At 62.3% G+C, this 57,671-nt stretch carries 50 protein-coding genes, 2 tRNA genes and 7 pseudogenes (1 of these 59 running past the window's edge); 32 read left to right on the top strand and 27 right to left on the bottom strand.

All coding sequences use genetic code 11. The features are described 5' to 3' along the window. From FVF58_RS40265 to FVF58_RS40255, 3 genes are all read left to right on the top strand, one after another. Nucleotides 1–568, top strand: partial view of a quinone-dependent dihydroorotate dehydrogenase gene (locus FVF58_RS40265; RefSeq protein WP_188131088.1) — the 3' portion only. 494 nt of this gene lie to the left of the window's left edge; the window shows 568 of its 1,062 coding nt (coding positions 495–1,062); the start codon falls outside the window, past its left edge; it ends in the stop codon at nt 566–568. 161 nt (nt 569–729) lie between these two features. Further along, nucleotides 730–1,524, top strand: coding sequence for a cystine ABC transporter substrate-binding protein (locus tag FVF58_RS40260; protein WP_149675222.1), 795 nt, complete (start codon nt 730–732; stop codon nt 1,522–1,524). Nucleotides 1,525–1,730: 206 nt separating this feature from the next. Further along, nucleotides 1,731–2,390 (top strand): amino acid ABC transporter permease, encoded by a 660-nt coding sequence (locus tag FVF58_RS40255; protein WP_149675221.1) that lies wholly within the window; start codon nt 1,731–1,733, stop codon nt 2,388–2,390. Between the two features lie 43 nt (nt 2,391–2,433). Here FVF58_RS40255 and lepB read toward each other — a convergent pair whose 3' ends face one another. The 3 genes from lepB to FVF58_RS40240 form a co-directional block, all read right to left on the bottom strand. Further along, nucleotides 2,434–3,132, bottom strand: coding sequence for a signal peptidase I (gene lepB, locus FVF58_RS40250; RefSeq protein ID WP_149675220.1), 699 nt, complete (start codon nt 3,130–3,132; stop codon nt 2,434–2,436). A gap of 127 nt (nt 3,133–3,259) precedes the next feature. Next, nucleotides 3,260–4,258 carry a Gfo/Idh/MocA family protein gene (locus FVF58_RS40245; RefSeq protein WP_246217425.1) on the bottom strand — a complete coding sequence of 333 codons (999 nt, stop codon included), beginning with the start codon at nt 4,256–4,258 and terminating at the stop codon, nt 3,260–3,262. 141 nt (nt 4,259–4,399) lie between these two features. After that, complete coding sequence (locus tag FVF58_RS40240) at nt 4,400–5,119, bottom strand: FadR/GntR family transcriptional regulator (protein WP_149675218.1); 720 nt, start codon at nt 5,117–5,119, stop codon at nt 4,400–4,402. Between the two features lie 528 nt (nt 5,120–5,647). Here FVF58_RS40240 and FVF58_RS54995 point away from each other — a divergent pair. The 3 genes and pseudogenes from FVF58_RS54995 to FVF58_RS54990 form a co-directional block, all read left to right on the top strand. After that, nucleotides 5,648–5,770 carry a hypothetical protein gene (locus FVF58_RS54995; RefSeq protein WP_149675217.1) on the top strand — a complete coding sequence of 41 codons (123 nt, stop codon included), beginning with the start codon at nt 5,648–5,650 and terminating at the stop codon, nt 5,768–5,770. Between the two features lie 2 nt (nt 5,771–5,772). Then, complete coding sequence (locus FVF58_RS40230; RefSeq protein WP_246217424.1) at nt 5,773–5,982, top strand: hypothetical protein; 210 nt, start codon at nt 5,773–5,775, stop codon at nt 5,980–5,982. After that, nucleotides 5,934–6,044, top strand: a pseudogene (locus FVF58_RS54990) (hypothetical protein); the annotation flags it as partial. The gene FVF58_RS40230 and the pseudogene FVF58_RS54990, both read left to right, overlap by 49 nt. A 134-nt stretch (nt 6,045–6,178) precedes the next feature. On the opposite strand, the pseudogene FVF58_RS53495 reads toward FVF58_RS54990, so the two are convergent. Both FVF58_RS53495 and FVF58_RS40215 read right to left on the bottom strand, forming a co-directional pair. Continuing rightward, nucleotides 6,179–6,294: pseudogene (locus FVF58_RS53495) on the bottom strand (sugar phosphate nucleotidyltransferase); the annotation flags it as partial. A 253-nt stretch (nt 6,295–6,547) separates the two neighbouring features. Further along, nucleotides 6,548–7,075: a GNAT family N-acetyltransferase gene (locus FVF58_RS40215; protein WP_149675215.1), complete on the bottom strand. Its 528-nt coding sequence runs from the start codon at nt 7,073–7,075 to the stop codon at nt 6,548–6,550. Nucleotides 7,076–7,429: 354 nt separating this feature from the next. Here FVF58_RS40215 and FVF58_RS40210 point away from each other — a divergent pair, with 354 nt between their 5' ends. The 7 genes from FVF58_RS40210 (at nt 7,430) to FVF58_RS40180 (ending at nt 16,534) form a co-directional block, all read left to right on the top strand. After that, nucleotides 7,430–7,678 (top strand): acyl carrier protein, encoded by a 249-nt coding sequence (locus FVF58_RS40210; protein WP_149675214.1) that lies wholly within the window; start codon nt 7,430–7,432, stop codon nt 7,676–7,678. Next, a complete protein-coding gene (locus FVF58_RS40205) occupies nt 7,675–8,952 on the top strand; it encodes an acyl-CoA dehydrogenase family protein (RefSeq protein ID WP_149675213.1) in 1,278 nt (425 codons plus the stop codon). The genes FVF58_RS40210 and FVF58_RS40205 overlap by 4 nt, the downstream gene beginning before the upstream one ends. Then, nucleotides 8,953–10,011, top strand: coding sequence for an amino acid--[acyl-carrier-protein] ligase (locus FVF58_RS40200; RefSeq protein ID WP_149675212.1), 1,059 nt, complete (start codon nt 8,953–8,955; stop codon nt 10,009–10,011). Continuing rightward, the gene (locus FVF58_RS40195; RefSeq protein ID WP_149675211.1) at nt 10,008–11,054 is read left to right on the top strand and encodes a DUF1839 family protein; all 1,047 of its coding nucleotides are present in this window, start codon (nt 10,008–10,010) and stop codon (nt 11,052–11,054) included. Before FVF58_RS40200 ends, FVF58_RS40195 begins: the two co-directional genes overlap by 4 nt. 51 nt (nt 11,055–11,105) lie before the next feature. Continuing rightward, complete coding sequence (locus FVF58_RS40190) at nt 11,106–13,748, top strand: glycoside hydrolase family 2 protein (RefSeq protein WP_425469016.1); 2,643 nt, start codon at nt 11,106–11,108, stop codon at nt 13,746–13,748. Nucleotides 13,749–14,377: 629 nt separating this feature from the next. Next, a complete protein-coding gene (locus FVF58_RS40185) occupies nt 14,378–15,112 on the top strand; it encodes a Crp/Fnr family transcriptional regulator (RefSeq protein WP_007182187.1) in 735 nt (244 codons plus the stop codon). Between the two features lie 36 nt (nt 15,113–15,148). Then, nucleotides 15,149–16,534: an undecaprenyl-phosphate glucose phosphotransferase gene (locus FVF58_RS40180; protein WP_149675209.1), complete on the top strand. Its 1,386-nt coding sequence runs from the start codon at nt 15,149–15,151 to the stop codon at nt 16,532–16,534. 301 nt (nt 16,535–16,835) lie between these two features. Here the strand turns inward: FVF58_RS40180 and FVF58_RS51890 are convergent, their stop codons facing one another. From FVF58_RS51890 to rnr, 7 genes are all read right to left on the bottom strand, one after another. Beyond that, nucleotides 16,836–17,003 (bottom strand): hypothetical protein, encoded by a 168-nt coding sequence (locus FVF58_RS51890; RefSeq protein WP_188131087.1) that lies wholly within the window; start codon nt 17,001–17,003, stop codon nt 16,836–16,838. A gap of 43 nt (nt 17,004–17,046) precedes the next feature. After that, the gene (locus FVF58_RS40170) at nt 17,047–17,472 is read right to left on the bottom strand and encodes a helix-turn-helix domain-containing protein (protein ID WP_149675208.1); all 426 of its coding nucleotides are present in this window, start codon (nt 17,470–17,472) and stop codon (nt 17,047–17,049) included. Continuing rightward, a complete protein-coding gene (locus FVF58_RS53490) occupies nt 17,469–17,639 on the bottom strand; it encodes a type II toxin-antitoxin system HigB family toxin (protein WP_246217430.1) in 171 nt (56 codons plus the stop codon). Before FVF58_RS53490 ends, FVF58_RS40170 begins: the two co-directional genes overlap by 4 nt. A 353-nt stretch (nt 17,640–17,992) precedes the next feature. Next, on the bottom strand, nt 17,993–19,237 hold the full coding sequence (locus FVF58_RS40160; RefSeq protein ID WP_149675206.1) for a glycosyltransferase: 1,245 nt from the start codon (nt 19,235–19,237) through the stop codon (nt 17,993–17,995). Nucleotides 19,238–19,740: 503 nt separating this feature from the next. Next, nucleotides 19,741–20,436 (bottom strand): ribose-5-phosphate isomerase RpiA, encoded by a 696-nt coding sequence (gene rpiA / locus FVF58_RS40155; RefSeq protein WP_149675205.1) that lies wholly within the window; start codon nt 20,434–20,436, stop codon nt 19,741–19,743. Nucleotides 20,437–20,498: 62 nt separating this feature from the next. After that, nucleotides 20,499–21,242 carry a 23S rRNA (guanosine(2251)-2'-O)-methyltransferase RlmB gene (rlmB, locus tag FVF58_RS40150; RefSeq protein WP_149675204.1) on the bottom strand — a complete coding sequence of 248 codons (744 nt, stop codon included), beginning with the start codon at nt 21,240–21,242 and terminating at the stop codon, nt 20,499–20,501. 220 nt (nt 21,243–21,462) lie between these two features. Further along, complete coding sequence (gene rnr, locus FVF58_RS40145) at nt 21,463–23,964, bottom strand: ribonuclease R (RefSeq protein ID WP_149675203.1); 2,502 nt, start codon at nt 23,962–23,964, stop codon at nt 21,463–21,465. Between the two features lie 305 nt (nt 23,965–24,269). Here rnr and FVF58_RS40140 point away from each other — a divergent pair. The 3 genes from FVF58_RS40140 (at nt 24,270) to FVF58_RS40130 (ending at nt 25,401) form a co-directional block, all read left to right on the top strand. Further along, a tRNA-Leu gene (locus tag FVF58_RS40140) sits at nt 24,270–24,356 on the top strand. Between the two features lie 232 nt (nt 24,357–24,588). Then, nucleotides 24,589–24,675 (top strand) — tRNA-Leu (locus tag FVF58_RS40135). 96 nt (nt 24,676–24,771) lie between these two features. Beyond that, a complete protein-coding gene (locus tag FVF58_RS40130; protein ID WP_342802439.1) occupies nt 24,772–25,401 on the top strand; it encodes an integrase arm-type DNA-binding domain-containing protein in 630 nt (209 codons plus the stop codon). 486 nt (nt 25,402–25,887) lie between these two features. Here the strand turns inward: FVF58_RS40130 and FVF58_RS40125 are convergent. Next, a pseudogene (locus FVF58_RS40125) lies at nt 25,888–27,534 on the bottom strand (phospholipase C); the annotation flags it as partial. A gap of 282 nt (nt 27,535–27,816) precedes the next feature. Here FVF58_RS40125 and FVF58_RS54985 point away from each other — a divergent pair. The 7 genes from FVF58_RS54985 (at nt 27,817) to FVF58_RS40100 (ending at nt 33,846) form a co-directional block, all read left to right on the top strand. Beyond that, nucleotides 27,817–28,233 (top strand): aminotransferase class I/II-fold pyridoxal phosphate-dependent enzyme, encoded by a 417-nt coding sequence (locus FVF58_RS54985; RefSeq protein WP_425469015.1) that lies wholly within the window; start codon nt 27,817–27,819, stop codon nt 28,231–28,233. Nucleotides 28,234–28,334: 101 nt separating this feature from the next. Then, the gene (locus FVF58_RS53485; RefSeq protein WP_246217422.1) at nt 28,335–28,652 is read left to right on the top strand and encodes an RraA family protein; all 318 of its coding nucleotides are present in this window, start codon (nt 28,335–28,337) and stop codon (nt 28,650–28,652) included. 796 nt (nt 28,653–29,448) lie between these two features. Continuing rightward, nucleotides 29,449–30,855, top strand: coding sequence for a class I SAM-dependent methyltransferase (locus FVF58_RS40115; protein WP_149675201.1), 1,407 nt, complete (start codon nt 29,449–29,451; stop codon nt 30,853–30,855). A gap of 1 nt (nt 30,856) precedes the next feature. After that, nucleotides 30,857–32,194, top strand: a complete 1,338-nt coding sequence (locus tag FVF58_RS40110; RefSeq protein ID WP_149675200.1) for a sensor histidine kinase — start codon at nt 30,857–30,859, stop codon at nt 32,192–32,194. A 7-nt stretch (nt 32,195–32,201) separates the two neighbouring features. Then, on the top strand, nt 32,202–32,606 hold the full coding sequence (locus FVF58_RS40105) for a response regulator (RefSeq protein WP_425469013.1): 405 nt from the start codon (nt 32,202–32,204) through the stop codon (nt 32,604–32,606). A gap of 8 nt (nt 32,607–32,614) precedes the next feature. After that, nucleotides 32,615–32,767, top strand: a complete 153-nt coding sequence (locus FVF58_RS54980; RefSeq protein ID WP_425469012.1) for an ATP-binding protein — start codon at nt 32,615–32,617, stop codon at nt 32,765–32,767. A gap of 23 nt (nt 32,768–32,790) precedes the next feature. Then, complete coding sequence (locus FVF58_RS40100) at nt 32,791–33,846, top strand: response regulator (protein ID WP_149675199.1); 1,056 nt, start codon at nt 32,791–32,793, stop codon at nt 33,844–33,846. A gap of 290 nt (nt 33,847–34,136) precedes the next feature. Here the strand turns inward: FVF58_RS40100 and FVF58_RS40095 are convergent, their stop codons facing one another. Together FVF58_RS40095 and FVF58_RS40090 are read right to left on the bottom strand one after the other, a co-directional pair. Then, the gene (locus FVF58_RS40095) at nt 34,137–34,886 is read right to left on the bottom strand and encodes a maleate cis-trans isomerase family protein (RefSeq protein WP_149675198.1); all 750 of its coding nucleotides are present in this window, start codon (nt 34,884–34,886) and stop codon (nt 34,137–34,139) included. Nucleotides 34,887–34,932: 46 nt separating this feature from the next. Beyond that, nucleotides 34,933–36,285: an MFS transporter gene (locus FVF58_RS40090; RefSeq protein WP_149675197.1), complete on the bottom strand. Its 1,353-nt coding sequence runs from the start codon at nt 36,283–36,285 to the stop codon at nt 34,933–34,935. Nucleotides 36,286–36,483: 198 nt separating this feature from the next. Here FVF58_RS40090 and FVF58_RS40085 point away from each other — a divergent pair, with 198 nt between their 5' ends. Together FVF58_RS40085 and FVF58_RS40080 are read left to right on the top strand one after the other, a co-directional pair. After that, on the top strand, nt 36,484–37,506 hold the full coding sequence (locus FVF58_RS40085) for a LysR family transcriptional regulator (RefSeq protein ID WP_246217421.1): 1,023 nt from the start codon (nt 36,484–36,486) through the stop codon (nt 37,504–37,506). Nucleotides 37,507–37,638: 132 nt separating this feature from the next. Then, a complete protein-coding gene (locus FVF58_RS40080) occupies nt 37,639–38,604 on the top strand; it encodes a D-2-hydroxyacid dehydrogenase family protein (protein WP_223191202.1) in 966 nt (321 codons plus the stop codon). A 27-nt stretch (nt 38,605–38,631) separates the two neighbouring features. Here FVF58_RS40080 and FVF58_RS40075 read toward each other — a convergent pair. After that, nucleotides 38,632–38,812 (bottom strand): annotated as a pseudogene (locus tag FVF58_RS40075) (DDE-type integrase/transposase/recombinase); the annotation flags it as partial. A 231-nt stretch (nt 38,813–39,043) separates the two neighbouring features. Between FVF58_RS40075 and FVF58_RS40070 the strand changes: the two are divergent. Continuing rightward, complete coding sequence (locus FVF58_RS40070; RefSeq protein ID WP_246217420.1) at nt 39,044–39,271, top strand: hypothetical protein; 228 nt, start codon at nt 39,044–39,046, stop codon at nt 39,269–39,271. A 91-nt stretch (nt 39,272–39,362) separates the two neighbouring features. Here FVF58_RS40070 and FVF58_RS40065 read toward each other — a convergent pair whose 3' ends face one another. Further along, complete coding sequence (locus FVF58_RS40065; RefSeq protein WP_149675196.1) at nt 39,363–40,079, bottom strand: transposase; 717 nt, start codon at nt 40,077–40,079, stop codon at nt 39,363–39,365. Nucleotides 40,080–40,243: 164 nt separating this feature from the next. Continuing rightward, complete coding sequence (locus FVF58_RS51885; protein WP_188131085.1) at nt 40,244–40,420, bottom strand: hypothetical protein; 177 nt, start codon at nt 40,418–40,420, stop codon at nt 40,244–40,246. A gap of 645 nt (nt 40,421–41,065) precedes the next feature. Between FVF58_RS51885 and FVF58_RS40060 the strand changes: the two genes are divergently transcribed. Beyond that, a complete protein-coding gene (locus FVF58_RS40060; RefSeq protein WP_149675195.1) occupies nt 41,066–41,863 on the top strand; it encodes a substrate-binding domain-containing protein in 798 nt (265 codons plus the stop codon). Between the two features lie 224 nt (nt 41,864–42,087). On the opposite strand, the gene FVF58_RS40055 is transcribed toward FVF58_RS40060, so the two are convergent. After that, on the bottom strand, nt 42,088–42,396 hold the full coding sequence (locus tag FVF58_RS40055) for a DUF4148 domain-containing protein (protein ID WP_149675194.1): 309 nt from the start codon (nt 42,394–42,396) through the stop codon (nt 42,088–42,090). 394 nt (nt 42,397–42,790) lie between these two features. On the opposite strand from FVF58_RS40055, the gene FVF58_RS40050 reads away from it, so the two are divergent. Beyond that, nucleotides 42,791–44,302: an MltF family protein gene (locus tag FVF58_RS40050; RefSeq protein ID WP_149675249.1), complete on the top strand. Its 1,512-nt coding sequence runs from the start codon at nt 42,791–42,793 to the stop codon at nt 44,300–44,302. A gap of 307 nt (nt 44,303–44,609) precedes the next feature. Here the strand turns inward: FVF58_RS40050 and FVF58_RS40045 are convergent, their stop codons facing one another. The 3 genes from FVF58_RS40045 to FVF58_RS40035 form a co-directional block, all read right to left on the bottom strand. Further along, nucleotides 44,610–46,022: a DUF2252 domain-containing protein gene (locus FVF58_RS40045; RefSeq protein WP_149675193.1), complete on the bottom strand. Its 1,413-nt coding sequence runs from the start codon at nt 46,020–46,022 to the stop codon at nt 44,610–44,612. A 265-nt stretch (nt 46,023–46,287) separates the two neighbouring features. Next, nucleotides 46,288–46,890 (bottom strand): response regulator transcription factor, encoded by a 603-nt coding sequence (locus FVF58_RS40040; RefSeq protein ID WP_149675192.1) that lies wholly within the window; start codon nt 46,888–46,890, stop codon nt 46,288–46,290. Next, nucleotides 46,887–48,788, bottom strand: a complete 1,902-nt coding sequence (locus FVF58_RS40035) for an ATP-binding protein (protein WP_188131084.1) — start codon at nt 48,786–48,788, stop codon at nt 46,887–46,889. Before FVF58_RS40035 ends, FVF58_RS40040 begins: the two co-directional genes overlap by 4 nt. Nucleotides 48,789–49,295: 507 nt before the next feature. Here FVF58_RS40035 and FVF58_RS40030 point away from each other — a divergent pair. Beyond that, the gene (locus tag FVF58_RS40030; RefSeq protein ID WP_149675190.1) at nt 49,296–50,927 is read left to right on the top strand and encodes an arylsulfatase; all 1,632 of its coding nucleotides are present in this window, start codon (nt 49,296–49,298) and stop codon (nt 50,925–50,927) included. A gap of 177 nt (nt 50,928–51,104) precedes the next feature. On the opposite strand, the gene FVF58_RS40025 is transcribed toward FVF58_RS40030, so the two are convergent. The 5 genes and pseudogenes from FVF58_RS40025 to FVF58_RS54970 all read right to left on the bottom strand — a co-directional run. Beyond that, nucleotides 51,105–52,355: an anaerobic sulfatase maturase gene (locus FVF58_RS40025; protein WP_188131083.1), complete on the bottom strand. Its 1,251-nt coding sequence runs from the start codon at nt 52,353–52,355 to the stop codon at nt 51,105–51,107. A gap of 119 nt (nt 52,356–52,474) precedes the next feature. Next, nucleotides 52,475–52,852: a response regulator transcription factor gene (locus FVF58_RS54975; protein WP_149675189.1), complete on the bottom strand. Its 378-nt coding sequence runs from the start codon at nt 52,850–52,852 to the stop codon at nt 52,475–52,477. 223 nt (nt 52,853–53,075) lie between these two features. Continuing rightward, nucleotides 53,076–53,603: a hypothetical protein gene (locus FVF58_RS40015; protein ID WP_149675188.1), complete on the bottom strand. Its 528-nt coding sequence runs from the start codon at nt 53,601–53,603 to the stop codon at nt 53,076–53,078. Nucleotides 53,604–54,245: 642 nt separating this feature from the next. Beyond that, a pseudogene (locus FVF58_RS40010) lies at nt 54,246–54,343 on the bottom strand (IS6 family transposase); the annotation flags it as partial. A gap of 143 nt (nt 54,344–54,486) precedes the next feature. Then, nucleotides 54,487–54,585 (bottom strand): annotated as a pseudogene (locus FVF58_RS54970) (IS6 family transposase); the annotation flags it as partial. A gap of 303 nt (nt 54,586–54,888) precedes the next feature. On the opposite strand from FVF58_RS54970, the pseudogene FVF58_RS54345 reads away from it, so the two are divergent. From FVF58_RS54345 to FVF58_RS52330, 3 genes and pseudogenes are all read left to right on the top strand, one after another. Beyond that, nucleotides 54,889–56,202: pseudogene (locus FVF58_RS54345) on the top strand (DUF3300 domain-containing protein). A 21-nt stretch (nt 56,203–56,223) separates the two neighbouring features. Continuing rightward, nucleotides 56,224–57,159 carry a DUF2950 domain-containing protein gene (locus FVF58_RS40000; protein ID WP_149675187.1) on the top strand — a complete coding sequence of 312 codons (936 nt, stop codon included), beginning with the start codon at nt 56,224–56,226 and terminating at the stop codon, nt 57,157–57,159. Between the two features lie 306 nt (nt 57,160–57,465). Beyond that, nucleotides 57,466–57,671 (top strand): hypothetical protein (locus FVF58_RS52330; protein WP_223191201.1); only part of this gene is annotated, 206 nt, incomplete at its 3' end.

Here is a 57,671-nt window from a genome sequence, read left to right as displayed (position 1 = left end):
GCGCGCCGCCGAAGACTACCTGTACTGCCTCGAACGCGTGTACCCGTTCGCAAGCTACGTGACGGTCAACATCTCGTCGCCGAACACCAAGAATCTGCGCCAGCTGCAAGGCGCGGGCGAACTCGACGCGTTGCTCGCTGCGCTCAAGGACAAGCAGCAGCGCCTTGCCGACCTGCATGGCAAGCTGGTGCCGCTCGCGCTGAAAATCGCGCCGGACCTCGACGACGAACAGATCAAGTCGATCGCCGACACACTGTTGCGCCACCAGTTCGAAGGCGTGATCGCCACCAACACCACGCTGTCGCGCACCGCCGTCGCCGGCATGCCACACAGCGACGAAGCCGGCGGCCTGTCGGGCAAACCGGTGTTCGACGCGTCGAACGAGGTGATCCGCAAGCTGCGCGCCGAAGTCGGCGAGACGGTGCCGATCATCGGCGTCGGCGGTATTTTCTCGGGCGACGATGCGCGCGCGAAGCTGGCGGCGGGCGCGTCGCTGGTGCAGCTCTATACCGGCTTTATCTACCGCGGCCCGGCGCTGGTGGCAGAATGCGCGCAGGCGCTGCGCTAAGCGGCGGACCCACTGGCGCTGCGCAGCAGCGGCCGTGATCGGCCGATTCGCGCTCCGGGTCGCCCTGATAATATAGACATAAACAAACGATATTTAGGTTCGATAGCCTGCTTTGCTAAGCTCTCGTCCGTTAAAACGCCAGACGAACAACAAGGAACACGATGAAATTTGGCCTGCTGAAAAAGCTTCTGGTCGCCGGTCTGATCGGCGCGTCGTTCACCGCCGTCGCCGCGCACGCGGAAGACCTGCTCGACCAGGTCAAGCAGCGCGGCACGCTGCGCATCGGCCTGGAAGGCACCTTCCCGCCGTTCAATTCGAAAGCGCCGTCGGGCGAACTGGTCGGCTTTGACGTCGACATCGCCAAGGCGGTCGCGGCCAAACTCGGCGTGAAGCCGGAGTTCGTCACGACCGAGTGGAGCGGCATCATCGCCGGCCTGCAGGCGGGCAAGTTCGACGTGATCGTCAACCAGGTCGGCATCACCGACGCGCGCAAGCAGGCGCTCGACTTCTCGCCGGCCTACACCTACTCGGCCGCGCAGCTGATCCAGCGCAAGGACGACTCGCGCCAGTTCAACTCGCTCGAGGATCTGAAGGGCAAGAAGCTCGGCGTCGGTCTGGGCACCAACTACATGGACATGGCGAAGTCGGTGCCGGGCATCGACGTGAAGACGTATCCGGGCGCGCCCGAATATCTGCGCGATCTGGCCGCCGGCCGCCTGGACGCGGCGCTCAACGACCGTCTGATGCTCGCGTACCTGCTGAAGAACTCGCAGTTGCCGCTGCGCACCGGCTCGAACGTCGGCACCGGCAACCCGTCGGGCATTCCGTTCAGGAAGGGCAATCCGAAGTTCGCCAAGGCGATTGACGACGCGATGACCCAGCTCGAGGCGGACGGCACGTTCGCGAAGATTTCGGACAAGTGGTTCGGCATTGACGTCAGCAAGCCGATCAAGTAACCCGCGCGGGATGAAACGAAGGGCGGCATCGTCGGCGATGCCGCCCTTCGTGTTTTTGCGCCGTTGACCGGGCTTCGCCGGTTACACCGCGCCCGCCGCGCGATGATTCGCCAACGCCCGCACAATCATTTCATCACACGCTGTCGCGCCGTACCGCCCGCCAAAGTTTATGATGTGCGCTTTGTGCGCCAACCAGACAACCGCTCATGTCCACCACTTCCCTGCTCGTCCAATCGCTTCCTGTGCTCGCACAGGGTGCCGTCCTGACGGTCAAGTTCGCGGTTCTGTCGATGATCTTCGGCCTGATCGGCGGCGCCGTGCTAGCGTTGATGGGCATCAGCCACAGTCGTCCGCTGAACTGGATCGCGCGCATTTACGTGAGCGTGATGCGCGGCACGCCGCTGCTGGTCCAGATCTTCGTGATCTACTACGGTCTGCCGAGCTTCGGCATCTCGCTCGATCCCACGCCGGCCGGCGTGATCGCGTTGTCGGCAAACGTCGCGGCGTATCTGTCGGAGAGCATGCGCGGCGCGATCCTCGGGATTCCCCCGGGCCAGTGGCTGGCCGCCTATAGCCTCGGCCTGTCGCGCCGCCAGACGCTGCGCTATGTGGTCGCGCCGCAGGCGTTGCGCATCGCCGTGCCGAGTCTGTCGAACAGCCTGATCAGCCTGATCAAGGACACCTCGCTGGTGTCGGTGATCACGGTGACCGAGCTGCTGCGCAGCGCACAGGAAATGATCGCGTCGACCTATCAGCCGCTGCCGCTCTATCTGGCCGCGGCTGCCGTGTACTGGGTGCTGTGCCAGGTGCTCGAATGGGCGCAGCGCTGGTACGAACGGCGCCTCGCGCTGCCGTCGCGTCATTGAGCGCTACAGGAAGCCCGCAGCGCCCGGTAGCAGCTCGCTGTGCCTAACGGCCGGCGAGCGATGCCGCCGCATCCAGCGGCGCGCCGAAGCGCTCGAAACGCGGCTTGTCGTGATGCTGCGGATCGAGCGAGTACGCGACGCGCCGCGTGCGGCCCATCAATTCCTCGCGCGGAAAGAAGCCAAAGTAGCGCGAATCGGCGCTGTCGTCGCGATTGTCGCCGAGCATCAGATACTCGCCTTGAGGCACCACGACCGGGCCGAACGAATCACGTGGGCTGGGCGCGTCCGGCGCGAGCCGCACCGAATGCACGACGCCGTCGAAGCGCTCGGTCAGATAGTCGCCGCGCGACACCGCGTCGCCCGGCAGCGGCGCGAGTTTCTGCGGCTGGTAAGCGGCGCGCACGCCGTTCACATACAGCACGTTGTCGCGCAGCGCGACGCTGTCGCCGGGCAAGCCGATCAGGCGCTTGACGATCAGCTCGTGCGCGGCCGACGAATCGATCGTGACGATGTCGCCGCGCCTCGGATCATGCAGATGCGCGATCGCGATATGCGTGAGCGGCACGCGCAGATCGTAGGCCATCTTGTCGACCAGGATGCGGTCGCCTTCGCGGATCGTCGGCAGCATCGATCCGCTCGGCACGACGTTCCAGTCGGCTACGGCGCTGCGAAACAGCACCATCAGGAAGAGAAACGCGACGAGGCTCTTGTTGTCGCGCCACAGTTTTTTGAGCATGCGCATGACGGGCGGCACCAGTGGAAAGTTTCAGAAGCGGCGGGCGCTGCGACTTTTCACGTTCGCATTCGCATTCGCGGGCCCGCGCAGATCGTATCACTGCGCCTCGCCGCCACGCAGGTTCAGCCGCGTCTCACTCGCCCGCGAACTTCAGCCCCAACGCCGCACGCGCCGCATCAGCCATCGCGATCATCTGCAAGGATTTGCTGTGCGGCATCAGCGGGCTCTCCAGGCGTCCCGCACGAATCAGCTCGCAGAAGTGCGCAGTCTCGTAGTTCAGGCCGCCGCCCGCGAACGGCTCGTCGAGTTCGACCAGGCGCCCGTCGGTGTATCGGATCGTGGCGCGCGAGGGGTTCCACCACGGTTCGTGAATCGTCACGTGGCCGCCTTTTGCCATCAGCAGTGCATCGCCTTTGCCATGCAGATCAAGCCCGCAAAAGAGCTGCGCAATGCCGCGCTCGTGCTGGCTGTTCAGACTCGCGAACGTATCGACGCCGGTCGCCCCGAGCCGCCCCAGTGTCTGCACTTCGCGCGGCGCGCCGAGCCAGTCCACCGCGAGGAATATCTCGTAGATGCCGATATCGAGCAGCGCGCCGCCCGCATGGTCGAACGATAGCGACGGGTGATCGTCCGGCACGCCCGGCACCGAACAGCCCGCGCGCACGAGACCCACGTCGCCGATCGGGTCGGCCGCGAGATGCTCGCGCAATTTTTTGTAGAGCGGATAGAACGGCGGCTTCATCGCTTCCATGAAGAGCCGTTGCGCGGCACGCGCGGTGTCGAGCACGCGCTCGAGTTGCGGCCGGTTGATGGTGGCGGGCTTTTCGCACAACACGTGCAAGCCGGCTTGCAGCGCGGCGATCGCATAGTCGGCGTGACTGTCCTGGACGGTGGCGATGTAGAGCGCGTCGATCCCGCTCTTGAGCAGCGTGTCGAAATTCGCGCACGCCTCGCCGCCGAATTCTTCGGCAAAAGCCTGCGCCGGTTCCGCGCGGCGCGACCACAGCGCGGCGAGTCGCGCTTGCGGCACATGGGCGAGACCTTGGGCAAAGCGGCGGGCAATCCGGCCCGCGCCGACGATCCCCCAGCGAATCACGTCGCCCGGGGGTGTTTCCTGCGTTGCGATTGTCATCGTTTCTTCGAGTCCATGCGGTTCAGACGAGGCGCTATTGTCGCGCATGCCGAACGTGGACGCGAACCGGGGCTCGCGCCTTGCTTCAGGCGCTGTCTCGCAAGAGAAACGATTATTGGAAGGCCGCCTGCGCGGCTGCGTTCAGACGCGCGTGGGCGGCTCCGCTGAGAATTTGCCACCGACCTCTTCGGCCGAGTAGTTGATCATTGCCAGCGCTGCGATTTCCGCTTCTTTCGGGTCGCGCCGTTCGATCGCTTCGAGCACGCGTTGATGAGAACTCACCGCCGTTTCCCACAAGCCGTTGTTGTCGGTGACCAGAGGGTTGACGGTCGACAGCGCGCCGCGAACGATCGCCGCCATCTGCTTGAAAAACTGGTTGCCGCTCGCCACCACGATGCGGGTATGGAACAACTCGTCGGCTGCCTGATAGGCCGGCTCGCCTGGACGGATCACGCGAAACGCGTCGAACGCCTCGCGGATCGCGGCGATGTCGGCGGCGCTGCCGCGCGCGGCCGCCTGCGCCGACGCGCGCGGCTCGATCAGCATGCGGAATTCGATCACGTCGCGCAGGAACAGGGGGTCGGGCTTCGCGCGAAAGCGCCAGTTCACGACGTCCTCGTCGATCATGCGCCAGTCGCTCATCGGCCGGATGCGTGTGCCGATCTTCGGCCGCACGTCCAGCATGTCGCGCGCGAGCAGCATCGACAGCGCCTCGCGCATCACGGTGCGGCTGACGTTGAACTCTTTGGACAGGACGTCCTGCGGCGGCAGTATCGCGCCGTACTTCTCTTCGACGATGCCGGCGACGAGCCCATCCATTACTTTGCTCACCAGCGATCGCTCTTTGTTTGTCTGTTCCATGGCACTCTCCCCGAAGCGGTGTTTTCCCCGCGTAGCGTGTTGATCGAGCGGCCCTTGCGTGTCGTTTTTTGTGCGCGCGACTATGCTTTTACGATACGTTGCTAGCTTCAAAACAGTTGCGCCAGTTGGGACACTTCCTGACAGGGTTATCCCTCTGAAGATTTGTTTCTTCTGTGTAACGCTGGACGTTTTAAAGGGCCTTATGCTTGCGTCTCAAGCGTGCCTGTGTCGCCGAATTTGCATAGTGCGAATACGCACGTAGCGGGATCGAATTGTCTGATTTCAGGCGCTCGCGGTTGCACACTGGCGGAATACGCCAGGTGATAAAAGACAAATCGGGGTGATGGAGCGCATGCGCCGTATATCGCTGTATATCCCGGAGCTTCGCTACCTGCCGCCGACGAGCCACGCGCCCGTGCCTTGAGCGCCGCTCAGCGCGCAGCGACCTTGCCGGCTTCACCGCCGGGCTGAGCGCGGCCGCTTTGATCGTCGAAACGCACGATGTCGTCTTCGGCGAGATAGGCGCCCGTGCGCACCTTCATTCCTCACGGCGTCACGCACCGGATCGGGAACCCTGGCAAGACACCGCTCGAAGTGATCGAGGTGCGCATGGTGCTTGAGCGCAACCGCGCAACACAGCGCCCGCACTGACCGTGGCTGCGCTCGCCGCACGCGCGGCAGCCGCCGACGGCGACGATCCGGTCATCCTCGCGGTGCCAGCCGATCATCTGATCGCCGATCGTGAAGCGTTCGGCGTGGCGCTGGCGGAGGCGCTCACGCATGCGGCGCGCGGCAACCGCGTATGGCTACAGAGCGTCTATCGTTGCAGATGCATCATTCTCGCGCCGAAGGGTGGACCGTAGTGCGCGGCAAGGCGCTCGTCACGCGTTGCGAGGAGCGCTTCCTGCTCGCAGAGAATCAGTCGACCCTCGCGTCCACTCTGTTCGAGTCGCGCGTTTGCAGCCGCAGCTCTTCGCAGCAGACCACCAGCGGCGCGGGCGCCGCGAACGGATCGGTCGGCGGCATGCTGTGCGCCGCCACGACGAACGCGTCATCGAGTCGGCTCAGTGTGGCTTCGAGTAGCGATTCGTCGCTCATCAAGCCGATCAACTGCTTCGGGCTACGCTCACGCGGCAACGGCCAGAGCCGCGTGCCCGCTCTCCACCCGCGAGAATCCCCGGCTACACCGACAAACGCGCAAAGGTCTGCGTGATACCCGCGCCCAAGCTCAGGTCGAGCGAATTGCCTGGTTCTACGATGCGATTCATCAGCGCGCTTCCCGTGAGTGTTCGGTCTGGTCTCGCTGGTCGCCCCATTGGTCGTTTTATGTTGGGTACGGGTGATACCGTGCCTGCAGTCCCCCTCGTTCCGCCCTTCAGCCGCGGCGCCACGCGGCCCACGGTTCGCGCGCGATCCGCACGCGCACCGCTACAGCAGCTCGAACGTGTCGACCACGGCCGTGCGCGCACGATGCCGTGAACCGAAGCGCGGCTGGCTCGCGCGAACCTGGCGCGTGAGGCCAATGAACGGCACACCGTGTTCGAGAAACGGCCCTACCGTCTTGCGAAAGCCGAACTGCTCATAGAAGCCGCGCAAGCCGAGCGGCGCGCTCACGCGCACGGCGTGCCCCGGCCAGCGTTGCGCGATCGCCTCCAGCACGCGTTCGACCAGCAGCTCCGCGGTGCCGTCGCCGCGCCGCAGCGGACTCGTCAACACCTTGTCGATGGTGATTTCCGGGTCTTCCGCGTCGCCGGGTTGCACGCGCGCATAAGCGAGAATCGGCATCGGCCGCGCCATGTCCTCCACCGCAAACACATGCAGCGCGTTTTCGTCGTGGCCATCCGCGTCGAGACAGACGTGCGACTGTTCGACCACAAACACCGCGCTGCGCGCCCGCAAGATTACATACAGCTCACGTGCCGAGAGCTGATCGAATTCCAGCGTTTTCCAGTTCATCCAGTTCCCCAGCGGTCATTTGAGTTCGACAGGGCCGGCATCGCATGACGCCCTCGACGGCCCGGCTCAACACACCGGCTTGTTGTCATGGCTACACGGTACGTCCGCGAAAAGGCAGTTTCCGTGCGGCATCGCACCGACGCTGGGCTTTCACAACTCTCAAATACGCCCTACCGGTGCACGGTATCGCGAGCCTCTGCACATAGCAGACGGATGCCGCAGGCGTGAGGCAGTCACAGCCATCGAGACGCGTCGACGATGTGGACCGGGCCGATAACGACCAAAAGCCGCATCTGTAGCGGCTTTTCGTCGACACCTTCCGAAGACAGTTGGACTACAAGGAGGCACCACGAAATGAAGAACGCATTACGCCGCATCCTTTCCGAATCCGCCCGTCTGGACGTTGCCCCGGATAGCCTTGCGGACGACGCCGATCTCTATGCCGCGGGCCTGTCCTCGCTCGCAACCGTGCATCTGATGCTGGCCATCGAAGATGAGTTCGACATAGAAATTCCCGACCGTCTGTTGACGCGGCGGCTCTTCTCCAGCATCGATTCGATGGCCGCCGCGATCGTCGAATTGCAACAGGCGAAAGCAGCATGAACGCGCCGCTGCTCGACGCGGCGGTCCCGCGCAACGAAGCGCCGGCGCATGACGACGCCGATGCGGCCGTCCAGCTGACGGCGCTCGAGGCCGAACCCTGCTGGCGCGCCGCGGCGCATCGTTGCACCGCGGTAGCCGCGCAGTTCGCCGATGCGGTGGACCGCGACGCGCGCTTTCCCAGCGAGGCATTCGATGCGCTCAAGCGCGAGCGTTTGCTGTCGGCCATGGTGCCGGTGGCATTCGGCGGCGCGGGGCTGTCGCTCGCGGAAATCGGCGCGATCTGCGAAACCCTCGCGCAAGGCTGCGCGTCGACCGCGATGGTGTATGCGATGCATCAGATCCAGGTCGCGTGCATCGACGCGCATGGCAGCGACTCGGCCTGGCACCGGCATCTGCTCGCGCAGCTGGTCGAGCATCAATGGCTGCTGGCTTCGGCAACGTCGGAGGAGACCATCGGCGGCAACATGCGCACCAGCGCATGCTCGGTCGAACTCGACGGCGCGCGCTTGCGGATCGACAAGCTCGCGCCGACGATTTCGTACGGCGCGCACGCGGACGGCATTCTGGTCACCGCGCGCCGCACCGCCGAGTCGGCCGCCGCCGATCAGGTGCTGATCGTCGCATTACGTGAGGACACCCAACTGGAAAAGCGCGGCGGCTGGGACGCAATGGGCATGCGCGGCACCTGCAGCGAGGGCTTCCGCCTCGTCGCGACGGGACTCGCCGAGCAGATTCTCCCGACGCCGTTCGGCGAGATCGCCGACCAGACCATGCTGCCGGTTTCGCACACGCTGTGGGCTTCGGTGTGGACCGGCATCGCAGCCGACGCGGTGAATCGCGCGAAGGCCTTCTTCCGCGCCCAGGCTCGCGCGAAGCCCGGCTCGGTGCCGCCCGCGGGCCTGCGCCTTGCCGAAGCGGTCGGTCTGCTGCAGATGATGCAGGCGCGCCTGTCGGTCGCGCTGGAAGCCGCGCGCATCGCGCACCAGGCCCGCCACGGCGGCGCGCAAGCCGATGCGCCGCTCGCGGCGCAGCTCGGCTTCGCATCCGACATGAACACGCTGAAGACCAGCATCTCGAACACCGCGCTACAGGTCGTTCAGGAAGTCCTGATGATCTGCGGCATGGCGGGCTACAAGAACGGCACACCGTACAGCGTCGGCCGCCATTTGCGCGACCTGCACTCCGCGCCGCTGATGATCAACAACGACCGCATCGCGCAGAACACCGCGAGCCTGTTGCTCGCGCAGCGCCCTGCCGCCCCGGGAAAAGCCTGAATGAACCCAATGACCGATACCGCCGCGACAGCCGCGGCCAATGCGGCTGCCGGAACCTCAACGGCGCCGGGCTTTCGCGACGAACTGCTTGCCGCCGGCCTGCTGATCGATACCGGCGAAAACGGCCTGTATGGCCGCAGCCAGATTTTCGAAGACGTGGTGGACCGCTTGAACGTGGCGATCACGCATCTGGGTGCGGACCAGCAGCCGGAAGTGCTGCGCTTTCCGCCGGCCATGCGCCGCACCGACTTCGAGGACAGCGAATATCTGAAGAGCTTTCCGAACCTGGCAGGCACGATCCACTCGTTCTGCGGCAACGACATGGGCCACCAGCGCCTGCTGCGCGCGCTCGACGATGCGACGAGCGAGAGCGACGGCGACCGCAGCGACGCATGGATGGCGCAGCAAAAGCCCACGCGCGTGGTGCTGACGCCCGCCGCCTGCTATCCGATCTACCCGGTGATCGCGCGGCGCGGCGCGCTGCCCGCCGATGGCCGCACGATCGACGTGCTGTCGTACTGCTTCCGTCACGAGCCGTCGCTCGATCCGGGCCGCATGCAGATGTTCCGGCAACGCGAATACGTGCGCCTCGGCAACGCCGAACAGGTCATGGCATTCCGGCAGATGTGGATCGAGCGCGGCTCGCTGCTGGTGACGCTGCTGCATTTGCCAGTCGACGTGGACCTCGCCAACGACCCGTTCTTCGGGCGCGGCGGCAAGATCGTCGCCGATAGCCAGCGTGCCCAGGCGTTGAAGTTCGAGCTGCTGATTCCGGTCGCGGACCCGCGCGGCAAGACGGCCTGCCTGTCGTTCAACTATCACATGGAGCACTTCGGCGCGATCTGGAAGATCGCCTGCGCAGACGGCTCGGTCGCGCATACGGGGTGTGTCGGCTTCGGCATGGAGCGCATCACGCTCGCGTTGTTCCGCCATCATGGGCTCGACGTGAACCGCTGGCCGGACGACGTGCGCGCGCTGCTGTGGGGTGACACCGAAGCGCGCGTCGCGCATGGGCTGCAGGACATGCACGCGGCGCAACGCACTGGAGCCGGCGCATGAGTTCCTCTCTGACGAGGGCGCTGCCCGGCACGCGTGCCGCCTTGCCGCCGCGCGCCGGTTTGTCCGCTCAAAGCGTGGCGGGCGCGGGTTTGCGCGAGCACGCGCCGCACGCGCTGCATCAGGGCGAGCGCGTGTGGCAGGAGACCAACTGCTACGTCGATCTGTGGATCGAACTGCTGCACGGCTTCGGGCTCGATCCGCGCGCCGCGCTCGCCTTCACCGTCACGCAGGATTTCGAGGGCGACCAGTTCACGTTCTTCAAGTTTCCGCTCGAAGACCTCGAACGGCTGTACGGCACGCAAGTGCAGGAACTGGCTATCTACGATTCGCTCGAAGCCCGCGTGCTTGCGCAGACTTTGCGCGGCCATACCGTGCTGGTCGAAGTGGACGGCTATTACCTGCCGAATACACGCGCCACGTCGTATCGCCGCGAGCATCCGAAAACCACGGTAGGCATCGACTTCATCGATCCCGACGCGCGCCGCCTCGGCTATTTTCACAACACCGGCTATCACCGGCTCGACGGCGAGGACTACGACGGCGTGTTTCGCAAGCTTGCGCAGTTCGCGCAGCAACCCGACCTGCTGTTCCCGTACGTGGAATTCGCCAAGCAGACGCGGCCCGCGCTCGAGGGCACCGCGCTCGCGGAAGCGTCGGCGGAATTGCTGTGCGCGCATTTGCTGCGCCGCCCACTGAGCAATCCGGTTTCTCAATGGCGTGCCGTGTTTCCCGCGCATCTCGACATGCTGCTCGAACGCGGCGACGCCTTCTTCCATCCGTACTCGTTCAACCTGATGCGTCAGCTCGGCGCGAACTTCGAGTTTCTGTCGAAGTATCTGCGGTGGCTGTCCGCCCAAGGCTTCGAGATTCCGCAGTCGATTCCGGATGCGGCGCAGCGCATCGCGGCGGAGTCGATGGTGATGCAGTTCCGGCTCGTGCGGGCCATCGCGCGCGGCCGGCGCGACCCATGTGAAGATTGCTTCGACGTACTGGAAAGTGCTTATGAAAAGACACTGCCGCCGCTCGCCGCGCTGGTGCGGTGAGGTTCGTCTCGCGCAGCGTCGGCTATCCGGGAGTTCGCCGTGGATCCACTGATGCTCGATCCGGCGGCTGATGAAAGCGGCGACGGCAGCGGCCCGCTCGCAACCGTGGCCCTTGCCGGTCAAGACCGGCCTATCGCGCAGGCAGACGGCACGGGAGTCAGCGCGGACAGCACGCGTGGATCGCCGTGGCCGCAGCGGCTCGACTCGGGCTGGCAATGTCTGAGCACGCCAGCGGGCGCGTGCGAGTCGCCAGCGAATTTGCCGGCCCATGGCTGGCTCGAAGCACAGGTACCCGGCACCGTGGCCGGGGCGCGCCGCGCGGCGGGCCTGTTCGACACCCATGATCCGCCGCCGCTCGCGTTCGACGATCACTGGTATCGCGTCACGCTCACCGGAACGGGCAAACGCCGTTTGCGTCTGCACGGGCTCGCCACGCTCTCCGAAGTGTGGCTCGACGGCGTCAGGCATCTCGAATCCGATTCGATGTTCATCGCACATACTCTGGACATCGAACTGAATGGCACCGCGACGCTCGCACTATGCTTTCGCTCGTTGACACCAGCGTTGGCGGAAAAGCGCTCGCGCGCGCGCTGGCGGCCACGGCTCGTGTCGCCGCCCACGTTGCGCAACGTGCGCACCACCCTGCTCGGCCATATGCCCGGCTGGTGTCCATCGATCCAGGCGGCCGGCCCCTGGCGTCCGGTCGAATTGCTGGGCACCACGCCGCACGCATTCGACACGATTGATCTGACGAGTCGCATCGAAGACGATGACGGCGTTGTTGCGCTGACGTTACGTTTCGTGCACCCGCACGATATCGCCACCTGCCGCGCAACGTTCAAATGCGGCATCTCTGTCTCGTCATTGCCATGGAGCGATGCATATACACTGAGCGGCAGTGTGCGCGTACCTCGTGCAGAACGCTGGTGGCCGCACACGCATGGGGCGCCCACTTTATATCCTCTGACGTTGCAAATCGATGACGGCCGCGCAACCAGTCACGCGCTGGGCTCGATCGGCTTTCGCAGCATCGAGGTGGAACGCGGCGCCGACGGCGCCGGCTTCGCATTACGCGTGAACGGCGTGCCGGTATTCTGCCGCGGCGCATGCTGGACCAGCGCGGACCTCGTCACGCTCGCCGGCACCGACGCGCAATTGCGGCATACGTTTGCGCTGGCTCGCGACGCGGGCATGAACATGCTGCGCGTGGGCGGCACGATGGTGTACGAGTCCGATACCTTTTACGCGCTCGCCGACGAGTACGGCCTGCTCGTCTGGCAAGACTTCGCGCTGGCGAATTTCGACTACCCCAACGATGCCGCCTTCAAAGCGTCGATCGAACGCGAAGCCAGCCAGTTTCTGATCCGCACGCGGCGCTTCGCCGCGCTCGCGGTGCTGTGCGGCGGCAGCGAGGCCGACCAGCAGGCCGCGATGTTCGGCCTGCCGCCTTCGCGGCGCGCGCAAGCTGTGTTCACGGAACACCTGCCCGCGATCGTCGCGCGCGAACGGCCGGACCTGCCGTATATCGGCAACTCGCCGTCAGGGGGCCCCTGGCCGTTTTCGACTAACGAAGGCATCGCGCACTACTATGGCGTCGGCGCGTATCAGCGTCCGCTCGAGGACGTGCGCCGCGCGCAGGTGCGCTTCGCCGCCGAATGCCTCGCATTCGCCAACGTGCCCGACGACACCACCTTGCACGACGCGCTCGGCACGCTGAATTCGCACGATCCGCGCTGGAAGGCCGCTGTGCCGCGCGACCCTGGCGCGGGCTGGGATTTCGACGACGTGCGCGACCACTATCTGCGCACCCGCTACGGCGTCGACGCCGCGCGGCTGCGCTACGAAGACACCGAACGATATCTGGATCTGTCACGCGCGGTGGTGGCGGAGCTGATGAGCGATGTGTTCGCCGAATGGCGGCGCGCGGACTCGAACTGCGGCGGCGCGCTCGTGTGGCAGTTGCAGGATCTGCGGGCCGGCGCGGGATGGGGCGTGATCGATGCGACAGGAAGGCCAAAAAGCGCGCTGCATGGCCTCTCGCAAACGTTGCAACCCGTGCAGGTGGTCATGACCGACGAAGGCCTCAACGGCCTCGACATTCATCTGATCAACGAGCGCGCGCAAACGTTTAGCGCGCAACTCGAACTGGTCTGCCTGCGCGATGGCAACGTTCGGGTCGCATCCGCGAACTGCACAGTCGAGTTGCAGCCGCACAGCGTGCAACGCCTCAGTGCGGCCGCATGCCTCGGCCAGTTCTTCGACTTCACACACGCTTATCGTTTCGGCCCGCGCGCACATGAGGTCACGATTGCAACACTGCGCGACGCCGCGAGCGGCCAGACCGTGTCGGAAACGTTTCACCTGCCCGAGCGGCACGTGCACGAGCGTCACGACATCGGCCTGACGGTGGCCGTCGAGCACACTCGTGAAGGCTGGCGGCTCGTCATCGAAGCACAGCGCTTTGCGCGCTTCGTTCATATCATTGACCCGCACTACCGGGCCGCGCACGACTGGTTCCACCTCGCGCCGAACCGCCCTCGCATCGTGCCGCTGATCGCAGCGACGCCGTTCGCGTCGCTGCAACGAATCGTTGCGCGCACAGCCAAGTCCGCATTTAAAGATGATGCAACATGCCCGACACCCGCTGGCGAAGTGCGCGCGATCAATGCGATATCCGCCAGCTTCTACCGCTGAATGTCTCACTGAACTAGGCACTCCTTCGCAAGCCGCGAAAAACCTCGCGCTACACGCGTGCATGTGTCTGGTTCGCAGCATCACTGTTGGTTCTTGCGCGACTCCCGGCTCGTCAGAAAGGCGAACCGTACGCCAGCGAACGTAGGGCATTGAACACTTCTGAATCAATTCCGGCACATCCCGGACATCGCATTACGACGAGCATGGAAGGGCTCTCGCAACCTTCAGACAACTACGCGGGGCTCCCCTTTATCAGCCGCAAAGCCAATGCCATCAATGCCTGGCGTCGTTTTAGGCCGAGCCGCGAAACGCGGACTTCCCCGCAGGGCGTTGTACAGAATTGAAACAAAAAGCCACATTTGGCTTCGCACAATGAGGGGGCCCGGTTCGCTGCGCCGCACCAGTGCTTGCTTTGCATGCCATTGGCACGCTCCTCGCTAATATCCTTGCGCAACACGGTGCCTCATCGAAGCTTCAGAAGAATGGCGGTGATGTGCCAAGGCCAATACGGGGCCGGTCCTGTTCATCCTCCGCTGCTTGTGAGGCAGCATGTCGTTCATAAACGGATACAGGCATCGGATCAAAAAACAGAAAGTCGCCAAACCGCGTCTTTCACGCGAGGACCGATCATGTTGACACTTCAATCCGATCTGCACGGTAACCATTTGCTCGGCGCATTGCCGTCGCACGAATGGCAAGCGCTAGCTCCCCACCTCGAACTGGTTCATCTGCGCACCGAGCAGTTGCTGTGCGACTCCGGCCAACGTATTCACCACGTGTACTTCCCGACCACTGCGATCATCTCGATGCTCTCGACGATGGAAGACGGCAGCTCGGTCGAAATCGCCGCGGTCGGCCGCGAAGGCATGACCGGCGTGCCGGTGCTCACCGGCGGAGAAACCATGCCGAACCGCGTGCAGGTGCAATGCGCCGGCTTCGCATACCGGATGAGCGCACAGGCGCTCAAACAGCAATTCGCCCGCTCGGATTTCCTGCGCCGCCTGATGCTGCTGTATATGCACGCGCTGCTCACGCAAGTCGCGCAAACTGCGGCCTGCAATCGTCACCACGCGCTGAACAAGCAACTGTGCCGCTGGCTGCTGATCGAAGTGGATCGCGTCGCGTCGAATGATCTGACGGTAACCCAGCAGCTGATCGCCGACATGCTCGGCGTGCGCCGCGAAGGCATTACCGAAGCTGCGGGCAAGCTGCACGACGAAGGTCTGATCCACCACAGCCGCGGCCACATCAAGGTGCTCGACCGCAAGGGCCTCGAAGCGCGCGCGTGCGAATGCTACGGCCTCGTCAAGCGTGAATTCGACCGTCTGCTGCCGCGCCTTCGCCAGGCCGAAGCCGTCGAATAAACGCCGCACCGGTCGACTAGTGGATAAAAGCCAAATATGTTCAGGAATACTGCGCGATGCCTCGACGCACTCTTCGTGGTTGCGGGAGGTCTGCTTGCTCACTGGCTGCGCTACTCCACGCCAATCGCGTTGTCGGACACCCAGCGTCTTCTGATCGCTTTTAACTGCGTGCTCGTGCTGCTGCTGTTTCCGGGCTTCGGCGTGTACGAAACGTGGCGCGGCAAGGCATTGGCGCCGATATTGGCGAGAATCGCCGCTGCGTGGATGATGGTGGTCGCCACCGGCCTCGTGCTGGCGTTCACGTTGCACAGGATGGATGCGGTGTCGCGTCTGTGGTTCGGCTATTCGACGCTGATCTCCGGCGCGCTGATCATCGTCGCGCGGTGCGCGATGCACGTCGTGCTGCGCAGCGTGCGAAGTCGCGGAATGAACGTGCGCACGGTCGCGATCGTCGGGGCGCCGGGATTTTCGCGCACGCTGCTCGCGCATCTCGAACATGCGCCGCAAGCCGGCTTCAAGCCGGTCTGCGTGTTCGACACCAGCGTCGAAGGCGCTGGCGCGTATGGCCCGCGCCTTAGCCGCCTGCCGGTGCTGACCGATCTGAATGCGTTCGCCGACAAGGTGCGCGACGAGCACGTGAACGAAGTGTGGCTCGCACTGCCGCTTTCCGAAGAACATACGCTCTACCGCTTCGCGCATACCTTCAGACACGACTTCGTGAACCTGCGCTTCATTCCCGATGTGCGCAGCCTGTCGCTGTTCAAGCACGCGCTGGGGGATGTGGTCGGTTTGCCCACGCTGAATCTGAGCGCGACGCCCATCTCGCCGCCGCAGATGTGGCCCAAGCTGATGTTCGACCGCCTGTTCGCGGCGCTCGCACTGCTCGCGCTCGCGCCGGTGTTCATCGTGCTCGCGATCGGCATCAAGCTTACCTCGCCCGGGCCCGTGTTCTTTCGCCAGACCCGCAAGGGCGTCGACGGCCAGCCGTTCGCGATCTACAAGTTCCGCTCGATGACCGTGCACCACGAAGCGCACGGCCAGATCACCCAGGCCACCCGCAACGACGTGCGCGTGACGAAGCTCGGCGGCTTCATGCGTCGCACGAGCCTCGACGAGTTGCCGCAGTTCCTCAACGTGCTGCTCGGACAGATGTCGGTGGTCGGCCCGCGCCCCCACGCGATCGAACACGACGATCTCTACAAGGACCAGGTGTACGGCTACATGCACCGCTACCGGATCAAGCCCGGCATCACCGGCTGGGCCCAGGTGAACGGCTATCGCGGCGCCACGACCAAGGTCGAGAAGATGGAAGCGCGGGTCAAGTTCGACCTGTTCTACATCGACAACTGGTCGTTCTGGTTCGATATGAAAATCGTGTTCATCACGATCTTCAAAGGCTTTGTCGGGCGCAATGCATTCTGATCGTGCCGATGCGCGCGCCGCGACAGCCTCACCTTCAACGACGTCGCTATCTATAACGCGTCGTTCAATCTTCTGCTCATCATGTGCGAATAGCTGGGGCCGGCCGGCCGATGGGCGTTCGTCGCTTGCTCGACGCTGATCGGAGATCGCGCAGGACCCGGGGGTTCCTGCGCGCTTCGTCGTTGGCGTTCGAACGCGGCAGCGTGGGACTTGCGTTGCGCAAATGGCGAGTGGGCCTGCGCGCGATGCGCGGGGCGTGGCGGGAGTCCGTGCGCTGATCCCCGCATCATGAAGCGTTTTCCTACGAAGGGGCTGCGCCGGGCCGGGGCGCGGCCCCTTCCTGTTTGAACTTTCGATCAACCCACAACTGAAACAGCGCCAGATACAGAAGCGCCAGCTGCCAGCGGCTGAACTGCGAGCCGCCGGCGCCGGCGCGGACAAAATGGTCAAAAAGTGCGGGAAAACTCATCGTGCCGTGCTGAGCACGGCACGATGCAGGCGCTACGAGGCTTTCACAGAAACGCGCTGACGTCGATATGAAAACGTGAAGCTAGCGCTTTCGCCACCTTCTTGCTGATCGCGCGGCGCCCCGCAAGAATGTCGCTCACCACGGTGGGCGACGCGATCCCTATCAGGTCTTTCTGCTTGAGCCCGTGCGTCTCCAGCAGATGGCGCAAAACTTCGCGCGGCTCCGCTTTCGGAATCGTCACGCTGTGCGCTTCCCATCGCCCGATCAGGTCCGTGACGATCGCGTGCAGATCGGCAAGCGGATCCTCCCCGTTACCATGACTCAGATGATCGGAGAGCGTGTTGGCTACCCGCACCATCTGCTGGTAATCCTCTTCGTTACGAATGGGTGTGATCGGCAACTGGCTTTGCAGCATGGACCAGGTGTGAGCAACATCGGGAAAGGGTCCCGGAAGGCGATCGGCATTCATGAGATTAGATTCTTCCTCGTCCAAAGGTCGTACTCCGCATGCGTCAATACACGACGAACGAATAACGACTGCCTGTTGCAGTGAATCGCCGCGACGAGCCAGGATCGCGTGCCGCGCACATCGAAAGCCGTGTATCGAAGCGGCACGTAGTCCCCGCCGGCGAACATCTGCTTCAGGTCGTTATAGCGATACGCGAGGCAAGCCTGCGCCAGTGAGCACCACGCAAATTGCCCACTGTGCACGCCCCGATGTCTTTTATTCAACCCAGCAACGCGTTGTTGAGGTGACCCGCTTCGTCCTTGCTCGCCCGTGCCCGCACTTCAAACTTGCACGCGCCACCTGCGAGGTCAAACGGAACGAATCGACAGCGACAGCCGGCCGGACGCCTACACCCGAACGGCTCGTTACAGCCTACTGCGATACGACGAAAAGCTTTCTTGCTCACGCATTCAGCAATTCACAATGAGCCAATGATCTGGATGATCCGTCCCTGCGCCAATGGCCCGACCAACACGTCAGCTCAAAAGTCCGACGCACCCGGGGTGAGCGCATCGGCGCCCCCGGCTGCTTCTGGATGCCGGTTCGCGCGCTCGCCCGACATGCCGGGTTGCCAGAGCGCGCCGGCCCGTTGCCCTGCCTCCACCGGTTGACGCACGCCCGCCGCCGCGATCGTCTGCGTGACCTCGGCCATAAACGCGCGCCGGAAGACCGCGGGCGAAAACCGTTCGGCGTTTGCGCGGCAGGCCGCCGGGCTGATATGCTCGCGCAGCCGTTCGAAGCGGGCGATCGCTCCCAGCATCGACACGACAGTTTGGGCTCCGAAATATACGCCGGTGGCACGCGCCTCGCCGAGCGGCACCACCGTTTCGAGCGCACGGCCCTTGCCGAGCGCAATGACCGGCGTGCCACAGGCCTGCGCTTCGAGCGGGACGATGCCGAAGTCTTCTTCTGCGCATACGAAAGCCCGCGCGCGTTGCAGATAGTCCTTCAAAACTTCGAACGGCTGATTGCCGAGCATCGTCACATTCGGGCCCGCTTTGGCGCGAAGCGCGGCCATCTGGGGCCCGTCGCCGATCACGACCAGATGGCGATGCGGCATTGCGTTGAACGCCTCGACGATCAGATCGACGCGTTCATGCGGCACCATCCGCGCTACCGTCAGATAGAAGTCGTCCTTGTGCGTGCGCAGTTCGAAGCGATGCACGTCGACCGGCGGCGGAATCACTGCGGCATCGCGCCCGTAAGTTTTCATCAGACGTCGCGCGCCGAAGTGCGAATTCGCGATCAGACGATCGACGCCCTTTGCCGATTGCGCATCCCAGCCGCGCAGGTAATGGAGCATCGCGCGCGCCGCCCACGACTTCGGTCCGCGCGTCAGATTCGCTTCGCGCAGATACTCGTGTTGCTGATCCCACGCGCAGCGCAGCGGCCCATGCACGTAACTCACGTGCGTCTTTCCCGGTCCCACCAGCACGCCCTTGGCGACCGCCGAAGAACTGGAGATAATGAGGTTGTAATCGGACAAATCGAACAGTCTGACGGCGAGCGGCATCAACGGCAGATACGCGCGATAACGGCGCCGCGCGAACGGCAGGCTCTGGATGAACGAGGTCTTGACAGGCCGGCCGCCGAGCAGCTTGCGGTCTTCGAGAAAATCGACGAGGCTGAAGAGGTCCGCCTCGGGAAAGCACTCGATGATCTGCGCGAGCACCTTCTCCGCACCGCCAGGTGCGTCGAGCCAGTCGTGCACGATCGCCACTCTCATGATCTCCCCGCCTGTCGGAAACGCCTGTTGCGCTCAACAACGAGTGTATGTGCCACATTCATTGCCGTGCGTGCGCGTGCCCACATTCGACATGCGACAGTGCGCTAATAATTGGGGCCTTTCGTTCGTCAGTTCAAAGCGACGCCTGGATGCCTCGCGTGCCGATACGCCTGATGATTGGAGCGGCCCGCGCCGCGCGTGGCGAATTGCGGGCGCGTGACGGCCTCCCGCAACGGCATGCACGCATGGATGAAAGCAGTGAGTGTGTATTGCGCAGGTCGATCGAAGCCGGGCCGTTTGGGCCGGTGATCGTCAGGGGAATATACGTGGGCTGAGTGCCGGCGATGTCGCTGCGTAGGTTGACGCGCTCTGCACGTTGCGTGCCGATCCGGCGCGGCATCTTACGCATCAACTCAACCGATACGACGCGAAGCGGGCCATGCAAACGAAGCGCGCGTCAGCCCGCTGACCGCAGACTCACGCGCAACTTCAACGCATACCAATCAACCCTTGCTGTACTCGATCGTTTCGACGCCCGAGTCCGTGCCGAGCAGGCACAGATTCGCACCACGGCCCGCGAACAGGCCGACCGTGACCACGCCCGGCCATGCGTTGATGTGCATTTCGAGCGTGCGCGGATCGCTGATACGCAGACCCTTGACGTCGATGATTTCGTTGCCGTTGTCGGTAATGAACGGCGAGCCCTCTTTGGTCACGCGCACCACCGGCACACCGCCGAGCGCGGTGACGCGGCGGCCGATCGCAGTGCGCGCCATCGGCACCACTTCGATCGGCAGCGGGAAGTTGCCGAGCGTGTCGACCAGCTTGCTCGCGTCCGCGATGCAGACGAACACGTCCGACACCGACGCGACGATCTTCTCGCGCGTCAGCGCGCCGCCGCCGCCCTTGATCATCGCGCCGCTGCGGTCGATCTCGTCGGCGCCGTCCACATACACCGGCAGCGAATCGATTTCGTTCAGGTCGAACACCTTGATACCGTGCGATTGCAAACGCGCGGTGGTGGCGAGCGAACTCGACACCGCGCCGCGATAGCGCGCCTTGTTGGCGGCCAGCGCGTCGATGAAGCAGTTCGCGGTGGAGCCGGTGCCGACGCCGATCACCGCGCCCTCGGGCACGTTGGCGTTCACGTAGTCGGCGGCGGCCTGGCCGACCAGTTGTTTGAGTTCGTCTTGAGTCATGGGAAAGCTGGCAAGCAGTAAAAACAGGTAGTTTACCGGAGTGGCATGCGAGCGCCGGGTGATTACTTCTTCACCGCGCGCTGCCGCACCGCTTCGAACAGACACACGCCGCTCGCCACCGACACGTTCAGGCTCTCGACCGTGCCCGCCATCGGAATCTGCATGACGACATCGCAAGTCTCTCGCGTGAGACGGCGCATGCCCTCCCCTTCGGCGCCCATCACGAGCGCCACCGGACCGTCGAGCTCGGTGTCGTAGAGGCTCTTGGTGGCTTCGCCAGCCGTGCCGACGACCCACACGCCGGCGTCCTTCAACTCGCGCAGCGCCCGCGCCAGATTCGTGACCGTGATATACGGCACGGTGTCGGCGGCGCCGCTTGCCACCTTCGCGGCGGTCGCGTTCAACCCCACCGCGCGATCGCGCGGCGCGATCACCGCGTGCGCGCCGGCCGCATCGGCCACGCGAAGGCAAGCACCGAGATTGTGCGGATCGGTCACGCCGTCCAGCACCAGAATCAGCGGCGAACCGTTGATCCCGTCGAGCAGTTCGGCCAGGTTCTGCGCGAGCGGCAGGTCACCCGCGCGAGCCACCACGCCCTGGTGACGCTCGGTGTGCGCGAGACCCCACAGACGCGTTTCGTCGGCGGCGATCAGGCGCACGCCGGCTTCTTTCGCCGCGTGCAGGAATTCGGTCATGCGACGGTCTTTGCGCGTCGCGTCGTAATAGACATCTTCGACCGTCGACGCATCGTGCCGGATACGCGCGGTCACTGCGTGGAAACCGTATAAAACCTTGAGACGTGCCATGACTGAACAACCTTTGATTGAGCGCGCGTCCAACGCGCGCTGCTGTGATGAATACGAGCCTGAGTGCTTCGCTTGAAACCTGAATACTTTTAGCTGCCTGCCGCGCCCGCGTAGACGCGTGCATACATCCAGGCGCGCGTGGCTGCGATAAAACGCAGACCGCGCGCAACCGGCACGTGGGAACGTACCCGATGCGCGCGGTTCAGGCGGTGAACCCGCTTCAGCGCTTCTTGTGTGATGTCGCTTTCGACGACGCCTTGGCCGCGGCGCCATGCTTCTTCGCCGCGCCACGCGCGGCGCGCGCTTCCTTGACCGCCGCGCTTTGCGCGGGCGCGGCCCTCTTGCGCCGCGCGCCCGGCGCCGCCGCGCCACCTTCGACCGGCGGTAACACGCGCACGCGCGCGCCGCCACCATCACTCGAGCCCTTGTCGGCCAGCGATCCACGCGCGGCCGGCGGCTTGATCGGCGTATCGCGCACGAGCCGGAAGTCGATCTTGCGCGCGTCGAGATCGACGCGGCTCACCTGCACGCGCACGCGATCCGACAGGCGATAACGGATGCCGGTGCGCTCACCGCGCAACTCGTTCTTGATCTCGTCGTACTGGAAGTAGTCGGAGCCGAGTTCGGTGACGTGCACGAGGCCTTCGATGAAGAGCGAATCGAGCTGCACGAAAATGCCGAACGACGTGACGCCGTTCACCATCCCGCCATACTCTTCACCGAGCTTGTCGCGCATGAAGTAGCACTTCAGCCAGGCTTCGACGTCACGCGACGCTTCGTCCGCGCGGCGCTCGTTGGCCGAGCAGTGCAGCCCCAGCTCTTCCCAGATCGCGACGTTGTTGCCGCGCTGGCGGCCGCGCTTTTCGTCGTCGGCCTGTTGCATTGCGCGGGCGCGCGGCGACAGCGCCGTATTCAGCTCGACGCCTTGCGGCGGCTCCGGCTGATACTTGCGGCCCTGCAGGATCGCGTAGATCGCGCGATGCGTGAGCAGGTCGGGATAGCGGCGGATCGGGCTCGTGAAGTGCGCATACGCCTCATACGCGAGACCGAAGTGGCCGATGTTGTCCGGGCTGTAGACCGCCTGCTGCATCGAGCGCAGCAGCATGGTTTGCAGCATCTGCGCATCGGGCCGCTCGCGGATCTGCGCCATCAGCGCGGCGTAGTCGCTCGCGTGCGGCGTGTCGCCCCCGGCGAGCGTGAGGCCCATGCCGCGCAGGAACGTGCGCAGATTCTCGAGCTTCTCCGCGGTCGGCCCGGCGTGCACGCGGAACAGGCCCGGATGCTTGTTGCGCTTGAGGAAGTCGGCCGCGCAGACGTTCGCGGCCAGCATGCATTCCTCGATCAGCTTGTGCGCATCGTTGCGGGTGCGCGGCACGATCTGTTCGATCTTGCCTTGCGCGTTGCAGACGATGTAGGTCTCGGTCGTATCGAAGTCGATCGCGCCGCGTTTCTGGCGCGCCGCGAACAGCGACTTGTACACGCCGTACAGATTCTGCAATTGCGGCAGCAGCGCGGCGCGGCGCGTCGCCTCCGGACCCTTGGTGTTTTTCAGCACCGCGGCGACTTCCGTGTAGGTCAGCCGGGCGGCCGAGTGCATCACACCGGGATAGAACTGATACGCCTTCACTTCACCGCGCGCGGTGACGACCATGTCGCACACCAGCACGCAACGGTCGACCTGCGGATTCAGCGAGCACAAGCCGTTCGACAGCTTCTCCGGCAGCATCGGAATCACGCGGCGCGGGAAATACACCGAGGTGCTGCGCTCGATCGCGTCGGCGTCGAGCCCGCCCTTCGGATGCACGTAGTGCGACACGTCCGCAATCGCGACGATCAGCCGGAAGCCCTCGCCGCGGCCGACCTGAATCGGCTCGCAGTACACCGCGTCGTCGAAGTCGCGCGCATCTTCGCCGTCGATCGTGACGAGCGGCACGTCGCGCAAATCGATCCGGTGACGCGCGTCGACCGGGCGGACTTCGTCGGGCAGCTTCGCGGCTTCGTCGAGCGCGTCCTGGCTGAACTCGTGCGGCACGCCGTACTTGCGCACCGCGATTTCGATTTCCATGCCGGGGTCGTCGATATCGCCGAGCACTTCCACCACGCGGCCGAGCGGCTGCGAATGACGGCTCGGGAAATCGGTCAGCTCGACCACCACCACCTGGCCGACCTTGGCCTTCTTGGTGTTCTGCGTGATCAGAATGTCGTGGCCGATGCGCTTGTCTTCGGGCGCGACGATCAGCGCGCCGTTTTCGTTGAGCAGCCGGCCGATCACCCGCTTGTTGGCGCGATCCGTGACTTCGACGACATGCCCTTCCGGACGGCCGCGCCGGTCATAACCGACGATGCGCGCGAGCACGCGGTCGTTGTGCATGACCTTCTGCATCTCGGCGGTGGGCAGGAACAGATCGTCCTGGCCGTCGTCGCGAATCAGGAAGCCGTAGCCGTCGCGATGGCCTTGCACGCGGCCGGCAACAAAGTTCGACGGATGCGTCAGCTGGTAGAGATTGCGCTGATCGAGCCGGATCTGGCCGTCGCGCTCCATCGCGCCTAAGCGCTTGAAAAATCCTTCGCGCTCCTGGCGCTTGATCGACAGGGCTTCGGCGATGTCGTTCGCGGCGAGCGGCGCTTCACTAGTGCGCAGGACGCCCAGAATTTCTTCGCGGCTTGGAATCGGATACGGAAATTTGCTCAAGGGCTTATCGATGATTTTTTCTCGTTGCATGGACGTCGGTCGGCGTTGTGGCTCGGCTTGGAATGCGTTTGCGCTGCGCTTGAGTTGCACTTGCGACTGCACTGGAAAAACTGCTCGGGTCCGGCTCGTTCAAGGCTGAGTCGACGGGCGTGTGTGCACCGTGCCAACGAACTACTGCGAGGCATTCTAACACCCGTCTTGCGCGCCACGCGGCCCGTCAATAGTCGCTGGGAGGCGCGCGCAGCCGCGTCGGCGCGATGTTTAAGCAAGTTTGGAGAAACGCTTGACAGGGCTCAATCTGTCGCTATAATGGCGGTCTTTGCTGTTCATCACCTGCCCAGGTGGCGAAATTGGTAGACGCACTAGGTTCAGGTCCTAGCGGTGGCAACACTGTGGAGGTTCGAGTCCTCTCTTGGGCACCAGATTCAAAATTGAAGCCGCCTACGGGCGGCTTCAATTTTTGTGTGAAGCTACGTGGTCCGATTCACTGGCTGGTGCGATCGGTTTGCGTAGCTGGCAGGACGGTAGTTGAGTGGTGAAAGCGGCGCTTTTCTGCACAACTGAGCCGAGCGGTTTGATACAGCGAAGTTTGTTTGAAGTAGGGATTGACACGCTGCATCAGCTCGCTAAAATAGCGGTCTAGCTTGAAGATGTGCCCAGGTGGCGGAATTGGTAGACGCACTAGGTTCAGGTCCTAGCGGTGGCAACACCGTGGAGGTTCGAGTCCTCTCCTGGGCACCATCAGTTGTTCCGGCGTAAGCCGAAGTAGTCCGAGAAACCCCGTAAGATCAACGTCTTACGGGGTTTTTTGTTTCCGCGGACTGCTGTCATGTACCGGTGGCATCGACGGATTTTGCGTGTATATACGGAAGCGCGGCGCCAGGTCATGGCCAAACGCGTCGAACCGAAGTCCGAAGTCCGAAGTCCGAAGTCGTGTTTCGTGTCGCCAAACCGCGCGAACGCCCTTATCTTCTCGCGGATGGGAATGGGCTGGTCTTGCGTATCTGGCCTGACGGGAGCAAAACATGGCTGCTTCGCTGCAGCCGCCCGGGCACGGGCAAAGAGAACTTCCTCAGCCTCGGCCCGTACCCCGATATCACACTCCTTGATGCGCGACGGTCCGCCGCTACCGCACGCAATCTTGTCCGCGAAGGCACCGATCCGGTCGAACATCGCCGGGCCGCGTTCACCGCCCGCAAGCGCGCAGTCGAAGGCGCCTTCCACCTCGTGGCCCAGCGCTGGCTCGAGTTCAAACGCAAGGAATGGGCAGACGAGACCTACCGGAAAGCCGAGTTTGTCGTACGGCATACCCCCACTCGATGGTCAATCGTGGGGCTGAACCCTTGCCAAGACGGCGTTTTCGCCCGGTCGTCTGGCGCCGATACCGTCACCGATACCGACATTCCGGTCCGGTACGCAACGGCATTTGGCGGGCCGCATTGGAGACTCGACCCACGCCGTATATAGAAAACCCGCGAAAACAAGGCGTGGCACAATGATTTGCGAGCGTGATACCGTCATCGATACCGTCGGCCCGTTCCAGTGAAGTCCTGGCAAATTCGTTCCGAGCCGACTCTGAGAAGACCCGTTTGGACCTGCCGCCAGACACAATGCTCCCCCTCGGCGATGCGGACGACTGAACGCCCGTCTCCAGATATCAACGCCGGAGCGATACCGTACAAAACCAAGGACAACGGCAGAGTTAATCTTGCACGGGCGCGTCATTTGGCTTCAGCGAAGGCATCGTTGAAGCAAAGCCATGCGTATCGTCAATCGCGATTCTTCCGCCGCGAACGCAACGATTGCGCGGCGCACTTTTTCTGTTCACAAGCAGCGCTGTCAATATAAGTTGAAGTCTCAATCGTCAGCAGCTTGCAGGCGACGCAAGTCACGCGAGATCGCTGGCACCGCCACCGCTTCCCCGGGGTTTCCATGCTTGACGGAGTGGACGACCGTGCCGGTTAAGGGGTCGAGAAACAGCTTGTCGGAGCGAGGCTCGCCGCGGAAATCGAACATGCCCATAATGCTCCCCGCCGTCGCGTCGAACGAGCCTCCGCCCATACGCCGACCATTGAGCCAGTTGTCCTCAATAAACCGGATGACAGATGTTTCGATAATCGGCGCATGGTCAACGAAGTTCTGTTTGGCCCACGGCGAGATGACGAGGAATGGGATCCGCGTTCCTGGTCCACACCTCCCGTTGACCGGCGCACCACTCACGCCGGTTGGCGGAGTGCCCTCTCCACACCTTCCGCGGCCATTCAAACGATCGGCCCGCAAATCGAACGATGGATGCGTCGGACTCGCGTAGGCGTGGTCATACCATCCATCGGAATCATCCCATAGCACAATAACCGCCGTGCTGTCCCATTCAGGCTGCTGCTGCACGAAATTGATGACCTGCGTCGTGAATACCTGTTCGTCGAGCGGGTCGGAGTAGCCGGCATGCCCGTCCTGCGAGCCGGGCGCCTTCAGGAAACTGACTGCCGGAAAATTGCGTGCCTTCACCGCTGTAAAAAAGTCGTTGATGTCATATTCGTGATTCGCCGGATCTGCGGTTTTCTCTTCCGACAGGCTGTGTCCGATGGCACTGACTGAACCCGGTCGCAGATGCTTCGGGTTAGCCGTCGACCTGTAGTACTGGAACCAGTTGTGATGTGGCACATAGTCCGCTGTGGCTACCCCGACGGCGGTAGCAACGGTACTTCGCTGGCACCAGGTGGTGCCGTTCGGATTGACTCGTGTCAGGTCGAACCCGCCCGTGAAACCGCCCCAGCTGACGCCGCGTTCGTTCAGCAGGTCCCCAATGTTCCTGCCGACCATCATCACCTGGGTTTCACTGGAGCACACGTCATACGCGGGATCAACGTCGTTGATCAACGTAAAGCCCCCTACGCCGTCGTCGACAAAATAGTCGGCCACCGGGTGGCGAAACCACCTGTGCCCAGGCGTGACGATTCTCATGCCGTTTGTTTGCCCCGACACGAGGTTCAGAGCGCCTGGCGTCGAGGGTCCGTACGTCGATGTGTACGCATTGTCGCTCATTGCAAAATGCTGCGCGTAGTTCCATAGCGAGGTTACGGTATTGCCGTCGAAATAGCCCATTACCTGCGCTTGCGTGTCGAATGCGCCCGCGCCACCGCTGGAGCCGTGACCCGTGTACTTGGGAAACAGGTCCATCGCCCCGTTGTGGTAAGCCGCCTGCTCTGCGGAGTAAGTGTGGTTGTGGTCCGAGGTCGCCGCCTGACTTCGATCGAGCCGGAACGGATTGCTCACAGCCCGACCATTGGCGGCGTTGTGATTCGGGTTATTCATTCGTAGTTCAGACGAAAGCCCATTCACGCGCGGCGTGCCGGGCGCTGCTATGAACCGGGGCTCCCCGGGGAGATTTGCCGCCGTGGGGTAGGTCCCGAAGTAGTGGTCGAAAGACACATTCTCGTTGAAGATGACCACGAGGTGCTTGATCGGCGTTGCCGTGTTCACGCTTTCCCCGTGACCGCTCTGAGCATACAAATCTTCCGCACCGACGCCCAAACAGTACGCGGAGAGAGTAAGCGTCACAGTTGCACATGAAATGGCCGGTAGCGCTTGACGCATGATGGTGTTTCTCGGCATAGGTGTGGCGATTCTGAAATGCGGGTCTCGCTTCGGCGCGTGCCCCCGTGAGTACAGTCACTCGACGCGTGGGAGGTCCATCCGGGTTGACCCAACAGCGCGATGACCGCCGCGCTCTCGCACTCCGGCGGCTACCGTACGATATGGTCGACTGGATCATGAAAACCCGATTCCTGATTCGATGCCCGCCAATGAACAGGCCAAAAGGCAAATCCACCGGCACAAACAGGCACTAGCAGTCCGGTACAGAGACAATAGCCGGGCACGATCACGCGAATAGGTACGCCACCGCACACATCGCCAGTCCGCCTATTTCCAGAATTAACAAGCAAACATTCCGCGCAAGTCGCATTGGACAGCCCGATGGATTTCATCAAAGAACGCAATGACGCTTTTCAACTCAGGCGTGACACCGCGTTGGAAAAGTTGAACGCGGCCGACGGCATTCGCTGCAGACGTCCGCAGGGTGCGTTCTATCTTTTTCCGTCTTGCGATGGCCTGATCGGCAGAGCAACGCCAGAAGGAAAGGTCCTGCAAAACGATGTTGACCTACGCGCGTGTTGCAGTAGTGCCAGGGATCGCGTTCGGCACAGGTGGTCACTTCCGGATTTCGTTTGCTACGTCAGACGAGCGTTAGCGTTGGGGTGTGATCGCATCAGTCAAGCCTGCGAACTGCTGACATGAAAATCCGGCGGATTTTCATCTGCACATAAGTGGAATCTGCACAAGCGTGCTTGCCTGATTGCCAGGCATTTCCGCCTCCATCCAACATTAGTGAGTTCTCCATGGACCTAGGTATCAGGCGATGTCACGGTCTGGAGCGGCGACGGGGAAGGCATTGCTATTTTGGCGAACTCATCGCCATTGGAATGAAAGAGCGAGGCTGCGTGGGGGCGCTAGTCGACGGTGGCATCCGCGATATTCGCTGGATTGCCGACCAGGATTTTCCAGTGTTCGCGCGCTATCGCACTCCGGTGCAATCCATTGCGCGTTGGAAGGCCAGCGAACCCCGTCTTGACAGATTGGACCAGGCGACGGCCACAGTTGGCTACCAGCGATGCGGCAGCAATGCCGCGATGTCGGTGGCCCTGTGGGTCGGCTGAGAGCATTCAGGTCGGCGGGCAAGTTCATGCAATCCAGTCCGCCAGAATCCCAGACGCCGCGGAAGCGCAACCATTTACGTCCTTGCCAGTTTCGCAGCGTCTCACGCGACATTCCCAACTTCCAGGCAATCGAGCGGATGCGGACTGCGTCCGAATATCGCGTCCCGGTTGGCTTCCTTAACTTGCTTTCGTTTTCCATACCCCAAATCTCCGGTTACAGCCAAGATTCGAAGCCTCCTACATTCCCGGCGCGCTTCACCCGCAAGACTCGCAAATATGGCGGCGTGCGCCTTCTCACACGCACAGGAGCGGCATTGCACATTGCACCATCAAGAACTCGACTGGGCCTGCGCTCAGCCGGGAAGCCCCTCGTAGTCCTTTGGCGCCCTTTCGTCGAGTGCTTCCAGGCAGTTTCACTGATGAAATCCGCGTGAGACGACACATTCTTTTTTTATCAGTAGAATGCTGCATTCGCAAAGGTCCGAATTGTTCCGGAACCGGCCTTCAGGCCCACCAGGCTAACGAGTCTCACAACCGTGATGCCATTAGCACACGTGCTGTCGCGAGGTGACGCGGATAAGTCAAATGCATAACTTGTCTGGCCGATGCAGTTAAGGAGGAAGTGGTACGCCGCCCGGATAGAACGGGTTGCTGTGACGACAACTGAAATACCGATGGCGACGCTTCTTCACCTGGACCAAGGAAACCATCGACGCTGAACTGGCCGACCTACTGGCCTGGGTATGGCACCAAATTTCAAACCAACTTCTCGTGGTACTTACCTGGCCGCAATACTGTGTATTCCAAAACGCAAATCGATCCGGTAGTGAGCTTCCGCAATTCGCAGGGCGAGCAGGTGCGGGGCACGATCATCAATCTCCAGCGAAAGTCCCTGGTGATGGAGGTCTATAACCCGTACTCGATTGTCCAGGTCAGTGAGGTGCTGAGCGACCTGTCGGTCAAGATGGGCGTGGAACACGCCTATTCGGGCAAGGCGGTCGTAATCAGTATGGTCAACACCGGCCTGACAGCCATTGTCTCGGTGACGCTGATCGCCGAGTGGCGGGAACTGAGTGGCGGCGCGCTGGAAGCGCGCGCGGTGGGGGAAGAATCCCGCCGGTTCGTGCAGGACTGGACCGAGCGTTTCAACATCCGCCGTGACTACCAGATCGCGGTCAACCAGATCCGAGCTTTTCTCTCAGACATGTCGCGCTGGGTCGAGCAGGCGGACCTGGCCGACACCATGCCGAAGGAAGGCAAAAGCCTGCGCGAGGACTTCTTCCTCGAACTGGCATCGCCACTGATGGAAAAGACCAAGTTCTACTTCGACGAATTTGAAGGCGAGGCGCGCCTGGTCGACGAAGAACTGGCGCCGGCACACCGTGCCTTTGCCCAGGCCGCGCTACATCCGCTGCTGCTGCGCTCGCCCTTCGTCTTCCGCACCTTCACGAAGCCGCTGGGCTATGCCGGTGACTACCAGATGGTCAACCAGATGCTCGACGATCCCCGCCAGGGCCCGAGCACGTATTTCCAGATCGTCAACGCGGCCTTCCTGCAGACGGCCGTGGCGCGCGCGCACCGCAATCGCGTCGAACTGCTGGTGGACTACCTGACCCGGCTGGCCACTGAAGCGCGCGCCGCGCGGCGGCCCTTCCGGGTGCTGAACGTGGGTTGCGGCCCCGCTCAGGAGATCCAGCGCTTCATCCATGAATACGACGAACCGGAGTGGCTGACGTTCGAACTGCTCGACTTCAGCCAGGAGACACTGGACTGGACGCGCGAGCGCCTCGCGTCCATCGCACAGAAATCGGGCACGCGGATGACCATTAGCTACACGCATGATTCGGTCCACCACCTGCTCAAGCGCCGGATGGATGCGGACGCACGGGACGTCCGCGAGTTCGACGCGGTCTATTGCGCCGGCCTGTTTGACTACCTGTCAGACAAGGTCTGTGCCCGGCTGAACCAGCATTTCGCCAGCCGCACCAGACGGGGCGGCCGCCTGCTGGTAACCAATGTCCACGCCGACAACCCGGAGCGCTTCAGCATGGAGCACGTGCTGGAGTGGTACCTGATCTATCGCAACGAGGCACAGATGGCCGAAATCATGCCGGAGAACTGCGGCGAGCCGCGCCTGTACACGGACCCGACCGGGGTGAATGTGTTTGCCGAGGTGATGATCGGCCAGCATCAAGTAGCCTGAGATGACAACATCCCTGGCTGGGCTACATTCGAACTATCGTGAAGAGCTGCGCGACTACCGGTTGCTGTGCAGCAAGGCTGGCGGCCTGACCGTGATCTTGCTGGTGCTGATGGGCGTGGCGATGGACTATGTCGTGTATCCGGCTGAGCAGAAGCGCTTTGCCGTCGTTCGGGTGCTGACCAGCGCGGCCATCGGCCTGGCATTGCTCGCGCTTTACACGGAAACGGGCAAACGCCGCGTGCAGGTCGTCACCTTCTTCTGGCTGCTGCTGCCGCAGGCAATGATCTCCTGGATGATTTATGTCACGCAGGGCGAGGAGTCGCTGTTCTATGCCGGGCTTATGCTGACGATCTTTGCGGTCGGGATCCTGTTCCCCTCCGGCTACTGGCAGACTCTGGCATTCGGCCTGGCCACGGTCGGGCTCTACTACATCGCCTGCGTGGCACATGTGGGCGGCATACAGAACCCAAGCAAGTTTCAGTTCCAGCTAATCCTGATCTTCTTCTGCGCGTTGGCCAGCTCCATTTACACCTACTTCAACGAGAAGGGCCGTTTCCAGCTTTTCCGGCTAAAGGATGAGGTGGCGCACAAAAACGACCAGCTCGCCCGCACCAATGAAAGCCTGGCGCAGATCAAGGGCCAGTTGCTGCAGCAGGAGAAGATGGCTGCAATCGGTACGTTGTCCGCGGGGCTGCTCCACGAGGTCAACAACCCGGTGAACTTCTGCCTGATGGCCATCGAACTAGCCATGGAGGAACCGCAGGCCAAGGACAGCCCGTCGCTGCAGGAGTGCCTGATGGATGTCAAGCAGGGCATGCACCGCATCCAGCATATCGTGTCGGACCTGAAGACCTTTGCCTACCGCAAGCCCGGCGCGGCGGCAGACGACGTGCCGTTCCTGTTCGAGAAGGCACTTGACTCGTCGATCCGGCTGAGCGCACATGAACTGCGTGGCGTGAGCGTCACGCGCGAGCTGCCCAACGACACCCTTGTGCTGGGCGACGAAGCCGCCATCATCGGCGTGCTCATCAACCTGTTCTCGAATGCCGCTCTGGCCATGCACAAGGCCGGCACCGTATCGCCGCAGGTCCATGTCGCGGCGCAATGGCACGACGACCGGCTGCACGTGAATGTGCGCGACAACGGCCCGGGGATCGCCGCGGAGCATCTGGCGCGGGTGTTCGAACCATTCTTCACTACCCGCGAAGTCGGCCAGGGCCTCGGCCTTGGCCTGTCCATCAGCTATGCGGTGGTCGAGCGGCACGGCGGCACACTGTTTGCTGAAAGCGAGTTGGGCAAGTGGACCGCGTTCAACTTCGACCTGCCGCGTGTGGAGTGATGTCGAGATGAGAGAGACCCAGCAAGCGCGGCAGACTGTCGTCTATGTCGATGATGAGGAGTTGGCTCGCAAGTACTTTGCGCGCTCAGCCGGCAGCGACTATGAGGTGCTGCTCGCCGGCGGCGCGGACGAGGCCATGGCGATCCTGCGCCGCGAAGGTGCACGGGTGGCGATCCTGGTGACCGACTTCCGCATGCCGGGCGGGCACGGCGACGACCTACTGCGGCAGGTCTCTCAGGAGTATCCGCATATCGTGCGGATCCTGGTGACAGCCTACGCGGACAGCAACGCGCTACTGGAAGCGGTCAATTCTGGCGAGGTGTTTCGAATCCTGGAGAAGCCGCTAGGCGTGGGCACGGTCCGCGAAGTGCTGGCATCAGCGACAACGGCCCCGGTATTGCGCCCGAGGTGATGCAGCGCTTGCTGGTCGACCCAGTTATCACGAACGCCGGCGTTCGCGGCTTCGGCATGATTTTCTGCAACCGCGTGATGCAGTCCTTTGGCGGGAGTATCAGGATTGCATCCGCGTCCGGCGCCGGCACGACCGTGACGCTGGAATTCCCAATTTTCTAGGATCGAATGCACAGGAGTTACCAATGAGCAATACGATTGCCAACGAGACACCGCCCCCGGCGATTCTGTTCGTTGATGACGAAGCCACCGCGGTCAAATACTTCGAGCGCGCCATCGGTGCAATCGCGCCGGTGGTGACGGGCGCCTCCGTGGAGGACGGCAAGGCAATGCTGGATGCCCACGCCGCCAGCCTGGCCGTGCTGGTGTCCGACCAGCGCATGCCGGGCGAATATGGCAACGAACTTCTGCGCTATGCGCGCGAGCGCTATCCCCACATCGTCCGGATCCTGACGACGGCCTATTCGGAGCTAGACCAGACCGTCGAGGCCGTCAATCAGGGCCAGATACATCGCTATATCAAGAAGCCGTGGGACATCACCGCGCTGCGCATGGAGATGAAGCAGGCGCTAGAGCTGTCGGGACTGCGCAAGGAACGCGACCAACTCGTGCGCGAGAAGCTGGGCGTGCTGCAGACGCAGACCGTGGCCACCCGCATCGGCATCGTGCACACGCTGTGCGCCAGCCTGATCGGCCCAGGCCGCTTCCAGCCGGTGGAAACCTACCTGGCCGGCACCGAACTGGCTGGTACGCGCAATGTGGAGCCGGATTGGCAGCGTATGGACTACGCCGACCTGGTGCGCGCCGAGAGTGAATGCAGCGGCAGCTTCGGCCACGCGGTCAGCACGCGCCTGGTGGAACTGCGTACGCAGAATGCGGGGCGCAGCGCTGCCGATGCGGTGCAGGTCTTCACCGAAGTCCTCGGCGCCACAGTACGCGGCGGTGGCGATGCGCTGATCTGGACTTCGCCGACCACGCTGAGCGAGTTCCTCACCCGGCCGGTGGGTCAGGCCGTATCGGCCGAGCACGCTGCCTGGCTGGCCTGCCTGCTGTGGCTGGAAGAAGCCGGCGGCGCCCTGCAGTTTATGCGTGAAGGTGACACCATCGTCTGCCGCGCCGGCACACGCGCTGCCAGTTTTGCGGCCGACCGCCTGGCAGTCTGGATCGAGCGGTTCTCGGAGCGGGTGTTCGACCAGGCGAAGGAGACGATCCGCGCTCAAAACGGGCGCAACGGGCGGTGATCGGCTCGTAAGGCCACAGGGCGAATGACCGCTGTACCTGGGTTGCGTTTGCAAGGACTTCCCCCGAGAGTCAAGATCGGGGTCCGATTTTTTTCGACGCTTGCAGACATTCGACGCGCGCATGCAGGTGGGCCGGTTGGCGTGGTCATGTCATTTACCTCAAGCCGGCTGCTGCCGTGGCGTCGAAGCAATACCAGGAACAACCAGCTCGCACTGCCACCCGGCAAGAAAGGTGCAGGCATGTTCGCGGTCCCACGCGCGCTCATGATCACCCTGCCCGGTGCCGAAGATCACGCGCCGGAAAGCAACGCTCCCGCGCCGGGGACGATCGGCTCGAGCTCAAGATGATCCAGCATGCGCCGGACGGTGCATACCGCAGTCGAGACGGTGCGGATCCCCAGCATGTCTTCGATGCGTTGAATCGCCGGCAGTGACGGCATCTGGACGCATGCGGACGCTACCACGACGTCCGCGCCTTCCGTGTTCAGGCCGCGAACGTCGTCGACCAGCCGCATCGGGTCGCGCAGACCGACTTCAAGGTTGTCGGGAATCTCAAAGCAGATGGAATCGATGACCTCGATGCCCTCGTTTTCTATATAAGCGACGACCAGGTCAGTCAAGGGCCGCATGTACGGCGCCATCAGCGAAATCCGGCGGGCGCCCATGATCTTCAAACCTTCTACCAACGCTCCCGCGGAGGTCATGACGGGCGCAAGGCAATGATTGGCACGCGCAACTTCCAGCAGTTCGCGTTCGGTTTGCCGATGATATCCAGGCCCCATCGCCATGATCGCGACCAGACAAGCCGTGCTCATGACATCGACACGAGCGTCGGCGAGTTCCGCCGCGCAGCGCAAGCTTTCCTTGTTCATCGCCACCAATTCCTCTTTCGTGACCTTGTGCATTCTCATCCGGCTCGAATGGAACGTGAACCGCTCCGGGCGGATCGCTTCACGGGCACGAAACATGGCGGGAATTTCAGTTTCCATGGTCGTATTCGAACTTGGCACGATCTGTCCAATACGAAAACTTTGAGACATTATTCTCTCCAGAATAGAGTTAGGTATCCAAAATACTTAGGCTGACTCAGTCCGGCATGCCTGCGCCACGCGTTTCAGGCAAGAACCACGGCAGCACGATACCCAGCAGATACACGGAACCCAGAGCCAACGCGGCCTGCGACACGCCACCGAACGATTTGATCATGCTGCCCGCGATGATGGGAAACACCCACGCGATCAAGCGCGCTGCATTGAACACGAAGCTGATCGCCGTGGAGCGCACGCTGGAACCAAAGAGTTCACAGGGGTAGATCGCCATCCAGACATAGGCACAGCCCAAGGTGAAGAAGCCATTGATCGGCGCCACGATCATCATCGCTTCGACGCTTGTCGTCAGCTTGTACGTGATGAACGTCGTTACCAGAGCACCGACGAAAGTGAGTGACAGGAAGGCCCGCCGGCCGATTGCATCCACCACGAAGCCCGCGATCATGTAAGCCGCAATCGCGCCGACGGTGTATGCGATCGATATCTTCGAGCCCCACGACAAGGCGTCGGGGATACCTTCGGCTTTAGCGAGCGACACGGTATAGGTCGGCAGCCAGCTGGAAATGGCCCACCAGCCGACGGTCGTGACGATCGACAGCACCAGCAAAAGCATCGTGCGGCGCAGCGCTTCGGGTTCACTGAACAGTTGCGTGAGCGTGAAGGGGCGCTTTTCAGATGCAGGCGCTTCGCCCGCAACCGGCGGGGTGTTCGTCGCGCTCCAGCGTTTCTCGCGAACCGCGCGTTGCCATTTCTCAGACTCGTTGACCCCGCGGCGGATGTACAGCACAAAGAACGCGGGGACTGCGCCAAGCACGAACATCAACCGCCAGGTTTCGGCACCGAGTGGATGCGCCGACGAAAGCGCGTACCACACGACCGCCGCGATCAGCGTGCCCCAGCCGAAGCCCGATTGCAGGAAGCCCGCCCCTTTCGCACGAGCCCGCTCCGGCCAGGTTTCCGACAGTAGCGCGACGCCCGTGCTCCATTCACTGCCCATGGCGAGGCCAGTCAGAAACCGCAACCCGCACAACATCCAGAAGGTTTGCGAGAACGCGGTCAAACCCGAAAACACCGCATAGAGGAATACGGACCAGAGCATCATTCGCTTGCGTCCTACATAGTCCGCAAGAATCCCGCCGACCAGACCGCCCGCCCCCCAGCCAAGCAAGGTGATGCCGATGACCAGACCCGCGTACGTCGTGAAGGACGCAGCTTGCGCCGGCGACAGCACCGAATGCAGCATTGGCCCAAGCACAACGACGAGTGCCAGTGCCTCGTAGCCGTCGAAAATCCAGCCGAGAAAGCTCGCTTTCAGCACGCGCCAGTGCATTGCCGTGAGCCCCTCGTACCAGCGAGTTCGCGAGCTCAAGGCAAGTTGTTTGTGTTCCATCATTCGTCTCCTTCATATTTTCAACATCGTTTCCAGGCGTTCCTGCCCTGCACCGGCTTGTGCTTCTGAAAAGGCGAATGTTCGGGCGGCCAGGACAACGTCGTCTTCTCGACTTAGAATCGCGATGCACGCTGCCCGGCCTTGCGCCTTGGCCGATGGCCCTACGCGGATCGAACGCCATGGCACACAGGATGCCGGTTGCCGGGTTTATTGAAAACTTCCCAATGTTCAATAGAGGCATCGCCAAACGCGATGGGTGCTAACCGCACGGAAATCCAACCTGAAGGAGTGAGGATGCGTGTTTCAGCAGATCGGCCGTTGCGACTCGACATGGAGTCTCTGCGCATTTTCGTGGCTGTCATCGAGGAAGGCAGCATTGCTGCGGCGGCAGCCCGCACGCACATCGTGGCGTCGGCCGTCAGCAAGCGCGTATCGGATCTCGAAGACGACGCTGGCACGCCCCTCTTATATCGGCACAGCCGCGGGGTGCAGGCGACGCCCGCGGGCGAGGCGCTTTATCATCATGCGAAGCGGCTGAGCGAGCACTTGCAGCAAATTTCGGACGAACTGTCTGAATATTCGGCGGGATTGAGGGGGCATACCCGGATTTATGTGAACTTTACCGCCATGGTCCAGTATCTGCCGGGTGTGCTGCGCTCCTTTCTGCGCGCCAATCCGAAAGTCCGGATCGATATGGTCGAGAAATCGAGCGATGAAGTGGTTCAGGCGATCGCAAGCGGCGTCGCCGATCTCGGCATCTGCGCGGCCACCGAGGATTCCCTCGGCGATCTGCAGTGGCGGCCGTACAGCGTCGATAAGCTGGTCGTGATCGTGCCGTCGGATCACCGGCTCGCCGACCGCGCAAGCGTGAGCTTCGCGGAAGTTCTGGAGGACGACGTCGTCAGCATGCCGTACGGCACGTCCATTTCCAAATTGTGTCGTGCCGCTGCCGAACGTGCCGGCAGGCGGCTGCGCGTGCGCATCGAGGTGACAAGTTTCGAGGGCGTGCGCAACATGGTTAGCGCGGGTCTCGGCATTGGTGTGCTTCCCAAGGGAAGCGTGACACCTTATATGCATTCGGTGCCATTTCACGTCGTTGAACTCGATGAGCCGTGGTCGCTGCGGCCGTTGTTAATCATCGCGCGCCATTTCGATACCCTGCCGCTTCCTGCGCGCATGCTGGTCGACCACCTCGACGAGCAACGAGGCGACGTGTCATGAGGACCGTTGCAAGTCGATGACGCGCCATCGCGATTGGCGATGGGTGGCGTCGCAACTTATTGATTTACGTAGCAGGCCGGGATTCTTAGCATTCGGTTGTCAGCAACGTCGATAATTTCTGGAGCGCGTAACGTGGACCCCCAATTCCCTATCAAGGTAGCAGTTCTCGACGACTATCAGAATGTCGCGCTGAGCATGGCAGACTGGTCGCCGCTCAAGAACCTGGCGGACATTTCGGTGTTCAACGACCACGTCGCCGATATCGGGAGCCTGATTCGACGCCTGCAGCCATTCGACGTCATATGCGTCATGCGAGAACGCACACCGCTGCCCCGCGTGGTCATCGAGAGCCTGCCGAACCTGAAGCTGATTGCCTCGACTGGCGCAGGAAACGTGTCGATCGATCAGGAGGCGGCCGCGGAACGCGGCATCGAAATTCGTCATACGGGCTATTCGTCCACGCCGACGATCGAACTGACGTGGGCGCTGATTCTTGCGATGGCCCGCAATATTCCCCTCGAGAATCAGTCATTGCGTCAGGGCGGCTGGCAACTTTCGCTTGGCGACGAACTCGCGGGCAAGACGCTCGGATTGCTTGGTCTCGGCCATATCGGCTCGGCCGTCGGCATCATCGGGCGGGCATTCAGAATGAATGTCATCGCGTGGAGTCAGAACCTCACCGCGGAGCGCGCCGCGGAAAAGGGCGTGCAGCGAGTCGGCAAGCATGAGTTGTTCTCCACGGCAGATTTCCTGTCGATCCATTTGCGGTTGAGTGAGCGAACCCAAGGTCTGATCGGTGCGGCGGAACTCGCGCAGATGAAGCCCACAAGCCGGCTGATCAATACATCCAGAGCACTGATCGTCGACCCTGTCGCACTGTTCGAGGCACTCAAGACCGGCCAGATTGCCGGCGCTGCACTGGACGTCTACGATGTCGAACCGCTCGACAATCCGCACCCGCTGCGCGAATTGCCCAACGTGCTCGCGACACCTCATATCGGCTACGTGTCGAAGGAGCTGTATCGCACCTTCTACGGCGATACTGTGCGTAACATCGTTCGGTGGCTTGATGAAACCGGGCGTTCTGCGCAAGGCTAAGGAGGAGATGGATCAACGGTAAATCATCTCTCGCCGCCTTCGCGGGCGGATAGCTGCGCAACCGATCGGTGACGATCTTGCGCGGCACCGGGCTCGAGCGCAGCACGCGTTTGAAGATACGTTCGGCGGCGGTCTTGTCGCGCCGCTTTTGCAGCAGGACGTCAAGTTCGGCGCCGTGCTCGTCGACCGCACGCCACAACAGGCAAGGTGGTCATGTCGGGATCAGGCGAGTCCAACAGAGGTCGATATGATGAGGACTACTCATGCGACCAACGCGTAGCTGGGCGGGAGTTTGCGCGATGCCCTCCTCCTTCCATCATCTGGCCTTCGACGGGCTCTGATGATCATGCAGGCGGCCTCCCTCCATTCGATCCGAATGGCTGGCGTAGAGTCAGGATGTGCGAGCACCGACGTGACGCACAGTGGCTGCGGTAGTTCGATGTTCGATGGCCCAGCAGTTTGTCTCAACGTGGTACCAAAACGAAAAAAAGGAAGTGCGGCGGCAGGCTCACTCACCATGCAGGAATGCATACACTGCCATGAACTTTCCTACCCCAACGATGAGGATATTCAAGTTCGGCTCGGGCAAAAGGACAGACCGGTCGACGTGACCGCCTATTCCAATGCGGCCACCGCGTTCGAGGATGAACGCGATGGGCAGGGGTAGTTTCGCGACACCGGCCGAGCAAATTGAAACGCTCTGACCTGACGTGGCACCGCTCAAACAAGCAAGGATTCCTTGCTTGTTTTTCTTTTGATTAGCCCACGTGTGCGGGGGCGGGTGTCGTGCGAACCTTGGGCGGCCGGTCGCGCAGCAGCAGGGGCATCAAACGCCGGTTGGCTGTCTGTGCCGCCCACTCGCAATACGCGGCGCTGCCGAGCACCCAGCCCTTGAGCGTCGACTGCATCAGGTTATTGACCTCGAGTTCGTCAGGGGGCTGCGCACCCAGATCGCGGTAAGCCTGGTGTCGCTCGAACGGCGTTTTGCCGAGCGCCCGGTAGAGCGGATGGTCCTTGATGAAGCTATCGACACGCAGCCCGACGTGATGCGTGTAGCTAGACCACGGGTAGCTTCCCGGCTCTGCCACAAGGCGGTTGCGCACCGGCGCATGATCGATGACCTGGCTCGCGAGCAGGAAATACCGGTCGGGCTCAATCACTGTTGCACAGTAACCGCCACGCCACACCGTACCGCGGCGTCCATGGCGGCGGTTGAAGGTCTCGACATAGCGACGGCCGACCGCCTGCATCGCCATGGCCACGCTCGACTCGTATGAAGGGGTGACGAGGAACTGTACCGCGTCAGGCATGAGTACCCACGCGTGGACTGCCAGATCGGCGACGCGCGCTGCGTCTGCCAGGCAGGCGAGGAAGTACCGGTAGTCTCCTTCGTCCAGGAATGCGGGCCCCGTGAGCCCCTGCAAGATAACGTGCTGCGGTTGTTCTGGAACGTAGTGGCGTGCAAGCCGTGTCATGCTGAATTAACCGGAAATCCGATGTGAGAAAGCGATCCGACAGGTATCGGACGCGTGACGGTGCGTAACGGAATTCTATCGGTCATGCGCGCGCGTTTGCATCACGAACAGGCCTTTTTTCTGGCCTCTTTTCGTTGATTTGCCGTTCGCAACCAGCGTCTCTTTTATGCCATCGCTGAATAGCAGCGCGCGCTATACACCTCCAGACGCTCTGCCTGCGCGCCATCCGGCACCAGCACATCAGGCAGCACGACGGGACGGCGGTCGAAGCGCCCCCTGGTCTCCATTCCCATCCACCTGAGCCGGTCAAGGTCCAGCGTAATGTGGTTCGCGAATTTCATCGGTAGGTATCCGGACGATAACGACAGCCTCTAATTCGAGACCTTGGGCAGCGGCCAATGTCAAGACGAATTCGGCTGCCGTTGCGACGGGCAAACTGCAGACGAAGTACCGAATCCCGGAAACTGGTGCCAGATGGAGCGGTGGTCTAATCGCACTGAATGAGTCGCAGGTGGCGTCTTCGGTGCCCGGCGTAATGCGCGCAGCGCGCGATGAGGGGATTGACGAGCAGGTCACTGGAGGCGCACACGTTGCCTCCAGCAATGACTTTCAGCTAATGCTAATGGGGAAGCGCTGCCTACTGGGTCACCGAGCGCGTGTTCGCAATCCCGGAGGCGCCACTCTGGTACGCGTCCCAATGCACAAGACATTCCTTGTCATGACGGCGCACTGAAAATCGGCTATTGGCACGGACTACGATGAAGGTTGGAAGATCGGTTCGTCGTATAGCGGATCCAGGACACGTCGTGGGACGATCGTCGATGCTAATGTCCGTAAGACCTGGAACAGCGCCCGTCGACCACGGTTGTGAACTGACAGGTTTGCGGCAGTCTCGCTGCCGCACCTGACGCCAGCTACCATCATGACTGGCATCCGGACTCGATGCATATGCAGACTAGGTCATTCGATCGACATGGGGCGGGCCCGTGACCATCCGCAAGCTGAGGATTTGCGCACTCGCGTTCTGCGTAGTGGGCGCGCTGCTGGGCGGCCGCGCCGCATTGGCAGACGAAGTCAAGGTGATGATTTCGGGCGGGTTTGCGTCAGCCTATCGCGAACTGGGCCCGCAATTCGAGGAGGCGACCGGCCGTAAGCTGATCACCGTCTGGGGACCCGCGGTGGGTACGGCCGCGAATGCGATCCCTATGCGGCTTGCGCGCGGCGAGTGGGCCGACGTGCTGATCGTGGTTGGGTATGCGCTCGACGAACAGATCAATGCCGGCAAGGTCTTGCCTGACAGTAAGGTGGACCTCGCACGCTCGGCAATTGGCATGGTGGTTCGCGAGGGGACGCCGAAGCCGGATATCAGCTCGACCGACGCATTGCGGCGAGCGCTGCTCGCGGCGAAGTCGATCGTCTATCCGGACAGCCCGAGTGGCGTCTACGTCGGCAACGAACTGTTCTGGCGTCTCGGCATCGCGGGGCGGGTGGAGAGCAAGAGCCGCATGATTCCGGCCAGGCTGGTCGCCGATGCCGTCGCGAATGGAGAAGCTGAGATCGGCATTCAGCAGGTCGTCGAACTGTTACCGGTGAAGGGGGTCGCGGTGGTCGGCAGTTTGCCCTCAGAAGTGCAGAGGTACACGGTATTCTCCGGAGGCATCGCGACCAATGCGAGAAATCCAGCCGGCGCAGAGGCGCTGATCCATTTTCTGTCGTCGCCGGACGCGGCGCCCGCGATTTCGAGAACCGGGCTCGAACCGCTTTCGGCGACGCCTGCGAAATGAGCGAAAAAACGCGTGTCCTATGCAGTTCGACGTGAGTGGCCGGCGACCTTCCGGGAACGGGCCAACACGAGACATTCGACGAAAGCGAGAAGCTGTCCGGTCAGAATCCCTACGGACATGGTCTGCTGCTCCGCGACAGATAGTTTAGGCTCGGCACCAGACTTGTCTCCTCGCCAAGTCGGCGAAAAAGCGTCAGGCGAGCTAGAAGTCAAATGAGTTTGACGTCAAGCGGGCGGCGCCTGCTGGCATTCCGCCTGGAACCAACGGTCGACCTGGCGCTGTGCCGCCTGCAGATCCTCCGGGTAGTACGGGTCGAACCACCTCGATGGGTCGTAGCCCGCTTTCCTTAAAGCCGCCAGTTCGCTGCGGTTTCGCTCCGGGGTCGGAGGCGCGTTGTTCCTGAGCGCGGCCAGGTCGCGACATTGCAGGGTGCTCAAGTGCGCCGCGCTTTGCGGCATGCCGCCCGCCGCGCAGCCAGCGAGCAAGAAAACCAACGCGGGAAGCATCGGCCACTTCCTCGGTGGGTTCCTCATATCACGTCTCCCTCGCTTCAAGCGATACAGTATAGCCGCGGCAAACGGCCAGTTTCGGTCGTCCATTCATCCGACGCCTCAGTCGTTGAAAGGTCTCTTCCCCCTCGTCAGGGACGACCGTGTATGTCGGATCATCTTGCCCTAATTGCATATATGCTGCCTTCGGAGCATCATCCGTGGAACAAACGCACCGCAGACTGCCGCAGCTTCATTGACACAGCTGCTGTGCGCTGCCGAACTCGCCGCGGCCGGGAAAAGATGCTTCTGAGAAGGCGCGCCGCTCCGAAGTCGTCACGCGCAGTTGTTTGATTGATGCGGACGATCGATTCGCAGGTCATCGTCTCGTTGTACCGTTGTCGCGGGGAGGCTCATCGTGAACGTGTCAGTCCGCGTTATGCTCGGCTGGGCGCTTGCCCTGTGCATCTGGGCGCAGCATGTTGGCGCGCACGCCGCGCAGCCTGTAGCGGACGTAGCCGCGTCTACGCCCGCGGTCACCACGCCCCCGAAGGCCCCACCTGTTCCGGCTTCAGGGGTCCGCAAACTGAGCCTCGCGAACAAGCCGTGGACCGGCGACTTCGACGGAATGCTCAACCGTCACGCAATCCGGTTCCTTGTTCCCTACAGCCGGACGCTCTATTTTGTCGACAAGGGCCGCGTACGCGGGATTGCGGCCGAGCTGGCGCACGACTTCGAACGCTATATCAACAAAAAGTACGCGGCCCAGCTGAACAAGCGGCCGCTCACCGTCTTCCTGATTCCCACTACGCGTGACAAGCTGCTGACGGGCCTCGTCGCCGGGACCGGCGACATCTCCGCGGGCAATCTGACTGCGACTGACGAGCGGCTCAAGATTGTTGACTTCATCGCGCCGCGCGATCGCAAGCCCGTGCGCGAGCTGGTCGTCACCGGGCCAAAGTCGCCCTCGCTCGCGACACTCGATGATCTTTCGGGAAAGCAGGTTTATGTGCGGAAATCGTCGAGCTATTACGAGAGCCTGAGCGCACTGAATGAGCGGTTTCGCAAGAGCGGCAAGCCGCCCGTGAACATCACGCTGTTGCCCGACGCGCTGGAAGACGAAGATGCAATGGAGATGGTCAACGCGGGCCTGCTGGGCATCATCATCGTGGACGACTGGAAGGCGCGTCTCTGGGCACAGGTGCTGCCACGCCTGAAGGTGCGTGACGACCTCGCCGTGAGCAGCGGGGGCTATACAGGCTGGGCGATACGCAAGAACAGCCCACAGTTGCAGGCTGCCCTGAACGACTTCTATCTGAACTATTTGAAGAAACAGAGTGTGGCTGAATACCTCCTCGCGCAATACATGAAGAGGATCAAGCAGATCCGCAACAATGGCGGCGATGCGGAACAGAAGCGCTTCGATGCGACGCTTGCGCTCTTCCAGAAATATGGTACGCAGTACGGCTTCGATCCGCTTATGCTTGCCGCGCAAGGTTTCCAGGAGTCGCAACTCAACCAGTCCGCACGCAGCCACGTCGGGGCGATCGGCCTCATGCAGCTGATGCCGGCCACGGGCAAGGAGATGGACGTGGGCAGCATTTCCATGGCCGAGTCCAATGTTCATGCAGGCGCCAAATACATGGACACGCTCATGACCAAGTACTTCTCCGACGCCCATTTCAGCGCAAGCGACCGATCGCTCTTCGCATTCGCGAGCTACAACGCGGGCCCAGCCAGGATCGCGAAGATGCGCAAGATCGCGGCAGAGCAAGGCCTTGATCCAGACAAGTGGTTTAACAACGTCGAGATTGTCGTAGCGGAGAAAATCGGAATCGAAACGACGACCTATGTGCGCAACATTTTCAAATACTACGCGGCGTACAAGCTGATCGTCGACGCCCATGCGGCGCGTCGAAAGGCGGTGGAAAGCGTGCAGAAGCCTTCCTGAAGACCGGTTGCAGAAACAACCCACTATGCGGTTCCCTGGTTAAACGACGCGGTCCTTGCAAACACAATCCCCTGGAACCTGCCGTTCATACCACTTCGGCGAGACCGTCCCATACGGGCCGGTCTTGGCCATTCGCGTACCTGCTGCGATCGGCGATCGATCGAGATGGAATGGACACCGCCCTCCCTTCGCGGAGGCAACGGTCGCGTTCGGCGTCGGCGACGCACCCTGCGCGAACGCCGACACCTGCGCGCAAGTCACAAAGAGCAGCAGCGGCACAACCAGTCGGCGGATCCTGGCCCGCACGTCAGATCCGGAAATCGGCCGCCATATCCTCATCGCTTCTTGCCTCGATTTCGCCCGACCGGCACGCCTTGATGAACACGCGATAGTCCTTTTCGTTCTGTTCGGCGTATGCAAATGCGTATTCCGTTAGCGCCTGTGCAAACTGTTCGCCGCTGCCAAGGTATGCAGCGATCTCAACCGCCTTGCCGCCCGCTTTCGCATGCGCACGCGCAAGCGTCCAGCCACAGAAGCGCGCATAGCCCTTGAGCAGCGGACTATCGAAGCGCTCCACGTCAGCCGATACTTTCATGTCCCGCAGCTGGCGGAAATAGAACTGCCGGCCCTCGGGTCCGGTCGTCCAGCCGAGGAAGAGATCGCTCGCAGCCTGCAACAGCCGCTGCCCGCTTACCACGCGCTGACCCTCATGCGCATGCGTTTTCGCGTCGAAGAACTGCGCGACCACCGACTGGCGGGCCTCCTTGACCTGCAGGAAGAGCGGCTTGTCGTGACCGTCGACCATCAGCAGCACGAGGCAGAACGTGCCGACACTGCCCACGCCGACAACCTTGAACGCGATATCCTGAAGTTCGAACTGCGCGAGCAGTTCGCGCCGTTCGGATGAAATAGTCGTCAGATACTCGTCGAACACTTTAGCGAGCTTGCCCTTCCACGCTTCGGTGTCGGCCCAGCTTTGATGCTTGCCGAGCAGCGAATTCGGGCCGCTCAGATGGAATAGCACCGGCGGCGCATCCTGCATGACCCAGCGTCCGTTGTGCTGGACCGCCATCTTGCGCAGCGCGCTTTCGCTGGTCCGCGCCGCTGCCTTGTCCTTGACCTTCTGCAGCAGCCGGCGCCCCTCTGTCGTGAGCGCAGACTCCATCATCCTGTCGAGCGTCACGACTTCGTACCAAAGCTCCAGCGCACTGCGCTGCGCATATTCGTTCATCCGGTCGCGGTACTCGGTCACGGCTGTCATCACGAAGTCGGCAATCGGGCCGCGGCTGAAACCCATATGTGCGCCCGCGATCGCGAAGCTGGCGGCAAGGCGCTTGACGTCCCATTCCCACGGCCCCGGCGCGACCTCGTCGAAGTCGTTCAGGTCGAAGACAAGCTGCCGCTCCGGTGTCGCGAAACCGCCAAAGTTCAGCAGATGCGCGTCGCCGCAGACCGGAAACGTGATCCCGGTATTCGGTGTGCCGCTCAGGTCGTGGGCCTGCAGGATCGCGCTGCCGCGGAAGAACGTAAAAGGTGACACTGCCATCCGTCCGTAGCGCAGCGGAATCAGCGCGTCGACGCGACCTTTGCTGTTCGCCTGCAGGAGTTCGACAGGATCGCGGTCGAGGTTGCCGACCGCGCGATGATCGGAGCGTTTCACGCGTTCGCGCGCCTGCCGGCCTGCGGCCTGCCGCTCCTCGATTGTTTGGGTCTCCGCCATGATGTGCTCCTTGATTCGCCGATCTCGTCGGCGCGTGAGCCGTGAGGCCGTCCAATGCCGAAATGCGCGGCAGGCGTTTCACCGCGCGCCTGATGCTGGGCCCATCTTCGCCAATCGCGATTCAGGTGCTGCACCACATCAATGAGACCGCCACGCGCTGACAGATCAAGTTTTGTGCGGGCGCGCGACAGGCGCCATCGGGATCTGGGGCAGCGAGATTGCCCTTTGGGGCAATAGCTGGAACGGCGGCTGACGAACGACTCGCTCAGTGCCGGAGAAGCGGCTCGCCACGCCGCACCAGTTCGGCAAGCGAGCGGGCGTCGAGCTTGCGCATCACTTCGGCGCGGCAGCTTTTGATCGTCCGCTCGCTCAGGCCAAGATCCGCCGCGATCTGCTTGTTCAGGCGCCCTGCGACGATGCCGCGTAACACCACCTGCTCCCGCTCGCTGAGGCTGACGGTGTCCCGCAGTTGCCTGTCGACGACACTCGTCGCGCGCGCGGCGAGCGCGCTCTCGAGCGTAGCCAGCAGTGCCTGACGATCGAGCGGTTTGAGCAGGAAATCGATCGCGCCCGCCTTGATCGCCATCACCGTGCGCGGAACGTCGTGGTACGCGCTCATGAATACAACGGGCATCGTGCTTCGTTGCCGAATTAGCGCTTGCTGCAGTTCCAGACCACCGGGGCCTCCGAGCTCGAGGTCCACCAGCAGGCATCCGGGACGCGAGTCCGGCTCGGCCACGAGAAAATCGCCTGCCGACGCATAACACCTGACCGCATAGCCGGAGGCAACGAGCAGCCGTGTGAGTGCCGCGCGCATCGAGGCGTCGTCATCGACAACGTAAATGACCGCTTCCGCTTGTTCGCTCACGGATCCCTTCCTTCTGCTGCATGACACACCGCATCCGGCGCGGTCTCGGCCGTCGTGTCGCCGGCCGCGGCCAGATTCCGCTTATCGATGGTCGCGTGCCTGGCTGGCAACCAGACGGTGAATATGCTGCCCCCGCCCTCGCGCGGTGCGGCCGCTAAACGCCCGTCATGCGCATCGACAATGGAGCGGACGATGGACAGTCCAAGACCCATGCCATGCGGCTTTGTTGTATAGAACGCCTCGAATAGCTGCGTCGCCGCGTCAGCGGAAATGCCGTGCCCGCGGTCAGCTACCGCCAGCTCGATACCGTCAGTCACCAGACGGGTCGAGATGGACAGTACGCGCCTGGATGGGGCGACATCGTGCATGGCATCCATCGCGTTGATGGTCAGGTTCAGGAGCACCTGTTCCAGTTGAACCTTGTCACCAAGGATCTCGGTGGAGCCCGCGGCGAAATCCGATTCGACGATCACGCCGCGCCGCCTGGCCTCGGGCGCGACCAGTACAAGCATATCCTTAAGCGCAGCGTCCAGCCGCACCGGACCGAACGCAACAGCCTGCTTCTGTAGCAACGCACGCAAGCGCTGCACCACCTCGTTGGCCCGCAGCGCGTCACGACGGACATCCGCGAAAATCTCGTGCAGCTCACTGGCTTCCGCCCACTGGGACTTCAGCAACAGCTCCGCCGCGTCGGTGTTGCTCAGTATCGCGCCCAGCGGCTGGCCGACTTCATGAGCAATCGACGCGCTGAGTTCCCCAACCGACGCAAAGCGGGCCGCGCGCGCCAGTTCGCTGCGGCGCCGCGTTGCTTCGTCCTCTGCGACACGGCGCCGTCGGCGCTGCACCAGCAACGCCGCGATCGTGAATGCCTGCATGATGACGACGGAGAGCGCCGTCAGCACGACCCCGCGATACTCCCGCCAGATCGAGTGCGGCACGTTGACGAGCAGACAGTCGCCGGGCAGAGCCGAAATGGACATGCCGAGCTTTTCGATCTGCCCGACGTTGGCGGTACAGCGCGGCGCTGCTGCGGGCAACGACGCGCCGGCGGGCGCGACCTCACCTCGCAGAATCGATGTGGCAAGCGCGCCGGTGCGCTGACCGTTGCTTTCGAAGGTGACCGTCGAGCCAGCCGTCAGGCCATGCGCGATGTAGGATGAATACCAGCCGTAGATCGGCGCGCGGGAGACCTCGGCCATTGGACCGACTACTTCGTAGGGGAAATAGGCCCGGCCTTCGCGGTCGCGATACATCGTCGTGTAGGCCACTGCCGCATTCCTGTCGAGGCTGGCGAGACGTTGCCGCAATTCCGGCAACGGAAGCCCCTGCCACGTCTCCACCGACCACACACGTGACGTGCGCCGACGGGCCACATCGACTGCGTGTTGCACCGCGCGGTGATCGTCATCTGTGGCACCGCCCACCACAATCAGGCGACGGGCGCCGGGTTGAAGAGTCTCGGCAATCGCGAGCGTTCCGTCCACGTCGATGGGCAGCGGAATAGACGAAAATTCCGCCGGAACCGGATGGGTGCGCAGCCATTCTTCCGTGAAGCTGGAGATCAGCACGGGGGTTCCGGGCCAGATTTGCGTGTGATACCGGGCGGCAAAGTTGGCCGCATAATCGCCGAGCCCGATGACGAGATCGGTTTGTTCCTGGCTATATTTTTTCTTGATCAGCGCCAGGAACTCCGGCATCAGGGCCTCACCGCCAAAGCGCACGCCATCGAGCGGATCCACGTATAACTCCGCTCCCACAGGCGCCGCTGCTTCAAGTGCACCGCGGATCGCGACGATCTGCAGCATGGCTGCGGGAAGGGTGGGGTCCGTACCGACCAGAATGACCACCCTCCACGGCCCCGTTGCGTACGCGTTAAGCGCGACGGCGATCAACAGCACGAGCCACCACCGCTTACCAGCACGGTGCGGCACGGCGGCGGGAGTCGTGCATTCTGCATTTCGAAGACTTCGCGCGATGGGCAACATGCGGAGCAGTGCGCCAGAAGCACAGGGTCTGAAGGATACGGGTTCGAAAACGACGCGGCGCTGTCTCTCTGCCGCTGCCACCCGCAGTGATCAGTCAAATACATGATAGCTGCATTTTCGGTGCAAACCGCCATGAGGATGGCGCCGCTTCATTCGGCGCGATTCCGGTTTCGATTTCGCCCATCTCCGGCAAACATTGCCCTAAGGGGCAGTCACAGTTGCACCTATCCCCGATGGTACGAAGCGCGTGCCTCTACGATGCTTTATTCGTAACCCGGGAAATTCCGTGGGCGCATCGCGACCACTTCGCGCATCGAACCGAGCTGCGCCTTGCGAGCCGTACCTGCGAGCAAAAACGCAAGCGGCATGGTTGGTTACGCGCGACGCTGGAATGTTCGTAACCTCTTGAGGGGGAGAGTGATGAAGCCGTTCAGCCTGAAGAAGACCGTACTAGCCACGCTGATGATGTCGGTGGTGGCGGTTTCGGCTCAAGCCGCGCCTGCCGACAAACCCAATATCGTCGTCATCTGGGGCGACGACATCGGCATGTGGAATGTCGGAGCCTATACGCATGGGATGATGGGGCGCACGCCCAACATCGACAGTATCGCGACTGACGGCGCGCTGTTCACCGATCACTACGGCCAGCCGAGCAGCACGGCAGGCCGCGCGGCTTTCATCACAGGGCAGATGCCGATCCGCACCGGGATGACCACGGTCGGCATTCCCGGTTCGACACGGGGCATTCAGAAGAGCGATCCGACGCTCGCCGAGGTGCTCAAGGCACAGGGATACGCGACAGCCCAGTTCGGCAAGAATCACCTGGGCGACCGCAATGAGTTCCTGCCGACCGTGCACGGTTTCGACGAATGGTTTGGCAACCTGTACCACCTGAATGCCGAGGAGGAGCCAGAGGAGCTTGACTATCCGGGGCAGAAGAACCCCGCCTACCTCCCGAAATTTGGCCCTCGCGGTGTGCTGCACACCTGGGCCACCGATGCGGACGATCCGAGCGTCGATCCGAAATTCGGCAGGGTTGGCAAACAGAAGATCGAGGACACAGGCAAGCTGACGCGCAAGCGCATGGAAACGATCGACCAGGAGGTAACCGACGAGACGCTGAAATACATGGACCGCGTGGCAAAGGATAACAAGCCCTTCTTCGTCTGGTACAACTCCACTGCCATCCATATCTGGTCGCATCCGAACCAGAAGTATGTGCAGAAGGCGGTCGATGAAGGCCGCGCCGAAGAAGACGTTGTTCGCGCCAGAATGCTCGAGCACGACGAACTGGTGGGCCAGATTCTCCAGAAGCTCAAGGATCTTGGCGTCGCCGACAACACGATCGTCATCTACTCGACCGACAACGGCAATGAACTGATGTACTGGCCGGATGGCGGCTACGCGCCCTTGCGCGGTGAGAAGGGAACCACATGGGAAGGCGGAGTTCGTGTCCCGTGCCTGATGAGATGGCCCGGACACATCAAGCCGGGATCCGAATTCAACGGCATTCAGAGCCACGAAGATCTCTATGTCACGCTGGCTGCGGCAGCGGGTGCGCCGACGCTCAAGGACGATCTGCTGAAGGGCAGGAAACTGGGCAGCGCGAGCTACAAAGTCCACCTCGACGGTTACAACAATCTCGACTACTGGACCGGCAAAACAGACAAGTCCGCGCGTCGTGAAATCTTCTATTACGACGAGACCGATCTGATGGCCGTTCGCGTCGATGGCTGGAAGATGCACATCGGCGTGAAGCATCATAACAACTGGTTCGATGAGAAGTCTTACCCCAGCGTGCCCTACGTCGTGAACCTGCTGATGGATCCCATGGAAAAGATGACGCCCGATTCTGAGGAATTCGGCTACGCGGGTCGCAAGTTCTTCGCGCAGAAGCTCTGGGCGCCGACAGCCGCCGGTCCGTTCCTCGCCGCACATCTCAAGACCCTGCAGGAGTTCCCGCCGAGTCAGGGCGCCGATACGCTCAGCATGAAGAAGGCGATCGAAGGTGCGATGCAGAAGCTCGACAATCCCCACGGCAGCAGCAACTAACCACTGCCGCTCGCCCGGGTCGCCAGCGGAAAGGCGATTCGGGCCCAGCGACCCGGTCAATGCGGGAGTGGCGCGTGATCGTGTCAGTAACGGCGCCTCAAGCCGGCCCCGCTGTGCCCTGCAAGCCGGGCCGCACAGCGCAAATGCCGGCGCCAGTGTCGGCTCCCGGCTTGCGGATTACTGCAGGCGCCCCATTTGCTTGAGGATGCGTACAACGTCCGGGCCGATATGGTCGTAGAACGCATACAGTCCGGAGCATAGATAGTTGAGTCCCGGCTCGCCATCGCGCGTCCTGATCAAGCGGTTTTTCGGACACTCTCCCCAGCACAGTCGGAGGTAGGCGCAATCGCGGCATTGCTTCGGCAGCGTGTCACGCTTGTCCATGCCAAACTTTTGCTGCCTGGCGGAAAACGCCAGGTCGCCCAGATGCGTCCCGGTGATATTGCCGATCCGGTACTCGGGATAGACAAAGTGGTCACACGAATACACCTCTCCATCGTGTTCCACCGCCACGCCTTTGCCGCAGAATTCGGACTGGGTACAGGTTTGCGCCGGCATGCCTGCCGCCTGCGCGATTGCGGTTTCGAACAGGTTGACGTGTATCCGGCCGAGATCCGTTTCAAGCCATTCGTCCCAGGCGCCGATCAGAAAACGGCCGTAATCATCCGGATCAACTGACCAGTCCGTCACGATCGAAAGTGGATGACCGGGACGTGCACGCGGGGCGCCCTGCAGCGGTGCGGTGCGCCTGTCGAGCTTGCCTGGCGCGGCCTCCTTAAAGACCCGGGGCTCGACCGCCGGATTGAACTGCACGCGCCACGTGCCGACCTCGTCGGCGAGGAAACGGTAGACTTCGCGCGGACGCTGGGCGTTCTGGCGGTTGACTACGCATAGCGCGGCGAACGATGCATCCGCGTCGGCGAGGCGCCGTGCCGCAGCCATGACATGGTCGAAAGTCGGCTTGCCGTTCCGCGTCTTGCGATAGATATCATGCAGTTCACGCGGGCCGTCGATCGACAGGCCGACATGAAAGCCGTGTTTCTTGACAAAGCGCACCCACTCGTCATCGAGCGCAATGCCATTGGTTTGCAGATCGTTCGCGACGCGCTGGTTGGGTCTGGCGTAGCGGTGCTGCAGTTCGACAACCTTGTGAAAGAACCGCAGCCCCATCAGCGTCGGCTCGCCGCCTTGCCAGGAAAATACCACCTCGTCGCCGGTCTGGGCTTCGATGTACTGACGAATGTGCTGCTCTAGAAGCGCATCGCTCATCCGGGCATGCGGCTCGTGATGCAGAAGATCACTCTTGTGCAGGTAAAAGCAATAATCGCAGTTGATATTGCATTCGGCTCCGCTCGGCTTGACCATCGCATGAAAGCGGTAGTGGCGAGTGGGCGGCAACAGTGGCAGGTGCAGTGCGGGCTGGTTCATGGTGGACGGTCCTGCGAATAGAGAAGCACTCGACAAAGGCGTTGTAGGGATCGCTCTGCTACAAGCCTCTCCTGGTCGGCTTGACTCCTACGCACTCCTGGATTCGCCACCCTTCCCGGTCATGGCGGCGGGCCTCGATGCATGGCGCGGACGATGGCGTCTAGCAGCACTTTCCCCGGAAAGGGCTTGCAGATCAGCTCACTTCCTCCGAACCGGCTGATGGCACGACGCGTAGCGGGACTGTCATGGGACGTAATGAACACCGCCGGAGGACGTCCGGCGCCAAGCTGTGCGTAGAACTCCGGCCCAGATCTTCCTGGTAGCTGTACGTCGAGCACGAGACATGCAACTCCGACCGTGGCATTCGTAGCGCCTGGCGCTTCCGCGCTATCGAACGCCAACGTTCGATAGCCCGAGATGCGCAGTAGACGTTCCAGGGCGCGCCTCATGCCGTCGTCGTCTTCGACAATCACGATCAGGTACTGTGTCCCTTCCATGATCCCGCCACGATCCGTTGGATCAAGTGTTGTGCAGGCGCGGCCGACGCACTATCAGGACGAGGGGAAATGAGATTGCCCTTTAGGGCAATTGAGTGAAACGGGGCCGACGCGTAGCGCTTTGCGGCATAGCCCGAGCCGGTAAAGAGAAGCGTCAGCGCCGGGCGCGTGGAGATGTCGCCGTCGACGCCCAATAAACGGCCGTACCGTGCCTGAGACTGGACTACCCAACACTCTGCCCGGTCGGCTTTGGGGGCATCGGACCGAAGAACATCGCCATGAGCTTGTCGCGGCCGACCACGCGGGCCAACTCCTCGACCACGCAGTAAATAGCGATGAGCGTCACCAACAGGATCTGTATCGCCCAGAAATGCGGCCAGTTGAGATCGGCGAGCAACTTGTGGTTGGCGGCAGCCAGGCCAGGCGCCTCCTTCCAGTATTCGTAGAGGCGCTCCAGGTAGTGCACGATCAACGCCACCAGGGTGTACATCGCCGTTTTCCAGCCGACATTCCATATCAGCGGCTTCTCGGGAAAACGGTTGATGAACGGCAGCAGGTTGGCGATCAGCACCGATTTGCCGAGAATCAGGGCGGCGATGGTAACGGAGGCCGACGTCGGCAATGTGATCTCGTAGCCTCGGCTGATCAGCGCTCGCATGAGGGCGACGATGTGGAGGATGACGAAGAAGTAGATCGTTGGCGGCAGCATCTCCATGAATTCATGCTTGATCGTGGAGGCCAGCTTGGTCATGTTCCTCTCCTGACGGGTTGATCAACGACGGTAACGCCGCCTTTCATGATAGACGCGATACACGAATATTTGCGGCATCGCAAAGGACCATGACGCGTGTCGTGGAGGATATACGCAAAAGTCCGCTGCCCGGTGGCGGATTCAACATTCGACCGTCCACATCAATGCACGAGCGAATGACTCTATTGGCCGATGATTTGACGAGGATGCTCCTACTGCGAGAGCGAGTCACCGGCGCTGTCGGTGGGTACCCACGGTGGATCGGGTTGACCGGTCATTCGATTCGAACACCTTTGATAGCGAGATGTTCTCGAAGGCAGACATCGATGCCGGGCCATGGGTTAATCTGATCATAAAATAGAGGATGACGAATTAACTTTTTTTTGACTGGATCCTGGTTTTGATATCAGCGTCGATAGTGTCGTCCAAACGGTTGGCGTTAGCGTGTGGCACGTCAAAGCTCTGCCATGGGTGTCTACGGGAGTTCATCGTCCGACGGGGTCCAGCCTGGAGGCGTCGTTCGCTCGCCCCGTAATTCGGACGTTCAGACGTCGGCTACGTTCAGACAGTAGACTTTCGCGCGACGGTCACCCTCTTTCGCATTTCTTTGAATTGGACAGCGCCGATGTTTATAAGGACCGACGGATAGGCCACATACCAGCGAGCGCAAGTCAGGTCACATCGAGCGGACAATGCAGACGCTTGAGCACTCGGACCACCGCGGGATTCAACGTCTTCATCGAGTTTTGTGTCGTTCATCTTGTTCCGTACATCATAGCGGACCGCGTTATTGCGAAAGAGCCGAGAAACTTCTGTGTGCGTTTGGGCTCGCGAAAACCGCGCACGCCCCGAAGGAAGTCCCCTTGGGGGATGCGGCGCCGGGATAACTGCGCAGTTGATCAGTTACGATCTTGCGCGGCACGGGGCTCGAGCGCAGCACACGATTGAAGAATCGTCTGGGCGCGGTTTTGTCGCGCCGCCTTTACCCGGTCAACATCACGCCACGCTCAAAGAGCAGCTCCTCGATGTCGCGCAGGCTCTGATAGAGCGATTTTGATTTCTTCACCACACCATCTTACGTGACCGGCCTGACAACTGACACCCGATTTGGAAATGACCAGAAAAACCTGAAATCCCGAGGAAAAATTGCTAGTCTGATCTGAGCATAGTCTGGATACCGCAATGAGGACGGCTTATCGGTCGTTTGCGCGCGAGTGCCGGTAGATGTCCCGCGCGCAGCGCAGGACGACGATATACCCATCTTCCAACGAGGGGGGACTTCATCGTGAAACGATCCCGGGAGTACCAGAGCGGCTCACTGATCCTGTTGGTCGCACTCGCCGCCGCACCGCTTTTCATCGACGTCCTTGCACCGTCCGCCGCCTATGCGCAAAACGCCCCGCGGATTTCCAGCCAGCAGCTCGACTCGCTGACCGCGCCGATTGCGCTCTACCCGGACGCCCTCCTCGCGCAGGTGCTGATGGCTGCCACCTTCCCGCAGGAGGTCGAGGCTGCGGCGGACTGGTCGAAGGCCAATCCGAACATGAAGGGCGACGACGCCGTAAAGGCCGTTGCGTCGTAGCCTTGGGACCCAAGCGTGCAATCGCTCGTGGCGTTTCCGCAGGTGCTGGCGACGATGGCGTCGAAACCCGACTGGGTCACACAGATCGGCAACGCGTTTCTCGCGCAGCCGAACGACGTGATGGACTCGGTGCAGCGGCTGCGCAAACAGGCCCAGCAAGCCGGTCACCTGCAAACAAACGAACAGCAGAAAGTGATCGTCGAGCAGAGCACGATCCAGATCGTCCCGGCGAATCCACAGGTCGTCTATGTCCCGACGTATAACCCGACAGTCGTCTACGGCACGTGGCCCTATCCGGCCTATCCGCCCGTGTATGTGCCGCCGCCACCCGGCTATGCGATAGCGACGGGGCTGGCCGCGGGCCTCGCGTTTGGTACCGGCATTGCGGTGGCGAATTCGTTGTGGGGCGGCTTTAACTGGAACACTCACGACGTCAACGTCAACGTCAACCGGTACAACAATATCAACGTGAACAACCGGATCAACGCGAATACCAACACGGCGAACTGGAATCGCAACGCAAATGTCAATCGCAATGCGAATCTCAACGCCGCGCAACGCGATGCTTACCGGGGCCGCGATGCGTCACGCGCGCAGGCGGAGCAGACGCTTCAGAACCGGACGGGTCAGAATCTGGGCGGCACGGCGAGCCAGCGTTTGCAGGATATCCAGAAGGGTGGTGTCAGCTCCAACGACCTGAAGGGCCGCGCGCAGAACCAGGGCGGCGTCAGCAACAGCGATCTGAAGAATCGCGCTCAAAACGTCAACCGCGACAACGCGCTGCGCGGCGCTGGCGACGGCAACGCCGCACGACAGGATATGCAGCGCGGGCAAGCGAGCCGGCAGTCGCTGGCGAGTAACGGCGGCGGTGAGCATCGCGGTGGCGGACTGGGTGCGGGAGGTGGGGGTCAACACGGTGGCGAATTCGGTGGCGGTGGTGGCGGATTCGGCGGCGGCGGTCAACGCGGCGGCGGATTCGGTGGCGGCGGTGGTCACCGCCCCATCGGCCGGCGTTGAACCATTTCAAAGGAGCCGCTCATGATCCACTTTCCTGCACTTCGCGTACGCCGCGTCAGCGCTGCGGTCGCCCCCGCCATCGTCGGTATGACGGTCGCCACGTCTGCCCTTCTACTCGGCGCTACGCCCGCGCATGCCCAGGCCGTCTACCCGACGCCCGATGCCGCGGTCAATGCCTTCGTCGATGCGCTCGCCACCAATAATCGCGACGCAATGAAGCATGTGCTTGGCAACGATTACACGCAGTTCATCCCGACGAAGAACGTGGGCGAGGATGATATCTATGATTTCCTGGGCCAATGGGCGAAAGGACACGAGATAGTCGACAATCCTGCGCCGGTTGACGGGCACCCGAGCAAGCATCTCTCCGTCGGAACAGACGGCTGGACGTTGCCGATTCCGCTCGTACAGACTTCACACGGCTGGCATTTCGATCCGGTCGCCGGACGGGATGAAATCCTGACGCGCCGTATCGGCCGCAATGAACACGCAGCGATGATGACCGCCCTCGCCTATGTCGACGCTCAGCACGACTACAACACGCTGAACCAGCAATATGCCCAGCGGCTCCTCAGCACGCCGGGGCGGCACGACGGCCTGTACTGGCCTGCCGCGCCAGGCGAAGCGGAAAGCCCGCTCGGCCCCCTCGCGGCGGTCATGCCTCAACGCGGATCCGTGGTCAAAGACGGTTACTACGGTTATCACTTCCGGATCCTCACGGCGCAAGGCCCGCACGCAAAAGGCGGCGCGCAGGACTACGTGGACGGCGGCAAGCTGATGAAAGGCTACGGCCTCGTCGCGTGGCCTGCCGAATACGGCAAGACTGGCGTGATGAGTTTCATCATCAACCAGGACGGCCAGGCGTACCAGAAGAACCTTGGGCCGCGCTCGGCTGATGTTGCAGCCGCGCTCAGGTCGTTTGACCCGGACCCGTCCTGGCAGCCAGTGCAGCCCTGAATGGATTGTCTTCGCGGGTGGGTATAGTGCATGGCCTTGTCGTTGTCGTGCAGGGCAGGCATAACGCCATCCATGAATCCGACATGCCGTTCAGCAAGCCACGGCGGGATCTCCGCTGCCGCCGCTCAACGACTATTGAGAGCCGGCTCTTGCGCCTTTTTGTGCGCGGACTTTGCCATCCGGCGAAGCGCGCCTTTGGCGACGTCACGCTGAAGCGGACTGTCTGCGCGCTGCGCGTAGTGCCCCGCGACCTCGTCGACCACCGACCTGATGCCCTCCTTGCCAGAAGGGTGCGCTGGTATTGATATGACTTTGCGTGTCAATCGCGACAGTGGTTTTCAGATTGTTTCATCGATGCATGAATTTCCTGAGGGCGGCGCAGCAGTGAGTCTCGACGGTGGATCACACTTCTATGAGCAGACTTCTGTCAAGATCCCTTTTCCCGAAATTTCCATAACCTGTCTGACCTGTGTTTGGTCTGAAGCCGCCCTTGCGCTCGTGAGAAGAACCAG

It is taken from the genome of Paraburkholderia panacisoli (assembly GCF_008369935.1).
GTDB lineage: Bacteria > Pseudomonadota > Gammaproteobacteria > Burkholderiales > Burkholderiaceae > Paraburkholderia > Paraburkholderia panacisoli.
The sequence above is the reverse complement of the archived record's forward strand: the minus strand, read 5'-3'. Positions and strand labels throughout refer to the sequence as shown.

Coding starts and splice junctions, on each gene's coding strand:
- FVF58_RS40260 (WP_149675222.1), top strand. CDS start 730: ATGAAATTTGGCCTGCTGAAAAAGCTTCTGGTCGCCGGTCTGATCGGC.
- FVF58_RS40245 (WP_246217425.1), bottom strand. CDS start 4,258: ATGACAATCGCAACGCAGGAAACACCCCCGGGCGACGTGATTCGCTGG.
- FVF58_RS40090 (WP_149675197.1), bottom strand. CDS start 36,285: ATGGAACACAAACAACTTGCCTTGAGCTCGCGAACTCGCTGGTACGAG.
- FVF58_RS40055 (WP_149675194.1), bottom strand. CDS start 42,396: ATGAGGAACCCACCGAGGAAGTGGCCGATGCTTCCCGCGTTGGTTTTC.
- rnr (WP_149675203.1), bottom strand. CDS start 23,964: ATGCAACGAGAAAAAATCATCGATAAGCCCTTGAGCAAATTTCCGTAT.
- FVF58_RS40025 (WP_188131083.1), bottom strand. CDS start 52,355: ATGAACCAGCCCGCACTGCACCTGCCACTGTTGCCGCCCACTCGCCAC.
- FVF58_RS53490 (WP_246217430.1), bottom strand. CDS start 17,639: ATGTTCGCCGGCGGGGACTACGTGCCGCTTCGATACACGGCTTTCGAT.
- FVF58_RS40210 (WP_149675214.1), top strand. CDS start 7,430: ATGAAGAACGCATTACGCCGCATCCTTTCCGAATCCGCCCGTCTGGAC.
- FVF58_RS40240 (WP_149675218.1), bottom strand. CDS start 5,119: ATGGAACAGACAAACAAAGAGCGATCGCTGGTGAGCAAAGTAATGGAT.
- FVF58_RS40215 (WP_149675215.1), bottom strand. CDS start 7,075: ATGAACTGGAAAACGCTGGAATTCGATCAGCTCTCGGCACGTGAGCTG.
- FVF58_RS40070 (WP_246217420.1), top strand. CDS start 39,044: ATGTTCGATGGCCCAGCAGTTTGTCTCAACGTGGTACCAAAACGAAAA.
- FVF58_RS53485 (WP_246217422.1), top strand. CDS start 28,335: ATGGACCTAGGTATCAGGCGATGTCACGGTCTGGAGCGGCGACGGGGA.
- FVF58_RS40095 (WP_149675198.1), bottom strand. CDS start 34,886: ATGTCTCAAAGTTTTCGTATTGGACAGATCGTGCCAAGTTCGAATACG.
- FVF58_RS40195 (WP_149675211.1), top strand. CDS start 10,008: ATGAGTTCCTCTCTGACGAGGGCGCTGCCCGGCACGCGTGCCGCCTTG.
- FVF58_RS54975 (WP_149675189.1), bottom strand. CDS start 52,852: ATGGAAGGGACACAGTACCTGATCGTGATTGTCGAAGACGACGACGGC.
- FVF58_RS40205 (WP_149675213.1), top strand. CDS start 7,675: ATGAACGCGCCGCTGCTCGACGCGGCGGTCCCGCGCAACGAAGCGCCG.
- FVF58_RS40160 (WP_149675206.1), bottom strand. CDS start 19,237: ATGAGAGTGGCGATCGTGCACGACTGGCTCGACGCACCTGGCGGTGCG.
- FVF58_RS40255 (WP_149675221.1), top strand. CDS start 1,731: ATGTCCACCACTTCCCTGCTCGTCCAATCGCTTCCTGTGCTCGCACAG.
- FVF58_RS40110 (WP_149675200.1), top strand. CDS start 30,857: ATGACAACATCCCTGGCTGGGCTACATTCGAACTATCGTGAAGAGCTG.
- FVF58_RS40065 (WP_149675196.1), bottom strand. CDS start 40,079: ATGACACGGCTTGCACGCCACTACGTTCCAGAACAACCGCAGCACGTT.
- FVF58_RS40190 (WP_425469016.1), top strand. CDS start 11,106: ATGCTCGATCCGGCGGCTGATGAAAGCGGCGACGGCAGCGGCCCGCTC.
- FVF58_RS51885 (WP_188131085.1), bottom strand. CDS start 40,420: ATGAAATTCGCGAACCACATTACGCTGGACCTTGACCGGCTCAGGTGG.
- lepB (WP_149675220.1), bottom strand. CDS start 3,132: ATGCGCATGCTCAAAAAACTGTGGCGCGACAACAAGAGCCTCGTCGCG.
- FVF58_RS40105 (WP_425469013.1), top strand. CDS start 32,202: ATGAGAGAGACCCAGCAAGCGCGGCAGACTGTCGTCTATGTCGATGAT.
- FVF58_RS40045 (WP_149675193.1), bottom strand. CDS start 46,022: ATGGCGGAGACCCAAACAATCGAGGAGCGGCAGGCCGCAGGCCGGCAG.
- FVF58_RS40100 (WP_149675199.1), top strand. CDS start 32,791: ATGAGCAATACGATTGCCAACGAGACACCGCCCCCGGCGATTCTGTTC.
- rpiA (WP_149675205.1), bottom strand. CDS start 20,436: ATGACTCAAGACGAACTCAAACAACTGGTCGGCCAGGCCGCCGCCGAC.
- FVF58_RS51890 (WP_188131087.1), bottom strand. CDS start 17,003: ATGAGTTTTCCCGCACTTTTTGACCATTTTGTCCGCGCCGGCGCCGGC.
- FVF58_RS40170 (WP_149675208.1), bottom strand. CDS start 17,472: ATGAATGCCGATCGCCTTCCGGGACCCTTTCCCGATGTTGCTCACACC.
- FVF58_RS40185 (WP_007182187.1), top strand. CDS start 14,378: ATGTTGACACTTCAATCCGATCTGCACGGTAACCATTTGCTCGGCGCA.
- rlmB (WP_149675204.1), bottom strand. CDS start 21,242: ATGGCACGTCTCAAGGTTTTATACGGTTTCCACGCAGTGACCGCGCGT.
- FVF58_RS40200 (WP_149675212.1), top strand. CDS start 8,953: ATGAACCCAATGACCGATACCGCCGCGACAGCCGCGGCCAATGCGGCT.
- FVF58_RS40015 (WP_149675188.1), bottom strand. CDS start 53,603: ATGACCAAGCTGGCCTCCACGATCAAGCATGAATTCATGGAGATGCTG.
- FVF58_RS40180 (WP_149675209.1), top strand. CDS start 15,149: ATGTTCAGGAATACTGCGCGATGCCTCGACGCACTCTTCGTGGTTGCG.
- FVF58_RS40000 (WP_149675187.1), top strand. CDS start 56,224: ATGATCCACTTTCCTGCACTTCGCGTACGCCGCGTCAGCGCTGCGGTC.
- FVF58_RS40050 (WP_149675249.1), top strand. CDS start 42,791: ATGCTCGGCTGGGCGCTTGCCCTGTGCATCTGGGCGCAGCATGTTGGC.
- FVF58_RS40030 (WP_149675190.1), top strand. CDS start 49,296: ATGAAGCCGTTCAGCCTGAAGAAGACCGTACTAGCCACGCTGATGATG.